The sequence below is a fragment of the Xanthomonas bromi genome, assembly GCF_900092025.1.
In the GTDB taxonomy this organism is placed as follows: Bacteria; Pseudomonadota; Gammaproteobacteria; order Xanthomonadales; family Xanthomonadaceae; genus Xanthomonas; species Xanthomonas bromi.
The window spans coordinates 1-55649 of record NZ_FLTX01000032.1; the positions used below are offsets into that span (position 1 = coordinate 1).

A 55649-nucleotide genomic window follows, 5' to 3' on the forward strand; every position below is an offset into this window, starting at 1 on the left:
TTGCCGCCGCACTTGCCGTCCCCCTGCGAACCGATCGCAAAGAACAAACGCGGATCCTGCTTCAGGCCTTGCAATGCGGCCTTCAGGTCGGGGGGCGTAGATGGATCGTTGATCTTGTCGTCGAGATTCTTGTACTCGATCGGCATCTGGTCCTTGTGAGCATTCAGAGTCGAAACGATCTGAAGCTCCGATTTGGTCAGCGTGCCATCGTTCCAGGTGACCGTCGAACCGTCCAACGCCGGCGGCGCATCCTTCCCCTTGATGTTCTTGGGATCGAAATCGTAGCCCAAGGATGGCCACGAGGTGCGGTTTTCAATCGGCTGGCTGGCGTCCCAGTCCGATGCGGACATCGGCGTGTTGGCATCGCCGCCTGGCGCATTCGCCGCGGCATCATCTGACGCACTTGTTGGCGTGTTGGCTTGGAGAGCCGCCAGCAGCAGATAGATTTGCTGAAAAATGTTGTCCATCGTCGATGGCAGATCATGGCCATCCGCAGACGAATCAGCCCCGAACAGCTCCGACGAAGACGACTCGTTTGAAGAGGTACCCAGCAATTGGCTGGGGTTACTTCCGGTAGAAAGCGTGTTGAGCGACATATAGGCGGCCTCGCAATGACAGAATTGGCAGAGCACCTTCGTATAAGTTAGTTCTTATACGTCCGCACGGGTGCGCCCATGCGGGGTAGGCGCATCATGACCAATATGCCGAACGCGCACCCCGACCGACGAACTATTTTGGCGAAAAAAACGCAAAAACCGGTGGGTTGATGCGCAACCGACCGGTGCGACGCAAAGCCTTGAGCGGCGATTTTTCCTGCTATGGCCCGGCGCAATAATGAATAGTGATACGGATTTTTTTGTCAGACGCCGAGAAATGTCGCGGTGTTTCGACAGCACATGTCACGATCACGTGTCCTCCGTCACGTGGCGGAGGACAAAACCGGCATTATCAGTGTGCGAGCCCTGCAAAGCCATCGACTCTGCGCAGGACCATCTGCGGCGTGGAGGCCTGGGCCTGCTGGACAACCAGGGGGCGTTGAAGGAACCTGGTTGTCTGAATTTCTTTATCTCATCATCCGACCAGCGCCGTGAATCCTGGTCATGAAGATTATTGGAATCATCCAGGGCCTCGCGATGGTGCCTGCACGCAATCATGGCGACGGCAAACGCTGGACGCGGAACTGATGATGTACGGAGAGAGTGAATGTCACGGTATCCGCCATGCGCATGTCAGCTGTCCCGATGCGAGATTGCCCGGCTGAGCCCGCATATGTTTCATAAAGCGATGGATTAGCCGCTAGATCAGGGGCCGTCTTTACTTGCGCTTGTGTTCGCTTTTGTGAGGTGTGACACAAGTTTAGCTTAGGCAATTTTCCATCGCACCACTTCGTGTGTGGCGCGGGCGGTTCGCAGTGCTTCGCTCAGGCGCGCATCCCTGCTCAAGAAAATGTGACGCGCTTAACGGCGCGTTAGCAACCCATCGAAATTTTCTGGCGGAGTACTTCAGATGACGTTGGAATCGCACAATCAGAAAACAGCGAACACCAGGTTTTTTATCGGCCTGAGCGCATGTCTTGGGTTACCTGCCGCGCTTGCGCAGCGGCTCGGCGAAGGCGAAACCATTCTGGGGCCCGCTGGCATGCTGTGCCGTGTCCACACGCAGGGACAGCAAGGCGAAATGATGGCCTTCCCGGAAGTGATCTTGCCCCTGGCGGCACGTGAGCTCAGTGGCGACGCAGTGGTGACCCTGCTGTCGCTGCAGGAGCAACTGCTGACCGAGTATGGCTGGCGGCTCACGCTCTCGGATCTTGGCCTGCTATGCGTCTGCCCGCTGTTGCTCGTGCGCACGCCTGAAGAGGTGGCCGCTGCACTGGAGCGTGGGCAAGTGGTCGCACGTGTCGTGCTGGAGGCGTTGGCGACGCAGGTCGATACGACGAACGGGGCGCCCTCATGAAAATCTCCGGCGATATCGGCACGGCGTCCAGTAGCCGCGCAACCTCGCATCCTCCCGCACAACCAACCAGGGCCGAGGAGGCCGCTGCCCCGCCGGAAGAACGGGGGCCGACTGGCCCGCTTGCGGGCTTGCCTTCTCCAAGCTCGGCGCTGCGTGGTCGTGGCGCATCCTTTTCACCTCGCGCGAGGACCCATGCAGCTGAGGGAGGGACCAGACACGGTGGCCCACATCGGTCCGAGTCGTCGCACTCGCCGGACGCAACGATTCTCAGTACGCAGGCCGCGTCCACACATCAGGAAATTGAAGCAGCGGATGTGCCTGCCGCTGGGGCGACCTATGCCGAGCGCAGCGCGTCGGCCGCCGCCGAGGTGAAAGCGCAGCTACGTGCCCGCCTGGACGATCTGCCATTTGCTGCGCCCTCGGAAGAGCAGACTGCATTGCAGGCAAGCTTCCTGGAGTGGGTAGACGCACGCGTGCAGGAACGCATCACTGCCTTCGGGCCGGATGCCGGTTACCAGGCCGTCGGTGATATGAAGGCCGCAGGCGCAAAAGCAACCTTGCCGATCGCCTACGAATGTCTCAGGGCGTTCATCACCGGCGCGCTGCGCAACCCGGTCGGTATCGCCGCGGGTGCGGCCTACGCTGCCGCGCGGGCGCGTGATGCGGAGGAGTTGAGTACAGCGGTGGTTGCTGGTACGGCGGCGGGGACGGCGTCCTATACCAACGATACGCTGGTGATGCCGGCAATGGATCGGCGCGCGCGCGTTGCCAACTTGATGAGGTTTCAGGCCATCGACCCCAAAATCCTGGTGCCCGATCCACCACCGGTCATTCTGGAAGTCACCGCTGAGGGCAAGCGCTTCACGCGTCCGGGCGAGAACAATGCACCGACGCTTGCCGAACTCAAGGCGCTGACCTACGGGCGCCGGCTGGCGATCACTCAGCGTCAATCGATCTTGGATGACAAGTCAATCGATACCTTGTTGTTCAAGCCAGCGCTCACTGCAGGGTTCAATGCCGCGCGGCGGACAGACACTTCCGGGGGGGCGCTAACGCCCGCTGGCCAGCTGGGGTTGAGCGCGCTCGCCGTTGGCGGAGCCGGAGTGGTCCATAAGGCGGTGCTTGAAACAGGCAAGGCCGTGGCACGTACCGGCCAAATGAGCGTCCCGGATCTGATTGGAGGAGAGCAACGGCTGAATCTATTCGGGTTGGCATTGCCCGACAAAACGCGTCGGCCTGCACAATGGTCCGACGCCGTGCATTTCCCGCCCAGGTATTTACTGGAAACCGGAAAAGAAGCCCTGGCGTTGGCAAGGCAGGGCTTCAACAGCGCCAATGCGGCTTCTGCGACGGTGCAAAGATTGCTTGCCGGCCACATGCTGAACAATGTACTAGCCACCTTCGGCGCGCTTGGGGCCGCGCGCGTGATCGCAGCGCCGTTGAGTGGCGGGGACCGCATCCGCATTGCTGGCGAACGAAGCAAGTCCACCGCTGTCGTCATGCAGCAGGCCGTGCAAAGCCTGTTCAACAGCACATTGTGGAATGCGCTCAAGGCCAGAATGGGCACCGACAACGCTCCGGTGCGACTGGATAATGAACGTGCCGCCATTGCAGCCGATCATAAACGCACCATCGCACGCACGCTTGAAGCCTTGGCTGAGCCCATCGACCAGGCGATCGTAGCGTTCTCTGGGCCGACGCCTGCCGAGGCGGAGCGTGCCATGGAGCAGGGGGTGCGCGCTGCATCTGCCCCTGGGCCACATGCTCAGGCATTGTGTGCCGCTCTGGAGACCTTGCGGACAGAGATCGGCACGCAGTCCGTCTCGATTGCGACCATTGATGTGGTACGCACTGCTCTGCATAACGGTTGGAGGGAAACGCTTAGCGGGGTGCCGCGCAACGAAGCCACCCAGGCGCTGGATAATCAGCTGCAAACGCTCAAGCGTGCATTGCACGAGAGCGAGCAACTTCGCCAGTGGGAAAGCGGGCGAGCATGAGCGCTCAGTCACCGTGTTGATCCTTCTGCGTCTTGCACACTGCCGCCACAGACGTCATCGTCGTCGCGTCTGTGGCCTGGGGTGGCGGCAGGTACGCAGCTGCCAGTGAGGATGGAATGGGGTGTCCTTGATCCCGAGCAGCGTCGTCAGCCGCTCATTGCATCAAGGCAGGCATCGCATCTGCGACGCGGTTGCGCGGTTGCTTCGGCCCGCGCTCGATGTCACCACGGAACGCGAACAGGGTAAAGCGCTCGCCGGAAAGGTGGCCGTCTCCTTCGCCTGCGTCGAAAGCATCGGTACCTCCGCTGCACGATCGGAGGGGCGTCACGCGGCAGATCAGCTGCGCGGTCTCTTTGTGTGTGCAGTGTCGGCCATCGCGGCGATGTCGCAAGACGCATCTGCGACGACTTCCAGCCCTTCAGCGTATGCCGGGGAACAAGCCGATTGGGTCAGGCGCGGCGAGTCACGCTCGACACCCGAAGTAGAGCTACAGTTGGAACCATTGGTGCCACGGGGCAGATGAAGCGCACATCCGGGTGGACTGGTCGCCGAGCTGTGTCGCTGTGCCACGGGTCAGCTGGTAGGAACGGCTGCAACCACGATTGACACCATCGGGAAGATATTGACCAGCCTGCATCATGCGCGTAGCCACAGATAATTTCCTGTCGCAATTCCTTCGAACATTTCGTCGTGTGCAACGAAGATATTATTGTTCCAGTAACGGCCATGTTCGGCGTAGTGGGCGAGCAGATCACAGATCCAGGCGCCATCCACATCGTCATCCAGAGGCACCCGCACGATCAAGACGATAACGCCGACATCATTCAACCCAAGCTGTGCCTGATCTTGCGCATACACGGACAAATTGGCTTCCAGCAAGAGCCGGAAAACGTTGAGCGTCCGTCCCGCAGGTGGCAGCCCGTAGGAGATTCGTAAATAGAGCGCTTCTTCTTGCACATCCTCTTCGGACTGTGGCGCCGGCACGTGTAGATAGACTTCGAACCCTTCGACCCAAAGCACGCGGCTGCTGAGCACCGACTCCACATCCGGCAAGTCCAGTGCCTCGCACATCTGTCGAACGATTATTTCGAATCGCGCGCTGCTCATGTTGATAGGACACGCGCAGGGCCCCCTACAAGCCCTGCGCTTGCCAGTACAACTTACTGCCCAACTAACTGCTTGGCATTGTCGCCGGCCTTGCCGATGAACTTATTCAATGCCACGTTGAAGTCCAGATCGTTTTTGAGCTGCGTGATCTTGTTGTTCATGGATTTCTGGGCTTCGTCCGAGGCAGACATGTCGCCGAGCATCGAATTCATCTGCCCAGTCGCTCCGCTTAGTGCAGCGCCACCGGAAAGTCCATTTGACATACCTGCTGTAGCGGCGTCCGTACCTTGCTTGAAACGCGAACCCCATGTATTCATTGATGCGAAAAGTGACATCCTAATACTCCTTCGTAGTTAGCATGTAATGGTGCGCCTGCTGGCGCGGTGTACTTGGTCGAAGTGACCAAGAAATCGATTTACGGCATGCCCGCGATGTGCGCGACGATGTTGCGTGCTGCAGTAATGCCATCATGCAAGACGTTGAAGTCGCTACGTGCAGCCTGGTCGCTCGCCTCAGACCAGCGCACACGGACCTGTTGTGCGGTGGCATCGAGGGCCGCCTCCACGTTCCGCAGCCGCTGGCCAGATGGATCCGCCGCCTTGGTCTGCAAAATCTTACTCATATCCTGGGTGACCGTATCGGTCATGGCATCGAACATAGTGGGCTCTCATTGCGCCGCTTGCTGCGGCAGGGATGTCATGTGCTTGGTACCATCCGGCGTTTCGACATAATGTAGGCCGTCGGAGAGCAGTGCCGCGTCATAATTGTCCGGCGGCTTCACAGATGGATCTTGCTGGCTGATCTCCACGTGTAGCGCGCGGACCTCAGGGCCCAGGTCGCTACGCACGTCGGCAATGCGGCGGCTTGCACGTTCGGCGTTGTCGCTGCTACCGGAAACCGAAAAAACGCCATGGCCTTCGTAACGTACGCTGAGGGCGGGGTCAGCCAGGGTGTCGCGCAGCGTTGCCAGCACTTCGTCCACCACGGCCACATTGACGCCGAGGTCTGGATGGTACCGATGCACCTGGGTGCGCAGGCGTGCGGCATCGGCGCTGCTGGATACCAGTCCTTCGATCAGCACGCGCGTACCGACGCGTTCAGCGTGCGCTTCGCGCAAACCCAGTTGTTTCAATAAGGCCTTGGCCTGATTGACCGCATTTTCCGGACGTTGCGGGGTAGCGGCGTTCGACAGAAACGCCGGTTGCAATGAAGGGAGCAACGCTGCGGCGGCGAGCGCTAGCACGGCGCCCACCGCAGTACGCAAGATCCTGCGCCTGGACGTGCTGGGCACCGGCGTCGGCTCTGGGGAAAGAAGCCGCTCCAGCAGTGCCACATCGTCCGGCCAATCGGCAGCAGCATCGCCGACACATAGCACCAGGTGGCCGAAGCGGACTGGCAGAAACGCAGTAAAGCACGTTTCTGGCAACGTCTCGCTGCTACAACGGGTTTGACCATCATTCTCTACCTCGATAATGAGTGAGCAACCAGGCCAGTCGTCTATTCGGATATCGGTTTCGGGATCGCTACCCAGTGTGTAACGACCTTGTGCTAAATCTAATCGCGCGCCGGCATGGATTCCTGTCAATACGCGAAGCTGCATGGTCATGGGCGAACCTCCTGAGCGGCCTGTTCTGGGCGCTCAATCAACAATGTGTTCAGACGCGTGATGGCATGTGCACGATCGGCCCGTCTGCGCGGCTTTTCCGCGTTCAGCAATATCAGTGGAAGCAATAGGTGAAAATTACGGAGCGCGGGCACCGGTTCCAGCTCCGACGGCATCAGCTCCAACAATCGCTTCCGCAAGTCCTGCAGGGTTTCCGTAGCGGTGCTCTTGCTGTACGAGCGAAGATGCTCGCGCATCAACCTCCAGACCGTCGTGGTCAACGGAGCGATGGCGGGATGCGCAACGCCGATGGTGCGCAGTTCGACAAGCGCTGCAGCAAGCGCGTGTCGCCTGACCATCGGGTCGGCCACGCGTGTGGTCGCATAGCGATCGAGAAGTCCGTCGATGCAGGCATGGAGGCTGTCGCCCAATTCCGTTGGCGCAGCGCTCTGCCACTGTCCTGCCTGCGGATCGTCAGCATGCGGATTGCGACCACCCTCATGCTGCTGATCCCCCTGCCTCTGCTCGTGGCCCTGGGACGGAGCGATTGCGACGCTGACCCGCCCGCGCAGCGCGCACACGCGCTTGGCATCGATCTCTTCCTGCTCGGTTGCGTCGAATTCATCTTCCTGGCCGTCCAGCGACCGTAAGCCGCGTCGTCGCCTGCGCAGTGGGGCAGGGCGCAGACGCGGTGCATGGGTCGCAGCGTCGGTCGTCGGCGCTGCGCTAGTGCCTGCCGCGTCCGCATGCTGATGTGAGGCGTCATGCTCAACTGAAACCGGGGGCCGCAACGTGCCGGGCGAAATGCGACGGATCATGGGAATGCCGCCTGCATCAATGCCTGGCCGAACTGCATGATCGCAGAAGCACCCCAAGGCGCTGTCACCGCAATGGCAGCCACCACCACCATCAGCTTGAGCGCAAACGAAATCGATGCATCCTGCAGCGACATCACCGCCTGGATGAAGGCGATCAGGAGCCCGGACAGCGCAGCGACACCGACCACCGGCAAGGACACCTTGAGGCAGAGCAGCAACGCTTCGGAGGTAAATCGCACTAGATCGTCGTGGTCCATGGGGTCACCGATAGCTCAGAACCAGGCCATGAATCAGCATCGACCAGCCATCCATTGCGACAAACAGCAACAGTTTGAATGGAATCGCCACATTGGTCGGTGTGACCTGCGAAAGCCCCATTGCCATCAGGGCATTGGCCACCACCAGGTCGATGACAATGAAAACCAGATAGAGAAGAAATCCGATGCGGAATGCTTCGGTCAATTCACTGAGCGTGAATGCAGGAGCCAAGACAAGCAAATCGTCCGACTTGAGCATAGCGGCCTTGTCCTTTGGCCAAATCTGTTGTGCAGATCGCATAAAAAATACTTTTTCGCGTTCACGCGTGTGTTTCAGGAGGAATTGCCGAAAAGGCTCACGGCAGGCATCGAGCAGCACGACCACACGGTTGTTATCCGACCCGGCACCGTAAGTCTGCGCGGCCTTGAATGCCTCCATCCCCACTGGTGCCATCACAAAGCACGACACCAACAAGGCAACGCCGTTGAGGACCATGTTCGGCGGCACCTGCTGCACGCCGATCGCATTGCGTAGCAAGCCGAGCACGACCACGATCTTCGTGTAGGAAGTGACCACCATCGCTGCGAAGGGCAGCAATCCCAGCATGAGGACCACCAGCAGCAGTGAGCCAACGTCAGGCATCTGCATGCGTGTTCTCCGACATGCTGAGGATCTGCACGCCAAGATGTTCGCCCACGGTCAGCAACCTGCCGATGCCGATGGTCTGGCCGTAAACGACCAGGCGAATATCGGCTTGATCGACCGGCACAGACAACTCCAGGATCTGCCCGGGCTGCAAACCCGACAAGGTCGACAGGGGAAGCGCAAGTTGATCCACTTCCAGCTGAACCGGCAGTTCCAGCTCTGCCACGTTGCTGGGGGACTGCGCGACTTCGGGTTCAAACGTATCGTCTTGCATGGCGGGAGTGGCCTCCAGAATCATCTGTTGCAGGTTCAGGCGCACCGGAGCGCGCAATACCGCGCCTCCGGCGACGCCCCAGAGCAGTTCGCCGCTGGTTATCGAAGCGGTGGCGGTGCAATGCAGCAAGACATCGCCAGGCCGCAACGATTGCAGCAGCGCTGCCGATGCAGTGCGCCTGCCGATGCGCAGGCGCGTATTGACATTCAGTGCAGCCAGCCAGGCTGGCAGTTGCACCGGCGCTGGCAGGGCGGCAACGGCGGTCTGCAGTGCAGCCAGCAGCGACGGGCTGGCCCTCAGCGGAATTGCGTCGAGATCGCCCAGTGTCATGCCGATGCCATGACACTCGTCTGACTCTGACTCTGACTCTGACTCTGACTCGCGCTCGAAGGCGATGACTTCGGCAGCGCCCAGTCCGAGCGATGCAAACACGCCAAGGCGATCGCTCAACAACATTGCCGCTATTGAAACGCGTAGTGCGTCGTCGTCCTCGTTCAATAGCAGCGCCAAGCCGTCGCGAGCGGCAACCCGCAGATCCATGTGGCCGCTGTCCAACTGCAGCCGCAGGCTGGCTGCGCCATCCTGTGGGATAAGACGGCAATGCGTGGTGAAGCCGTAATGGCGTGCAGCACGCGGATCGCCGAGCATTCTGCTCAGCCGCGCGCGCTCTGCCGAAACGCGCTTGAGCGCCTCAGAGAGTGCACGTGCCGGTGGAGTCTGGCTCTGCTCGGTTAGCAAGATGGAGCTCCTCCAAATGGCTTTCTGTCGCTAGTGCCGACTTAGACAATCTCGACGTTGATCTGGAGCGTGCTACTCAGCGTGGACTTCAGTGCACTCTCCAGACATTTCCTACCCGACCAAAGTACCTCGCGGGCGTCTGGCGAACGGGTATTGAAGCGAAGCGATAGCTGGTCCGGCGAAAGCCGCAAAAACAATGTCGTCTGTGCGACCACCTCTTGATTGATGTCTAGCCACGCTTCCCAGCTACCGGCGCTGCGCACTGGCTTAGCGTTGCAGAACTCTGCCACCCGCAGCGCAATGTGGTCGATCGCCATCTGTCCGCGCTCTGTCCGTATCCATTCGGTCGCGATATGTCGCCCCACCGCGCCGTTGTCGGTACCTTGGGACTTCTCTTGGTGTTCCGTCCTATCGACGCAGGACGACGCGTCCGTTTGCGCGGGCGCGCTGTCATGCTCTTCAGTGAACCCATCCTCGGCATCGGAGTTCGGTCGATCCTCATCGCACTCCAGTGGCTCTACCGTGTAGGGGAGCGCGAGTTGCGCGCTGTTCAGGCGGTTGCGCAGTTGCATGAACCTGGAGTACTGCGCCGAGCGAGCATACGTAGCTGGAGCCGCCGGCCGCTGCACGACACCGCTGGCCGGCAAGATGCGCACGTAGCGGAGCGGGGGCTTGCGCATCACACCACCACTCTGCCGATCGGCTGCAACTGCACGTCGGAACCCAGTTCCTGGAACGAGTAGACCTGCAGCCAGCTCAGCCGCGTCTCGATCATGCGGCGCACATATCGGCGTACGTCCATCGACGCAACCACCGCCAGCGGATGCTGCGCCCGATCTTCCACGATGCGTTCCACCTGTTCGACAAGCTGGCTCGCCTGTTCCGGCGGTAGAGCCAGGAAATTGCCGGCCGCGGTCGCGCGAATGGATTGCCTGATCAGTTGTTCCACAGCATGGTCGAGCATCACCGCGGGCAACTGCCCGGTACCTGCGGTTGCGGTATGCGCAAGATAACGGCCGAGATCGCAGCGCACATATTCGGTCAACATCAGAAGATCCTTTTCCTTTGGTCCCCATACCACCAGGCTCTCCAGAATGCTTTTGATATTGCGCACCGGAATACGTTCTTCCAACAGGCGCCTTAACACATCGGCAATGCGCTGGGCGGGCATTGCCTTGTTGACTTCTGCCACCAGCCCGGGATAGTCCGCGCCCACCTGCTCCAGCATCCACTGGGTCTCCTGGATGCCGACGAACAGGTGCGCGCGTGCATGCAGCGGTGCGATAGCCTGCCGGGCCAGTGCCGTTTGCATGTCGTCGGTGTCCCCCAATTCGGCCCGTGTCTCGGGGACATCGTGAATCAACACCTCGTATTGCATGTCCTGCAGGGCCTCGCTCTGCCATATTGCAATCCCGGGAAACGGCAGCCCAAGCAGCTCGACTAATTGGCGGCGTTCGCTTTCGATCGCCTGATCCAACCGCACCGGGTCGAGCAATTCGGCCAGCTGCGGCGACAGCCGCATCGACAAGGGCGAGGCGAAATCAGGCGCGTTTTTGCGGATATGTGGTGCCTCGCCTTTGGCACCTTTACGGCTCGTCGAGGGCAGCTTGCGCTGATCGCTGCCGCTGATGTCGCGCTGCTTGCGCCAAATCGTATAGCCACCGGCACCCACAGCCGCTGCCAGCAGCAGGAACAGCACGGCAGGAAATCCAGGTACGAATGCAAAACAGGCCAGCAGGACGCTCGCTGCCATCAGGGCCCGCGCGTTGCTGGTGAGCTGGCGGCCGATGTCGAGTCCAAGCGAGCTGATCCTGGTCTCGTTCTCGTTGGCCACGCGGGTGATCATGACGCCGGCCGCCACCGAGATCAGCAGCGAGGCGATCTGCGATACCATCGCATCGCCCACCGACAGGATCGCAAAGCGATTAGCGGCTTCACCTGCGCTCATGCCGTGGTAGGTCACGCCGACCACGATGCCAGCCAGGATGTTGACCATGGTAATTACCAGGCCGGCGATCGCATCACCCTTGACGAATTTCATGGCGCCGTCCATGCCGCCATGCAGTTGGCTTTCGATGGCCAGCCGCGCACGTTTGCGGCGTGCCTCATCTGCGGTCAAATTGCCGCCGCGCAGGTCGGCATCGATACTCATCTGCTTGCCGGGCATTGCATCCAGCGTAAAGCGCGCACCGACCTCGGCAACGCGTTCTGAGCCTTTTGCGATCACGATGAACTGCACGGTGGTGATGATCAAAAAGACGACCAGGCCCACCACCAGATTACCTCCCACCACCAGTTCGCCGAAGCTCTCAATAATATGGCCCGCCTCGGCATGCAGCAGAATCGACTTCGTCGAGGCGATGTTCAAGGACAACCGCAGGAGCGTGGTGAACAGCAGCAGCGAGGGAAATGACGACAGTGAGATCGAGTCAGGCACATACATCGTGACCATCAGCAACACCACGCTCAGGGTGATGTTGATGCCAAGCAACGTATCGATCAGCGGCGTTGGAAGCGGCAGGATCATCAGGCCGATGACAGCCACCACCAAGGCAGCGATCGCCACTTCGCCGGTATATGCGAAATATTTGGTCACTCGCATGCGATCTCCTAACATGGCAGGGGGCCATCGTCGTCGCTGTGGTCGCGGCCGAGTTGATCGACCCATCGCAATACCACCGCAACCGTTTCGAACAGCGGTTCGGGGACTGCATCGCCCAATTCAACCTGGTACAGCGCACGTGCCAATGGTGGATTTGCAACGATCGGAATGCCCTGGTTATGCGCAAAAGCGCGTAGTTCCATCGCATCATCGTCTACACCCTTGGCAACGACCTGCGGTAAGCCGAAGTCATCCGGCTCGTAGGCCAGTGCCACCGCGTAATGTGTCGGGTTGACCACCATCACCTTGGCCTTGGCTACGCGTTCGCGCGGGTCGCCGAAGACCAGTTCCTTGGCGAATTCCTTGCGCTTTCCCTTTACTTCCGGGTCGCCTTCGCTTTCCTTGTATTCACGCTTCTGCTCGTCCTTGCTCATGCGCTTGTCGCGCATGAACAGCCAGTGCTGCACGCTCCAATCTGCCGCGCCGACCAGCACGAATAGCAGCACCGCCAGGGCCAGCAGCATACCCAGCGCCCGCCAGGCAATCTGAGCGATGTCGAGTGGTGTCTCGTAGGCAAGTCCGATGATCATCGGCATGAGGGCACGGACACCGAACCATAGCACCACGCCGATCAAGATGGCCTTGACGGCCAGCTTGAGTAAATTGATGAGACTTCGTAACGAAAAGAGTTTCTTGACCCCGTTGACCGGGTTGAGGGAGTCGAATTTGGGCGTCGCCGGTTTGAGCGAGACATTCAGGCCGGTCTGGAAAACACCGCCTGCCAAGCCGGCCACCATGCACGCCACGAGAAACGGCAGCATCAACAGCAGTCCCTGGAGGCCGATGTGACCGATGGCGCGATTGATCGCTGCTGCATCGTGTGCATTTTCCGAAAAATCGAAGCCGATCTTCATCAATGCGCGCATATGCTCGGACAAGTAGTCACCTGCCGTTTTCATGACCAATAACGCGCCGAACAGCACCGCAGCTGCGGTGACGTCCGGGCTGACCGTCACTTCCCCGTCCCTGCGTGCATCCCGCAGTTTTTTTTCGGTCGGCTTCTCGGTTTTTTCCTCCGACATCCTGCTCTCCTCCCGCGATCACTGCGCCCCCGATTGTGGTGGGCTGTGGCCGACCGACCCGCTTGACAGGCGAACGTGTGGGTGGCTTGGCGAAGTCGCAATGGTTTGTTCGCCCGCGAATTCCGATATTCGCTTCCGGAAGGATCCGGCCAGCGCAGCGCGCGTAGGGTTAGATGCGTGTACGGTCCGCATGCCATAAAAAACGAGGTGCAGCGTGGAAAAGATTGAGTGCTCCGGAACGGTTGTGAGCGGCCTCATTGAGTTGATCACGGTCGGACTCACCCATGACAAGATTCAGGACGCTGCTGCTGTCCTGGCCGCAGTCCGAGTACTGCGGCCAGACCTGAAGGCGCTGGACACGTTCGATGCGTGGATTTCGATCAAGCGCGGGAATTACGTGGACGGTGCGCGCCTGTTGCGCGAGCTGGAGGGCGATGCTGGCTCCAAGCCGCTGTGCAAGGCCTTGTACGCCTGCTGCCTGTTCGCCATGGGCGACCAGTCGTGGCATGGCGTTGCAGACGCACTGATCGAAGAGGACGCCGATGCCGACGCTGTGGCTTTGGTCAAGGCGCTGTCCGGACGGCACACCCCAACGTCCGTGCAGCCGGAAGCGCCCGGTGAATCTTCAGCACCGATGGAAGTTCCCAGTGCGCAGTATCTGCGCGCCTGAGTACGCCGGTCCCCACTGTAGGAGCATGCGATGACGCCCATTCCTCCCGTCCAAGCGATTGCCACCACCGGTGCTACACCCGCTCAAGCGCTGTCGCCGGTGGCAGCGCCTAACCAAGCGCTTGTGAATCGCTTTCAAACGCTGATGCAGTCTTCAAGTCCTCTGCCGCCTGCCATGCAGCGTGTGGGCCACCCGAGCATGATGAGCCGGGTGGTCGATGTGCAGGACGAGGGTATGCGCACCATCTCCGAGCATATCGATGCTTTCAGCATGCAGGCGCCGACCATGGGGATGCAGGAAATGGCAGCGCAGCAGATCAAGTTGATGCATGAACTGACAATGGTCGGCTTCAACCTCAATGTCAGCGTCGGCGTGGCGCAATCGGGAAAGAACGCCGTGCAGACGTTGATCAAGAACCAATAGCATGCGCGCGCTGAGATACATGTCGGTGCTGCTGGTGGCACTGCTGCTGTCTGCGTGCAGCCAGCAGCTGTATTCCGGGCTCACCGAAAATGATGCGAACGACATGCTCGAGGTGCTACTGCATGCTGGCGTAGACGCGGCCAAAGTCACGCCAGACGACGGTAAGACCTGGGCGGTAAACGCGCCGCACGATCAGGTGTCCTATTCACTGGAGGTGCTACGCGCGCATGGCTTGCCACATGAGCGGCACGCCAATCTCGGCGAGATGTTCAAGAAAGACGGTCTGATCTCCACGCCCACCGAAGAGCGGGTGCGGTTCATTTATGGTGTGTCGCAACAGCTATCGCAGACCTTGTCGAATATCGATGGGGTCATTTCAGCCGATGTAGAAATTGTACTGCCCAACAACGACCCGCTTTCCACCTCGGTCAAACCCTCAAGCGCTGCGGTGTTCATCAAGTTCCGCGTAGGGAGCGATCTGACCAGTCTGGTGCCCAATATCAAGACGCTGGTCATGCACAGCGTGGAAGGACTCACCTACGAGAACGTCAGTGTCACGTTGGTGCCGGGCGGAGCGGAGAGCGATGCGCAGTTCACGGCATCGGCACCGCCGAAACCTTCACTATGGCCATGGTTGGTCGGGTGTGCGTTGGCATTGTGCTTGGCGGTCGCAGCGGCGCTGTATTGGTGGCCAAACCCGAAGGCGGGCCGTTGGGGCGGCTGGCAGCGCCTGCGCGAGTTGACGAAGAGCAAAGCCGGGTGAGCTCGCTCGAGATGGACAACACGCGGATCGACAATGCGGCACGCTGGATTCAGCGCTGGACGGATGCGGTGGCGCAGCTAGCGGAATCGTTGGATGCCACACGCGCGGCGCATTGGCTCGGCCCGGCGGCAGCGTCGGGTTGGGCAGCTGCCCCCGTCTACCGTCGTATGCGGGTGATCCAGGCGTGGTCCGGGTGGTCGGGATTGTCGCCGTCTGCGCTCGGGCTGCATGCGAACCAACTCGCCGTGCTGATGCCCGCGCTGTTAGCCAAGGTCCTTGTCGCGCGAGCGCTGTTCTCGCGCGGATTGGCAGTGCGCCGTTGTATCGAGCGCGAGCGTCTGGAATGGCTCGAACAGTGCGTAGGGTCGGCCGTGCTCGAGCATGTGCGCCAGAACGCGACCGCCGGCCTCCCCGTGCCCCTGTTGCCGCGCGATGCCGATCAAACCGCGTGGGTCGGCGACGGTTGGCGTCGGATGCAGGCCGATGGCGTCTGGTCCAACCCGGTTGTTGCCAAGTTGCTGGCGCTGTCCTTGCCGTTTGGCGCCGCGCAGGTTGCGCCCGTCGCAGCAGACGGTGCGAGCGATGCATTCCTGACCGCGCTTCCCACGCTGATGCCGGAGGCTTCATGCGTCTCTGGCTGAGGTCAACGCCCGATGCAATCGGCCTGGATTGCGATGTCATTCCGCGCGAGGCGCTGGCCTCGGTGCTGGCGCTGGATGCCGCGACTGCCGAGGTGCACGCACGCTGCGAGCAGGCCCTGAGCCAGGCGCATGCACGTGCACAGACGCTGATCGATGACGCCCGGCAGCAGGCCGAGGCGCTCCTTCACGATGCTCGGGAAAAGGCCGAGCGCAGCGCACGCTTGGGATATGCAGCCGGCCTGCGACGTCAGCTTGATGATTGGAACGAATCCGGCCTGCGCCATGCCTTTGACGCCGAAACGGCCGCGCAGCGGGCACGTGAGCGGTTGGCCGAGATTGTGGCGCGCACCTGCGAGCACATCATCCTGGGACACGATCCTGCAGCGCTGTATGCGCGTGCTGCACAGGCCCTGGAAGGTGCCCTGGACGAGGCGAAGGCCCTGCGCGTGAGCGTGCACCCCGACGCGGTGGACGCTGCACGGCGTGCCTTCGATGCAGCCGCCACCGAGGCAGGCTGGACCCTCCAGGTGGAGTTGTGCGGCGATGCCGATCTCGCCGAGGGCGCCTGCGTGTGCGAATGGGATACGGGGGTGTTCGAGACCAACCTGCGCGATCAGCTGCGCAGTCTGCGGCGCGTCATTCGCCGCGTGCTGGCTGCACCACAGGCGCTCGCGGATGCTTGCTGAGACGCCGCTGCTGGAGACAGCGCTCGAGCGCGAGCTGGCCGCGCTCACGATCGGTCGTCGCTACGGCAAGGTGGTCGAAGTCGTCGGCACCATGCTCAAGGTCGCCGGTGTGCAGGTCAGCCTGGGCGAGGTGTGTGAGTTGCGCCAACGCGATGGCAGCCTGTTGCAGCGTGCCGAAGTGGTGGGCTTCAGTCGCGATCTCGCGCTGCTGGCGCCGTTCGGGGAGCTGGTCGGGCTGTCGCGCGAGACGCGCGTGATCGGATTGGGGCGTCCCTTGGCGGTGCCGGTCGGACCGGAGCTGCTTGGGCGTGTGCTCGATGGCCTGGGCGAGCCGGCGGACGGGCAAGGAGCGATCACCTGCGAAACCTGGGTGCCGATCCAGGCGCAGGCACCCGACCCGATGCGTCGGCGGCTGATTGAACAGCCCATGCCGACCGGCGTGCGGATCGTGGATGGCTTGATGACGCTCGGCGAGGGCCAGCGCATGGGCATTTTCGCTGCAGCAGGCGTGGGCAAGAGTACCTTGATGGGTATGTTCGCGCGCGGTACGCAGTGCGATGTCAACGTGATCGTGTTGATCGGCGAGCGCGGGCGCGAGGTGCGTGAGTTCATCGAACTGATTCTTGGCGAGGATGGCCTGGCACGCAGCGTCGTGGTGTGCGCAACGTCCGATCGCTCATCGATCGAGCGCGCGAAGGCCGCCTACGTCGGTACTGCCATTGCCGAGTATTTCCGGGATCGAGGCCTGCGCGTTCTGCTGATGATGGACTCGTTGACGCGCTTTGCCCGCGCGCAACGCGAGATCGGTCTGGCCGCCGGCGAACCACCCACGCGCAGAGGCTTCCCACCATCGGTGTTCGCCGAGTTGCCACGGCTGCTCGAACGTGCAGGCATGGGCGAGAGTGGCTCGATCACCGCGTTCTACACCGTGTTGGCCGAGGACGACACCGGTAGCGATCCGATCGCCGAAGAAGTGCGCGGCATCCTCGACGGGCACCTGATTCTCTCTCGTGAGATCGCTGCCAAGAACCAGTACCCGGCAATCGACGTATTGGCTAGCCTGAGCCGGGTGATGAGCCAGATCGCCTCGGCAGACCACACCCAGGCGGCCGGCCGGCTGCGGCGCCTGCTCGCCAAGTACAACGAAGTGGAAACCCTGGTGCAGGTTGGCGAATACCGTCAGGGAAGCGACGCCGTTGCCGACGAAGCGATCGACAGGATCGATGCGATTCGCGACTTTCTCAGCCAACCGACCGACCAGCTCAGTGACTATGAAAGTACGCTGGAACAGCTGGCCAGCGTGATCGATGATGCGTGAATCTGCTCACACCTGGTCGGTGCTGCATCAGCTAAAGGCACGCCGTTGCGAGCACATGCAGGAACGCCTGACTGATTGCAGGCGTGCATTGGAACAGTGCGACCGTGAGCTCGCCAGTTGCAGGCAGGAGGCGGAGGCTTGCACCACACGCCTGACCAATTGCGATACCGCGCTGACCGACAAGGCCGGTGTGGGTGGTTCGATTGATATCGACACGATCCTGCAGCATGAGCGTTTCCGTACCGTGCTGATGGAGGCCTGTCGCGCAGCCGAGCAGGCGCAGGAAGCGGCGAGTCAGTCATTGCAGAGCGCACGCGACGAGCTCGCGTCCGTGCAACAGGCGCTGAGCAAGCTGCAGGCGCAGGCGCAGGCGTATGCAGACAAAGCGGCAAGGGCAAGGCGTGCCCGACAGGCGCAACGCGAAGCGGCGGAGGAAGAAGACGCGGTCGAGGCGCTGGTTGCGCTGCGATCGCACCGCGCTGGGCAGGGGCGGACCCGATGAACGACGCGACCGATGCCTTGCTGGCCATCTCATCGCAGGGCGTGTCCCTGTTGGCCCTGCTGGCACTGTGCGGCGTGCGTGTCTTCGTGATGTTCAATGTGCTGCCGGCAACCGCACAAGACAGTCTTCCCGGGATTGCGCGCAACGGCGTAATCTATGTCCTGAGCTCGTTCATCGCCTATGGGCAGCCGGCCGACGCGCTGGCGAAGATACAGACGGTCGGCCTGGTGGGGGTGGTGTTCAAGGAGGCTTTCATCGGTCTGCTGATCGGGTTTGCAGCATCGACGGTGTTCTGGATCGCCGAGAGCGTTGGCCTGCTGATCGATGACCTCTCCGGTTACAACAATGTGCAGATGACCAACCCGCTCAGCGGGCAGCAAAGCACACCGGTTTCCACGGTGTTGTTGCAATTGGCGATCGTCTCGTTTTATGCCTTGGGCGGCATGTTGATGTTGCTCGGAGCGCTATTCGAATCGTTTCGCTGGTGGCCGCTGAACCAGCTTGGGCCGAACATGGGAGCGGTCGCCGAGTCGTTCGTGATCCAGCAATCCGACAGCATGATGACTGCAATTGTCAAGCTGTCCGCGCCCGTGATGTTGGTACTGGTGCTGGTGGATCTGGCGATCGGCTTTGTGGCGCGAGCCGCCGACAAGCTCGAACCTTCCAATCTCAGCCAGCCAATCCGTGGCGTTCTGGCGTTATTGCTGCTCGCGTTGCTGATCAGCGTCTTCATCGCACAATTCGGCGAGGCCCTTGGTTTCCTGCATTTCCAGCAGCAATTGCACGATGCCGCAGACCTGGGTGGCAAGGCAGGTGCGTCGCGCTGATTTTTTTTGAGACATTCCCGGTGCTGCACTTCCTACACTGGTAACACGCCCCATGGAGGCAGGTGACGCTGCCTCGCTGCGCGGCTCGGCCACATCCATGCATAATCTCGGGGCAGTGCCTGTTGCCAGGCGCTGCCCCGACCGACTTCTTCATTTGCCTAGCAGAGGGAATGCCATGGCTCCTGCCTGTACCCCAGCCCCACCCCGACGTGCTCCATTGGCCGCTGTACTGATGCTCAGTCTGCTGCCGCTGTTGTCGCCCCATGCCGACGCCGCCCAGGTCCCGTGGCATTCGCGCACGTTCAAATACGTTGCAGACAACAAGGATCTCAAAGAGGTGCTGCGTGATTTGTCCGCCAGCCAGTCCGTCACGACCTGGATCTCGCCAGAGGTGAGCGGTACGCTCAGCGGAAAATTTGAAACATCTCCGCAGAAATTCCTCGACGACCTGGCAGCGACTTACGGCTTCGTCTGGTACTACGACGGCGCCGTGCTGAGGATCTGGGGCGCAAACGAGTCAAAAAGCGCCACCTTGAGCCTGGGCATGGCATCGACCAAGGCATTGCGCGACGCACTTGCGCGCATGCGTCTGGACGATCCGCGGTTTCCGGTGCGTTACGACGAGGCCGCGCATGTGGCGGTGGTCTCCGGACCCCCCGGGTATGTGGATACCGTTTCGGCGATTGCCAAGCAGGTCGAGCAGGGTGCGCGTCAGCGCGATGCCACCGAAGTACAGGTATTTCAGCTGCATTATGCGCAGGCGGCCGACCACACCACGCGTATCGGCGGGCAAGACGTGCAGATTCCAGGCATGGCCAGCCTGTTGCGCAGCATGTACGGCGCACGGGGCGCACCCGTCGCGGCGATACCCGGGCCTGGCGCCAACTTTGGACGGGTACAGCCGGTCGGCGGTGGTTCCGCCAACGCATTCGGCAATGCCGCACAGGGGCAAGGTGGCGGAGCCAACGGCGCCCTTGGGCTGCCTTCGGCGTGGTTTGGTGGGGGGGCGTCGTCTGATCGCGTGCCGGTCAGTCCGCCGTTGCCCGGTAGCGGAGTCGGTGCGACGGCGGGGTCGCCCGCCAGCGTATGGCCGGAGCTCAGCAGGGGACGGCGCGATGAATCCAATCCGATCGACGCTGGTGGTGGAGCAGAACTCGCCTCCGATGCGCCCGTGATCGAAGCCGATCCACGCACGAACGCCATCCTGATCCGCGATCGACCGGAGCGGATGCAGAACTATGGCACCCTGATCCAACAGTTGGATAACCGGCCCAAGTTGCTGCAGATCGATGCCACCATCATCGAGATCCGCGACGGCGCCATGCAGGATCTCGGTATCGACTGGCGATTCCACAGCCAGCACACGGACATACAGACCGGCGACGGCCGCGGCGGTCAGTTGGGTTTCAACGGAGCATTGAGCGGTGCTGCCACGGGAGGCGCGAATACGCCGGTTGGCGGCACCTTGACGACCGTCCTGGGAGACGCCGGACGTTATCTGATGACGCGCGTGTCGGCGTTGGAGACGACGAACAAAGCCAAGATCGTGTCCTCGCCCCAGGTTGCGACGCTGGACAACGTCGAGGCGGTCATGGATCACAAGCAACAGGCATTCGTCCGGGTCAGCGGATACGCGTCGGCAGATCTTTATAACCTCTCCGCCGGGGTGTCATTGCGGGTATTGCCCAGCGTGGTGCCAGGCTCGCCGAACGGTCAGATGCGTCTGGATGTGCGTATCGAGGACGGCCAGCTTGGATCCAATACCGTGGACGGGATTCCGGTCATTAGCTCCAGCGAGATCACCACCCAGGCCTTCGTCAACGAAGGACAGAGCCTGTTGATCGCAGGATACGCCTACGATGCTGACGAGACCGATCTGAATGCGGTGCCCGGTTTGTCAAAGATTCCGTTGATCGGCAATCTGTTCAAACACCGCCAAAAAAGCGGGTCCCGCATGCAACGGCTGTTCCTGTTGACTCCGCATGTGGTTTCGCCCTGATGGTCTGCTGAAAAATTCGGGTTGCGGCTAGTAGGTGATAATGCAGCACTTGCTGGTCGCGCCCCGAATGCGAGCAGCACATTCGGTCAATGCCGGTGCCCGAAACAATGCCTGCATTGTTTGGAAATTATGAAACCTGCAATGCAAGAAGCACGAACCTCGGTTTCAACCTGGAGCGATTAAGACCATCACTGGGAAGATGCTAAGCGGCCGGTGCTGGCAATCGGTATCTGCCATTGCTGCACTCGGGTGCTTTTGCACCGTTTGTGCCTGCCTGGCCACGACCTTGCAGTCTGGTTAGCTGCTCTAGGTTATATATTTCCTGGCAGTGAGATCGCTACCTGGGCAGATGGCGGGAAGGCAGGTGGAGCATCGAGGGCTCGACCTGATAGCGATCACGCAAGAGCGTGACGCGATGCCCGGTGCGGTCAGCGTCGCGCATAAACAGTGCCTGGCCACGGAGAATCTTGTCGAACGACCACGATCCGATGGTATGCGACTGGATGCCGAACCAAGCTAACGCACGCAGCGATGTCCAATTGGGACAGGGCGTTTCCGATAACAAGAGAGCCTGGCATCGAATGAAGCGTAGATGCCGGCACGGCTGCGGACGTATGACGAACGTTTATTGCACTCGCCGTGCGTCACCGAAGGCAGAAGCGCGAGCCTGGAGTGAGCTGCGAACGTTCGTGTAAATAGCAATGACGGCGTTGCCGATTTCTGTACGGCACGTCGACGATTGCCTGCACCATACCGGTGCTATAGAGGGGAACAGACGCCCTGACGGCGCCTGCAGGCTGACGCATGAAAGCGGCAACCTGCAGGCCGTGGCCGGTAGGGACGACCAACAGTTCTTTACTGCATGGTCGTCGAAGTGTTGGCGCCAGTGTCGGCGCCGCCACCGAAGCCACCGCCACCGCCACCGCCATTCTGCGCCTGGAGAATTTCTCCGACGATATTCATGAGCATCTGGGTGAATTGCGAGGGAGAGCCATTCTGCCCAGCCTGCTGATTGCCGCCCTGACCACCTCCATTGTCTTGACCACCCTGCTGCCCCTGACCCTTCTCAGCACCGTTGCTCTGCTGCAGCAGGGCCATGATGAGCTGGGTCAGCAATTGGTCCAGCTGCTTTTCCGAGATACCCTGACCACCCTGACTATCCTGGGTTGCATCAGTTTGCGCGTTCTGGCTTGGGTCAACTTGGACAAAGGACGAGTTGGCGAGGTTAGTTGTGTTCAAAGAATCCATCGTGACGATTCCTCTCTGATTGACTGGGATTTTTTTTTTCACTCAACTGCCAATACTGAGCAGTGGTGATTGCGGGGCGCGTTTCACGCCCCAAGCGAACAGTAAAAGCGGCAACCAACCGGCGCCAGAAATTTTGCGAAATTTCGCTTGTGCGCGCGAAGACGGCAAGGCAGAAACTGTTTAGGACCGAGAGGGAAATCCCGAAGACGTCTTTGACGAACGTTTCTTCGCTTGTCTGTTAAGCGTTTCGTCGCTCTTGAGTAAATCGCGTACAGGTAGCGTTATGGTTCCGCCGTCGAAAAATCCGGGTAGTTGTGTGACAGCACTCTACTCACTTGGAGACCTGTATTCAATCGAGATCGAGGTAACGACAAATGATCGATTCAATGATCCCCTGCCAGCATGTCGATAAAAAATCCAATCGGCAGTTGGATTCTTGGTCTGGGCCTTCGCCAATGCGACGCATGCGCGCGCAATGGTCCGGATGTGAGTGTCGGGCAGGAACCGGGCCGCAGCGCATTCTTTTTGCAGCAGTGCTGGCGTGCGCGGCGCCTTTCGCACGCGCGGATTGCTTCGAAGAGGCCGCCGGATATCAGCACGTCAACCCTTGGGTGCTGCGTGCCATTGCCTGGCAGGAGTCGCACGATCGTGCCGACGCAATCCATCGCAACAACAACGGCACGATTGATTACGGGAAGATGCAAATCAACTCCATCCATCTGCGCCGATTATCCAGCTATGGAATCTCCAGGGACGCGTTGATGCATCCGTGTAAAAGTGTGTATGTGGCGGCTTGGCGGTTGCGCGAGATGACCAATAAATATGGAAACACCTGGGCTGCGGTAGGAGCCTACCATTCCGAAACGCCGGGGGAGCGCGATAAATACGCGCGTGCCATTCATTCGATTTTGATCAGGCGAGGCGTGATTTCAGACTAGAGCGGGTGCACTGCAGGAGTGCGTGGGTGCAGCCCAAGCGGTGTGGCAAGGCAGGTCGGGGCGAGTCGCTTCTGTCGATTTGGCTAGAGGCCGTGCCTGCGTGGAATCGCTTGATGAAAAAGGCGCTGGTCGTTGGGGCTAGTCGCTGGTAGATGGGGTGGGCAGTGTGTCTGGGGTCATTGCCGTACAGGTGCGAGAGTTAATTGAGTACTCACTCGCTGCTGGCGCGCCGATTCTCCCAAGGCGATCTGTCGCGCGGCGCGTGGAGATTGACCTCCTCCCCACGTCAGGTCCGAGCAGAACTGGAAAATTCGGCTTTGGGTGGGCAGGCGAATCGGGCGACAAACTCGGCCGGCGGGACATCGCCGGCCGAGGAGTGCGTCCGGAAATGAGTGTCATCGACCCCCCAGTTTTCGAGCTTCTTACGGGCGTCGGCAAGCGACAGGAACCAGTGCGTGTTGAGGCACGCATCCCGAAAACTGCCAGTGAACGATTCGATGAAAGGAGTGTCGGTCGGTTTGCCGGGGCGGGATACTGCATGGTTACGCCGTTGTCGTAGGCCCAACGATCCATCACCATCGAGATGAACTCGCTGCCATTGTCGGTCTGGATGCGTTGCAGCAGGTCGCGTTGGTGGCGCAGGCGTTCCTTGGAGAAGTTGTCCACGATGGTCAGCGCCCGGAAGCGGCGTCCGTCGAACAAAGCATCGGCCACGAAATCCATGCTCCAGACGTGATTGGGACCGGTCAGCACCGTGCGCTCCAGGCGATGGGCCGCAGCCTTGCGGCTGCGCGGACGTTTGCGGCTCTGATTGAGGCCCGCTTGGCAATACAGCCGATGGACACGCTTGTGATTGGCCTTCCAGCCCTGCCGGCGTAGCAGCACGAAGATCCACCCAAAGCCATAGCGCACACGCACCGCGGCGATCTCCTCGATCCGTCGACGTAGTGGCGCATCCTCATTGTCCCGAGGCTGGTAATACCACGCCGATCGGCTTTGCTTGACGACCGCGCAAGCCCGACGAACCCCAGCCCGATACCGATCGATCAGATGGCCCACGAGCGCCTTGCGCTGCGTGGGCCTCAGAACTTTTTTGACAGCACGTCCTGCAACATGACCCTGTCCAGGCTCACATCGGTGACCAGCTGCTTGAGCTTGCGCTTCTCTTCCTCAAGCTGGCGTAGCCGACGCAGCTCGGCTACGCCGAGCCCGCCGAACTTCTTGCGCAAGGCGTACAACGTGGCCTGGCTGATCCCCATCCTGCGGCAGATCTCCTCGACCGTCGTGCCGGTCTCGGCCTGCTTCAGGGCGAACGCGATCTGCTCTTCGGTGAACGTCGACTGCTTCAATGGCGACGTGCCTCCTTGGGCCTGAGCGTCGCCGAATGTTCTAGGTCTGGCTGGTCCAGGTTATAGGGAGGAGGTCACATTGCCGGAGTTGGCCCATGCGAAGATATGCTCCGGTGTTGCTCGCTTCCCGGCAGCTTGGGTATCAACCAAGTTGACCGGTATCAGGGCGGATATCGGTGATTGGACTCGGGCTTTGTCCCTTTTAAAAACAGATAGATAGGCCTGATATGTTGCTGATGCTCGATAACTACGACAGCTTCACCTACAACCTCGTGCAGTACCTGCAGGCGCTGGGCGCCGAGGTCACGGTGGTGCGCAACGATGCGATGAGCGTCGATGAGATCGCCGCGCTCGAGCCCGAGCGCATCGTCATCTCGCCCGGTCCCTGTACGCCCAACGAGGCCGGTATCTCGCTGCAGTTGATCGAACAGCTGGGCCAGTCCACGCCGATCCTGGGCGTATGCCTGGGCCATCAAAGTATTGGTCAGGTCTACGGCGGCGATGTGATCCGTGCCGGCAACATCATGCATGGCAAGACCTCGCCGATTCGCCACGAAGGCAAGGGTGTGTTCGCCGGCCTGCCGGACAGTTACGAGGCCACGCGCTACCACTCGCTGGTGGTAGACAAGACCACCCTGCCAGACGCGCTGGAAGTCACCGCGTGGACCGAGAATCCGGATGGCTCGGTGGAAGAGATCATGGGCCTGCGCCACCGTCAGTTTCCGGTGGAAGGCGTGCAATTCCATCCCGAGTCGATCCTGACCCAGCACGGGCATGCCTTGCTGAAAAACTTTCTGCAGCGGTGAGCGCGATGTGTCATCGGCGCTTGGGCCTGGCGGCATTGCGCTGCGCGGTCAGTACAGCGAAGGCGCAGAACCACGCTGCCACCCAGTCCACGCACCGCACCGCTCAATTTGATGTCACCGCAGCGCCACCTTCCACCGCATCCGGATCACGATGAGCACACCCGACGACAGCATCCACTTCTACGAGCCCACGCAGGGCCACGGGCTGCCGCACGATCCGTTCAATGCCATCGTCGGCCCGCGCCCGATCGGCTGGATCGGCTCGCGCAGTGGCGAGGGCATTGCCAATCTGGCGCCGTACAGCTTTTTCAATGCCTTCAATTACATTCCGCCGATCGTGGGTTTCGCCAGCATTGGTCGCAAGGACAGCCTGCGCAACATCGAAGCCACCGGCGAATTCACCTGGAATCTGGCCACCCGCCCACTGGCCGAGGCGATGAATGTCAGCGCGGCGATGGTGCCGGCGGAGGTGGACGAGTTCGACCTCGCCGGCCTGCAGATGGCGCCATCGCGCCTGATCGCTACGCCACGGGTCGCTGCCAGTCCCGTGAGTTTCGAATGCCGGCTCAGCCAGCTGGTGCCGCTGCAGACAGCCGCCGGTCACTCCATCGAGACCTGGCTGGTGCTGGGTGAGGTCGTCGGCGTGCATCTGGCCAAATCGGCACTGCACGAGGGCATCTACGACCCGGCTGCGGTGCAAACGATTCTGCGCGCGGGCGGGCCAGCCGATTACTACGAAGTGCAGCCGCAGGCGCGCTTTCGCATGCGGCGTCCAGGCCAATGATCGCCGCAGCTTTGGCCGCTTCGCCGCGGTGCATCGCTTAGCGCCTGCGCGTGCCTACCTTGACCCGGTGGGTTTCAAGCCGCCTGCGTCTCCATCCATCACGTTCTGCCACGGTTGTTTCCATGCCCATCACGCCGCAAGAAGCGCTCCAGCGCACCATTGAACATCGCGAAATCTTCCATGATGAAATGGTCGAGTTGATGCGGCAGATCATGCGCGGCGAGGTCTCCGACATGATGGTCGCTGCCATCCTCACCGGGCTGCGCGTCAAGAAGGAAACCATCGGCGAAATCGCCGGCGCCGCCACGGTGATGCGCGAGTTTTCGCGGCGTGTGGACGTGGGCGATCGCCAGCACATGGTCGACATCGTCGGCACCGGCGGCGATGGCTCGCACACCTTCAACATTTCAACTTGCGCAATGTTCGTTGCCGCAGCGGGCGGTGCCAAGGTCGCCAAGCACGGCAATCGCAGCGTGTCGTCCAAATCGGGCAGCGCCGACGCGCTGGAAGCATTGGGCGCGGTGATCGAGCTGCAGCCCGAGCAGGTTGCCGACGCATTGGGACAAACCGGTATCGGCTTCATGTATGCGCCGGTGCATCACCCGGCCATGAAGGTGGTGGCGCCGGTGCGTCGCGAGATGGGCGTGCGCACCATCTTCAACATCCTCGGCCCGCTGACCAATCCGGCCGGCTCGCCGAACATCCTGATGGGCGTGTTCCACCCGGACCTGGTCGGCATCCAGGCGCGCGTCCTGCAGGAGCTTGGCGCCGAGCGTGCGCTGGTGGTGTGGGGACGCGATGGCATGGACGAACTCTCGCTCGGCGCCGGCACGCTGGTCGGCGAATTGCGCGATGGTCAGGTGCGCGAATACGAAGTGCACCCGGAAGATTTCGGCATCGCCATGTCGGCCAGCCGTAACCTCAAGGTCGCCGATGCCGCGCAATCGCGTGCGATGCTGCTGCAGGTATTGGACAACGTGCCTGGCCCCGCGCTTGACATCGTGGCGCTCAACGCTGGTGCCGCGCTGTACGTGGCCGGCGTGTCAGACAGCATCGCCGATGGCGTGCTGCGCGCGCGCGCGGTCATCGCCGACGGCTCGGCGCGGGCGCGACTGGATGCCTATGTCGCCTACACTCGCCAACTCGCCTTGCAGCCCTGAGTCATGCTGGCCACTGCAGCGCAGCGTCAATTACCCTTCGGCATGCTCCCACCGCCACGCTGGCATGCTGCGCGCCAGCCTGCAGCCGCGCTCCGGTGCGGCCGTCTCCACCGATAATGCCCGCCCGCCAGGACCCGATACGATGAGCGACATCCTCAATACCATTCTTGCCCGCAAGGCCGAAGAAATCGCCGAGCGCAGTGCGCGCGTGCCGCTGGCCGAGTTGATCGCGCGCAGCGCCGACCTGCCGCTCACGCGCGGGTTCGCCGCGGCCATGCAGGCCAGCATCGCCGCTGGCGCCCCGGCGGTGATTGCCGAAGTGAAGAAGGCCAGCCCGTCCAAGGGCGTGATACGGCCCGACTTCCATCCGGCCGATATCGCAGTCAGCTACGAATTCGGTGGTGCCACCTGCCTGTCGGTGCTCACCGACGTGGATTTCTTCCAGGGTTCCGATGCCTATCTGCGACAGGCGCGCGATGCCTGCACATTGCCGGTGCTGCGCAAGGACTTCACCGTCGACCCGTATCAGGTCTACGAAGCCCGCGTGCTCGGTGCCGACTGCATTCTGTTGATCGTCTCCGCATTGAAAGACGCCCAACTGGCCGAGTTATCAGGCTTGGCCATGCAACTGGGCCTGGATGTGCTGGTGGAAGTGCACGACATCGACGAGCTCGAGCGTGCGGTACAGGTGCCGGTGCCGTTGATCGGCATCAACAACCGCAACCTGCGCACCTTCAAGGTCACGCTGCAGACCACGTTGGATATGCGCGCCGCCGTGCCGCGCGACCGCGTGCTGGTCACCGAAAGCGGCATCGTCACCCAAGACGATGTGCAATTGATGCGCAGCAATGGCGTGAACGCGTTTCTGGTCGGTGAGACCTTCATGCGTGCTACCGAACCCGGCGAGTCGCTGCGTCAGCTATTCTTCGCGCATGACTGAGTCGTATCCCGCACCGCGTGAAGATGCACGGCTGGTGGTGTTCGACTTCGACCACACCTTGTACGACGGCGATTCCGGCAGCCATCTGTTCGCCTGGCTGATCAAGCGCAACCCAGTGCGCTTGTTGGTCGCGCTACTGGCCTCGCCGCTTCTTGGTCCGATGGTGGCGATGCTGCCGACCCGGCGGCGCGGGGTGTCCGGCTATGTGTGGATCGCCACCTTCGGCCTGCATCGCGCGCGCGAGTTCAACCGTTTCGTCGACGCCTACGTGCTCAAGCATGAGGCGCAGATCCGGCAGCGCCTGCTCCCGCATGCGTTGAAGGTGTTCACCGAACACCGCGCCGCCGGCGACCGTGTGGTCGTGGCCACCGGCGCGCCGCCGGAATTGGCGCGCGCCATTCTCGGATTCGTCGCGCACCAGGATGTCCCGGTGATCGGCAGTCTGGTCGGCCCGCGCCTGGGCGCGGTCACTGCCCGGCGTCACTGCCATAACGAAGAAAAGATGCGCATGTTGCGCGAGCGCGGCTATGCCGATATCGCCATTGCCTACTCGGACAGCACCGCAGATCTGCCGCTCTTGAAGGCCGCGCGCGCACCGGTGGTGGTCAACCCCAAGGCCAATCGCGAAGAGCTGTTTCGTCAGGTACTGCCGGCAGGTACGCCCATTCTCAACTGGGGTTGCCGCAACCGCGGTGGTAAGGCCCTGTAGGCAAGCGCACCCATCCAGACAACGAGTCGTATGCATGGGTGAGACCCACATGCGGTCCAACCCGCTGTGCGCCATCGAGCACGCGAACCGACCTGGACAACGCTTAAGCAGCTGGCTAAAGACGAATCGTCAAAACCGTGACGTAGCTGCGATGCAGACTGTGCGGTTAGCCCGCTCGAATGATTCTTTATAAGAGGTATCGCGCAGACACGCCGCCGCAAGCCGCATGCAAGTGCGAACGTCGGCAGCGTCGTCATCGAGCAAGTCGGTACTGAACTCGGCTGCAGCCAGTGCGCAAGGCACTGGCTGCAGCCGGGCCATCAGCGGGTGCCGTACAACACGACAGTCTTGCCGCGTGCGTGCAGCAGACCATCGGCCTGCAACTTTTTGAGCACGCGGCCGGCCATTTCGCGCGAGCACCCGACCAGGCGTGCCAGCTCCTGCCGCGAGACACGCAGCTGGGTGCCCTGTGGATGGCTCATCGCCTCCGGTTCCTTGGACAGGTCGTGCAGCGTGCGCACGATACGGTCGGTCACGTCCAGAAAGGCCAGGCGGCTGGCTTTCCTTGTCGTGTCGAGCAGCCGCTTTGAAAGCTGGACACCGATCGCATACAGGATCTTCGGTGCATCCGGCGACAAGCTGCTCTGGAACAGCTGCTGCAGCCGCTCGTAGCTGATCTCGGCAAGCTCGCACTGCGTGCGGGTGCGGAGGATCACCTCGCGGGTATCGGATTCGATGAACAACCCCATCTCGCCGACGAACTCGCCGCTACCGAAGTAGCCCAGCACCAACTCACGATCGTCATCTTCCTCGGCGATGATGCTCACCGAGCCACTGATCACGTAGTAGAGGGTGCCGGCGGGGTCTCCGGGCCGGAAGACATCGGTCCGGGTCGGATAGCGCCTGCGGTGGCTGTGCGCCAGAAAACGCTCGATGGTGCCCGCGTCCAGCGCCAGTGAAGGGGTAGCGTTACGTACCGTCGTGGTGACAACCGTCGTGTTTCCTGAGCTCATGGTAGTTCCGCGTGTAATTCCTGAAGCTTAACGGCATGAGTCATGCAAGGTAAACCATTCTCAACATCGGCATTTCGTTGCTGGGATCTTTGGCTCATAATTCACTCCTTTCCCGCTTTCCATAAGGACAGACCGACGTGGTCAAGCCGTTGCCTCGTCTGAGGCTACAGGGGTTCAACAACCTCACCAAGGCGTTGAGCTTCAACATCTACGACGTCTGTTATGCGCGCACCGAAGAGGAGCGTCAGCGCTACATCGAGTATATCGATGAGCAGTACGACGCCGATCGTCTGACGCAGATCCTGACCGATGTGGCCGAGATCATTGGCGCCAACATCCTCAATATCGCACGTCAGGACTACGATCCGCAGGGTGCATCGGTGACGATCCTGATTTCCGAAGAGCCGGTGATCGACAAGAAGCAGGCCGGCAAGGAGCTCATCTCCGACGCCGTGGTTGCTCATATGGACAAGAGCCATATCACTGTGCATACATACCCGGAGACGCATCCGCAGGAAGGCATCGCGACCTTCCGCGCCGATATCGACGTCGCCACGTGCGGCGTGATTTCGCCGCTGAAGGCGCTGAACTATCTGATCGAGACTCTGGAATCGGACATCGTGATCATGGACTACCGTGTCCGTGGCTTCACCCGCGATGTGAAGGGCAAGAAGCACTACATCGACCACAAGATCAACTCGATCCAGCACTTCCTGGCCAAGAACGTGAAGTCGCGCTACGAGATGATCGATGTCAATGTCTATCAGGAAAATATCTTCCACACGAAGATGCATCTGAAGGATTTCGACCTGGACCAGTACCTGTTCGAAGAGCGTGCCAAAAACCTCTCGTTCAAGGAGCGCATGAAGATTGAAACGCTGCTCAAGCGCGAGATCGAAGAGCTTTTCCACGGGCGTAATCTGAGCGAGTAATCGTCAAGAACGACCGGTTGCGCGCCTGCTTGCAGGTGCGCCGACGACTCAAGGCGGGACGGCCCGCCACGCGATGACCTCGCGTTCCACAGCCGACGGCGGCCCAGTGTGCAGATACTGGGTCGCTTTTTTTTTGCCCGTTTTTTGTTGAGGAGTACTGCAATGCCCTGGATCTATCTCGTACTGGCCGGCGTGTTCGAAATCGGCTTCGCCATGGGCCTGAAATACAGCGACGGCTTTACGCGGCTGTGGCCCACCGTGCTGACGGTGGGCCTGGCCGGCATCAGCTTGTGGTTTTTGACGCAGGCACTGAAGACCATTCCGGTCGGCACCGGCTACGCGATCTGGACCGGCATCGGTGCATTGGGCGTGACCATCGCTGGCATCGCTCTATTCGGCGACAGCGCCTCGTGGTCGCGGCTGGCATGTATCGGGCTGATCATCGCCGGTGTGATCGGATTGAAGTTGGTGTCGTAGTCAGCTCCGCTTCGCGGACCTGTCCCCCAAAATTTGCTTCGCAAATCTTGGGCCCCGATTCCGTGGCTGCCTATCCTCGCTCTTATCAGTGCGCCCCCCCTTAACAAAGGGGGCTCTGCTCCGGTCGGGTGTTGCGAGGTGACGCCATGTATGAGCGGGCGATGAGTTGTGTGTTGCGCTTTATGGCTTGCTTCCCTGCGATTGCTGCAAGGGCTTTCGAGTGCCGCGCTGCTTCTTGCCGCTAGTTGTACGCAGCCATGTTGTGCTGAGTGGTGCTGTTTTCGAAGAGGTTGCTTTGATGGCAGGCTTCGTTCAGCGATCACTTTCGGCTCGCGTTGCCGCGGCGTTTCTCACGCTACGGTGTGCACGTCACTGCAGGCCGGAGTCTGCTCGCCAGCCAGCCGCCAATCCCCAATCCCCAATCCTAGAGGCGGTAAGCGACGGTCTTCATCAGCTTGGAAGCCAGTGCCATGGCGGTCGGGATGGGCGGTGGCAGGATGCGGGCGCCGGCTTGTTCGGCCTGGTCGGCGTGGCGGGCTTCGTCGATCTTCATGACGCGCAGGATGGCGCGGCTGCGCTGGTCGATCTCTGGCAGGGTTTCCAAGTGCTCGTCCAGGTGGGCTTCGACCTGACGTTCGGTCTCGACCACGAACCCCAGGCTCCAGTCGTCGCCACGTAGTCCGGCCAGCGCACCGAGCGCGTAGCTGCCGGCATACCAGAGCGGGTTGAACAGGCTGGGGCGGCTGTCCAGCTCGTGCAGGCGGTCGGCGCACCAGGCCAGATGGTCGGTTTCTTCCTGCGCGGCTTCCAGCAGGTGATGTTGGGTGTGCGCGTCGCGGGCCACCGCGGCTTGGCCGAAGTACAGGCCCTGCGCGCAGACCTCGCCGACATGGTTGATGCGCATCAGGCCGGCAGCGTGGCGGCGTTGCTCCGAGTCCAGTTCGACGTCGGGTGTGTCGGCAGCGGGGTTGGGGCGTTCTGCCGGCGGATCGCCGAACACCGTGTCCAGCGCGCGCTGGGCTTCGACCAGTAGCCGGTCGAGCGGGCTATGCAATCGGGAAGGGGAGGTCTGGGTCATTGGGCGATTCTGGCCTCGCTCCGCCGCGCTGCCAACCGCCATGGGCTGGCCGTCGCTGCAACTTGCGCCGCTGCTTGGTGTCCCGTACAATCCTGCCTCTTCTGTTTCGCCTTCACAACGCGTGGCAAAGTTCCAGTGGTCTTCGGCCGCTGCAATCCGCCCGACCACTCAAGAGTTTTCTCATGACTACGTTCACCGCCAAGTCCGAGACCGTCCAACGCGACTGGTATCTCGTTGACGCCGCCGGCAAGACGCTCGGCCGTCTTTCCACCGAACTGGCCCGCCGCCTGCGCGGCAAGCACAAGCCGGTTTACACCCCTCACGTCGATACTGGCGATTACCTCGTGGTGATCAATGCCGAGAAGATCGTCGTCACGGGCAACAAGCTGAAAGACAAGAAGTATCACCGCTTCACCGGCTATATCGGTAACTTGAAGACCGAGAGCCTGGAGCAGGCGCTGCAGCGCCACCCGGAGCGCGTGATCGAAATCGCCGTCAAGGGCATGCTGCCGAAGGGCCCCCTGGGCCGCACCATGTACCGCAAGCTCAAGGTCTATTCGGGTGCCGAGCATCCGCACGCCGCCCAGCAGCCGCAAGTTCTGGATATCTAATCATGGCTATCACGCAAAACTACGGCACTGGCCGCCGCAAGTCCTCCACCGCTCGCGTGTTCCTGCGCAAGGGTACCGGCAACATCACCGTCAACGACCGTCCGCTGGACGAGTTCTTCGGGCGTGAGACGGCGCGCATGATCGTGCGTCAGCCGCTCGAGCTGACCAAGAACACCGAGAGCTTCGACATCCTGGTCACCGCCTCCGGCGGCGGCACCACCGGCCAGGCCGGTGCGATCCGTCTGGGCATCGCCCGTGCGCTGGTCGAATACGACGAAACCCTGAAGTCCGAGCTGCGCAAGGCCGGCTTCATGACCCGCGACGCCCGTGAAGTTGAGCGTAAGAAGGTCGGCCTGCACAAGGCCCGCCGCGCGACCCAGTTCTCCAAGCGCTGATCCATCGCGTTCGCATTGCGCTGGTTCGCCGGGGCAATCGCTGCAGAAGCCCGGCATTGCCGGGCTTTTGTCGTTTTGGGGCTTGCGATGCGCGTGCCCGTTCGCCATCGGTGACACATCCGGGTTGGATCATGCGATTGCTTGTGGGCGGCGGTGGTTGCGCGGGCTGAATTGAAGCGGCACCGCTCACGGGCCTCATCAAGCGGGCTGCCGCTGGATGCGCCTCGTTGCGCATGGCGGTGCCGCTGCCGAGGGTGCAGGGTGCGCCATTGATGGATTCTGGTGCGCGCCGGGTGTCCGATGCGGGATCGGCGTGCAGGCGCGCGCGGTGCTGGCCCGGTATCGTCTGGAATGGGTTAGGGCGCTGAATGGCTGTCGCGCCGTGATTCGATTCAGCCAGGGTGGATCGTTGGCAACAAAAAAGGCCCGATCTTTCGATCGGACCTTTCGTGTGTGGCTGCCCCGGATGGATTCGAACCACCGAATGCCTGAGTCAGAGTCAGGTGCCTTACCGCTTGGCGACGGGGCAATAAAACATGTTGACCCAAGAGTATTGCATGCCGGTGAGGGCCTCAACACCTTGGTGGCTATGGGTGGACTCGAACCACCGACCCCAGCATTATGAGTGCTGTGCTCTAACCGGCTGAGCTACATAGCCTAGGGAGCCGGCAATTCTCGCGATGCGCCTGGGTGTTGTCAAGTATTTCGTTTTCAGCTTGTGAGCAGGGCGTCGCCATGGCAGAGTCGGTGACAGTAGATTTTCAGGAGTCCGCATCGTGATCGATCCGGACGGTTTCCGGCCAAACGTCGGCATCGTGCTGATGCGGCAGGACGGTCAGGTGTTCTGGGCGCGACGTGTGCGCAGGGACGGCTGGCAGTTCCCGCAAGGTGGCATGAACACCGATGAGACGCCCGTCGAAGCCATGTACCGCGAATTGCGCGAAGAAACCGGGTTGTTGCCCGAGCATGTGGAATTGCTCGGCGCCACGCCTGGATGGCTGCGCTATCGCCTGCCCAGCCGTGCGGTGCGCCGCAGTGAGCGGCAGGTGTGTATCGGCCAGAAGCAGGTCTGGTTCCTGCTGCAGTTCACCGGCGATGAATCCCACCTCAAGCTCGACCATACCGATACGCCGGAGTTCGATCATTGGCGCTGGGTCGATTTCTGGTATCCGGTCGAGCACGTGGTGATGTTCAAGCGCGGCGTGTACGCCCGCGCGCTGCGTCATCTGGCGCCGCTTGCGCAGAATCTTGCAGGCCCGGCGGCGGTCGGTGCGATGCCCGAACGTGCGCAGGAGGCGTGGTTGCCCGGCAGCAGCGCGGCCGGGCACGACAGCCCGCGCAAGCGGCCGCGCAAGCGCAACGGGGCTCGGCCGGTGCGGATTAATAATGATTAACGCATGGAATTGACACTTATTCTCGTTTGCGGTGCAATCAGTCCCGGTCCTTTCCGGATCGCCAACACCCGACCGATACCGTGTACGTCTGCATCTGTAATGGGGTCACCGACCACCAGATCCGCGAAGCGGCCGAGAATGGCTGCGCCAGCCTCGCCGAACTGACCATGCGCACCGGCTGCGGGTCCAATTGCGGCTCGTGTCTTGAGATCGCAGGCGATCTGTTGAACCAGGCACACGCCACCCGCGCGCTGTCGTTGCCACTGTTGGGGTTGGCCAGCGCTGCCTGATGTAGCGCCGTCCGGGTCCGAGGGGCCCCACCATTGTTTAGTGGTTTCCCGCGAGACCTGACGCGAGATGCGTGCCCACTCGTGCGGCGAGGTACGACTGGCGTCGCTGTGTCGCTGAAGCAGGGCCTGCATTTGCGTGGTGTTCCGCTAATGGTCTGTGCAGGATTGCAGCCGGTGATCCGTCCAATCCGTCGACAGCCTCTGGCAGCTGCGAGTTCTTCCGGCACCTCCGTCTATGGCGCGAAGCGTCCCGCAACTGATCACGATTCGCGTTCCTTCATGCGCCGCGCCAACGCGTTAAAGTGCGGCCGGCTCACTGTCTCGGAGACATCGCATGAAGGGCGATACCAAAGTCATCGAGTACCTCAACAAGGTGCTCTACAACGAACTCACTGCGATCAACCAGTACTTCCTGCACGCCAAGATGCTGAAGAACTGGGGCCTGAAAGAACTGGCCGAGCATGAGTACAAGGAATCCATCGACGAGATGAAACATGCGGACAAGCTGTCCGACCGCATTCTGTTTCTCGAAGGGCTGCCTAATTTTCAGGCGCTGGGCAAGCTGCGTATCGGCGAGAACCCGACCGAGATGTTCCGCTGCGATCTGACCCTGGAGCGCGAGGCCGTTGTCGTGCTGCGCGAAGCGGTGGCGTACGCGGAGACCGTCAAGGACTACGTGAGCCGGCAGTTGCTGGTGGACATCCTGGAGTCGGAAGAAGAGCACATCGACTGGCTGGAAACCCAATTGGACCTGGTGGCGCGCATCGGCGAGCCGAATTATCTGCTGACCAAGCTGGACGACTAAACGTCTCTGGCCGGGATGATTGTTTTGCCCTGGAGTGCTGGCGCGGGTTGTTTTGCTGGTCGGTGTTTTCCGCGATTGTCGCGGATGATGTGGCGCTGCAGAGTTGGCTGCCGGCTGAGCGTGCATGGCTTCGTCCGTACCCTCACCCCAACCCCTCTCCCGCAGGAGAGGGGCTCTTGCGTTCGTGGAACTCGAGGCTTGAGTGTCCTCCTGCATGCGAGGGCGTTGAGCATCAGAGAGATTGAGCATTGCGTTGACGACATGCAGATGCTCGGCACAGAGCTGTCGTCGCCCCCCTATGGTGCTTGCGCGATGACTCCGCAACCGTGTTGGTGGCGGCCTGTAGGCGCATCAGCTTGCTGAGCAGGGGACGACCGCCGTCAGATGCGGCGATGATCCTGGGCGCGTTCACCGAGCGGGCAAGGCAGCCATGACCGAGTAGCGTTCGTGGTCAGGGCTGCTCTGCCCGAGAGCGTTCGCAGTCGGGATGGCTTCCCCATGGGCCGTTCGATGCGGGTGATGTCGCCAGACTCCTGCCGCTGCCTGGACAGTCCTGATTCGATTACTGGCTTGTCGTGCTGGCGGCGACCTGCAGGCGTGCGACCTGGCCTAGCAGCGCCAGGCGGGCACGGGCGTATTCGGCGATGACCAGGGCGACCATGACCGAGGGACGTTCGATGGTGCCGGTGCGGGCGGCCAGTTCGATACGCCGTGCGGCATTGGACACCGCCTGCGCGCCGACGTTGGCGCTGGAGGATTTCAGGGTATGGGCGAGGTCGCGCAGCTGCATGCTGTCGCAGTTGGCTGCGGCCGCTTCCAATCGTTCGATGATGAGCGGGGCGTCTTCCAGGAACAGCTGCAAGATGGTGATGGTGTCGGTGCCGGCCACGTCGTACAGCTCGTCGATGACGCCGTTGTCCAGGATGGGCAATGCGCGTGCCTGCGCGCCGGCGCTGGCGCTTTCGGGATCGTGGGTGGCCTGGCCGGCCGTGCTTGGGCCGGGCAGCAGCGCCTGACGCGGCAGCCAGCGTTGCAGGCAGGCATCGAGCTGTTCGCGCGCGACCGGCTTGGACAGATAGTCGTCCATGCCGGCGGCCAGGCAGCGTTCGCGATCGCCGGCCATGGCATTGGCGGTCATCGCCACGATCGGGATCGGACGGCCGCCGCTCTCGGTTTCCATCGCGCGCCAGCGCCGGGTGGCGGCGTAGCCGTCCAGCACCGGCATCTGGCAATCCATGAAGACCATGTCGTAGCGGGTGGATTCCATGCGGCTCAGCGCCGCTTCGCCGTCGGTGGCGGTGTCGGCCTCGAAGCCGAGCACGGCCAGCAGTTTCTGCGCGACCAGCAGGTTCACCGGATTGTCTTCGACCAGCAGGATGCGCACGTCGCGTGCGTTGGCCATCGGTGGTGGCAACGACTCCGGGATCAGCGCCGAGGCCAGCGTGGCGGTGTGGACGGGCTTGGGATCGGGCGGCAGCACCAGGGCGCGCAGGGTTTCGTCCGGGCTCAGACGCGGCACCAGGGTGGCGTGATCCTGCAGTTCTGCCGGCACCGGTTCTTCGCCGTACAGCCAGATCAGGCGGGGGCCGTTGGCGTCGTCCGGGCGGGCGAGCGCGCGGTGCACGGCGCGTGCGCTATAGCGCAGCGTGTCGTGGTCGGCGATGACGCAGCGGAAGCCTTCGGTGTCGCTGCGGCGGCGCACGCGTTCGAGCGCTTCCTGGGTGGTTTCCATCAGCACGTGCGATACGCCCCAGCTGTCGAGCAGGCGCTTGAGGCGTTGCGACAGACGCGCATCGGAGCTGATGACCATCACGCGTGCGGCGTCGGCACCGGTGGCCTGCTGCAGGTCGCCGATCACCTTGAGCAGCGGAATTTCGAACCAGAACGTGGCGCCGCGCCCGGGTTCGGATTCCACCCCGATGCGGCCACCCATCAGATCGATGATGCGTTTGCAGATCGCCAGCCCCAGCCCGGTGCCCCCGTACAGGCGCGTGGTGGAGGCGTCGGCCTGAGCAAAGGAGCGAAACAGGCGCGCCTGCTGGTCCTGGGCAATGCCGATGCCGGTGTCGCGCACCTGGAAGCGCAGCAGATGCTGGGCGCGGGTTTCGCCCAGGCGACGCAGCTGGATGTCGACGCTGCCGCGCTCGGTGAACTTGATGGCGTTGCCGATCAGGTTACTCAGCACCTGGCGTAGGCGGATCGGGTCGCCGCGCACCAGCAGGCGCACCGACGGTTCGATATCCAGGCTCAGGCGCAACTGACGGCCTTCGGCAGTGCGCTGCAGTAACTGGACGACGCCGTCGAGCAGTTCGCGCAGGTTGAAGGTGGTGATTTCCAGTTCGAGCTTGTTGGCCTCGAGCTTGGAGTAATCGAGGATGTCGTCGACGATGCGCAGCAGCTGTAGCGAGCTGCCGGTGGCGGTCTGCAGCATGTCGCGCTGATCAAGGCTGAGCTGGCCGCTGGAGATCAGTTCCAGCATCGGAATGATGCCGTTGAGCGGCGTGCGAATTTCGTGGCTCATGGTGGCCAGGAATTCGCCCTTGGCCAGGGTGGCGGCTTCGGCAGCCTGTTTGGCGCGCAACAATTCCTGTTCGAGTTCGCCGTGGCGCTGCAGGTCCTGCTGCAAGCGTTCGCGGGCCAGGTCGGCCTCTTCCAGGCGCTGCGCCAACGCGTGCTGCGCACGGGCGGCCCGGGAGGCCGCCGCCGCGGCGCAGATCCCGCACACCACTGCCAGCGCTGCCGACACCGCGGTGATCGTGCGCCAGGGGCCTTGCAGCGCAGACCATTGCAAGCCTGCGCCCAGCGCTGCCGCCAGAGCGGACAGCGTTGCGAGTGTGCTCCAGGCGCGAAAGCCTCCTGCCTGCGCTGTCACTCAGAGCACCGCGTTCGTGAAGTCGAAGTCCAGTTCCTTGCCGACGGTCTGCACCAGGTTGCCCTGGATGAAATCCACCCCGCTCATCCACATCGCGGCCGCCGCCTGCGGATCTTCGATGCGTTGCCCGATGATCAGCAGCCCCCGCTGGTGGGCGACGTCGATCACGCCGCGCAATTCGTCGCGCACCGCCGCGTTGCCGTGGGCATCGGCGAAACGGTTGGCCATCCGCACGAAACTCAGGGGCAACTGGCTCAGCAGCGCGTTGGCTTCGTCGCCCGGCTCGAACTGGCTGAGGCAGAACTGCACGCCGGCCGGCATCAACCTGGTGCAGAACTGCTGCAAGGTCACGGCGTGGATCAGCGCATCGTCCAGGCGCAAATCCACGATCAACGATTGTCCGGCCACGCCGCGTTCGACCAGCGCTTCGAGCAGCCAGTCGGCGAAGGCGTCGCGGGCCAGCGTGCGCGGCGATTGCGAGACGAACAGGCGCAGCGGTGGGCTGGCGTGTTGGTACAGATGCAGCAAGCCCAGCGCGTGGTCCATGACCTGCTGATCGAGATCGGCGATGCGTCCGGCCGCTTCGGCGGCAGGAATCACCTGGCCTGCCGAGAGCAGTGTGCCGTCGGCCTGGCGCAGCCGCAGCAGCACCTGGTATTGCGCGGTGTCGCCGCCGGCGACGGCCACGATCGGTTGATACGCCAGTTCCAGTTGGCCTTCGACCAGCCGCAGTTGTTCCTGCTGTTCGGCCTGGCTGGGCGCGAGGTAAGTCTGCACGCCGTCGCTGCGCAGGCGTGCCTGCAGCGCGGTGCGCTCGACTGCTTCCAGCGCGCTGCCGGTGTCGTTGAAGCCCAGGCCCAGCGCTGCCACGCCGATGGCGCAGCGCACGTGCACGGATTCTTCTTCGCGCACCGGGAAGGCGTTGGCGGACAGCCGTTGGCGAATCTCCAGCGCCTGCTGTTCCAGGCCGGCTTCGGGCATGTCCATAGCCAGCATCAAAAAGCTGTTGTCGTTCAAGCGTGCCAGTGGATAGGGCTGGGCCGCACTGGCCAGGCGGTGCCCGGCCTGGGTCATCAACCGCTCGTAGGCGGCATAGCCGTAGCGTTCGCGCAGGCCGAGCGCGCTGGCGATCTCGATGAAGAACAGCCCGCCGGACTGCTTGCGCTCCAGCGCTTCGGCGAGCAGGCCCATCACGTGGCTGCGCGTGGGCAGGCCGGTTTCCGGATTGCTGCGCACGCTGACCTGTTCGCCGGTTTGCTGCAGCGCCTGTTGGCGTGCGCGACGGATGCGGTTGGAGACCGCGGCGATGAGATGGCGTGGGCGGATCGGCTTGGTGAGGAAGTCGTCGGCGCCGCTGTCGAGCACTTCGAACTGGCGCTCCGGGTCCGGATCGCCGGTGAGGAAGACGATCGGCAGCAACTGCTGACCGGGCTGCTGACGGATCAGCGTGGTCAGGCGGATGCCGTCCAGCTCGGGCATGTGCAGGTCCATCAGGATCAGATCCGGGTGATAGTCCTGGATCGCCTGCGGCACGCTGGCGGCGGTCATTTCGACCTGTGCATGCATGCCGGCGCCGTGCAGCACGCTCTGCGCGAACAAGGCCTGCGAGCGGTCGTCTTCGACGATGAGCACGCGATACGGCGCATCGGCCGCGACGTTGTCGTCGCCGTCGCGCGGCGCAGCGGTGGATGTCGGCAACCCGGTGGGCGCCGATGCCGATGCGTTAGACGCGCTGCCGATGGCGGTGACCGGGCGCGGTGGCGCAGCGGGCGTCGGGCTGGGCGCGGCTGTCCTGGCAGGGGCAGGAATGATCGCCGCGCTCACCGGCGCAGTGTCGTCGGATGCCGCGGCAGCCTCATCGGCCCAACGGCGCCAGTGATCGGCCGGCGGGGTCTCGGCGCGCAGTGGACGATGACGCGTGGCGGTGTGGTCACGCGTGGTGGAAAGAACCGGATCTCGGGCGGCCATTGATACTCCCTGCAGTCGCTATGATTATGCGATGAACTTCACGGTAATCGCGAGCTGCGTGCAGCCGGCGTCGCGGTAGAGCGCATCGGCGCGACCAGTCGGCGCATGCCCCGCCACAGCAATCGCCAGACCCACCACACCACCAGCGCCGTCAGCAGGCTCGAGCCCACCGCAACACTCAGTGCCAGGAATGGATGCGCCAGCGCCAGGGCCAACGCCGTGGTGGTGACGGTGTCTTCGGCCAGCGAGGCGACCCAGTTGCTGGCCGGTTCGGGTGAGGTGTTGAGCAACGCGCGGGTGCCTGCCTTGAGCGTGTGGCTGGTCAGCGCCACGCCAGCGCCGGTCGCCAGGGCGCTCGCCCCCAAATTGCCGTCGGGCGAGAGCGTCGCCGCAGCCAGGAAGGCGCCGGCCGGCACGCGTGCCAGTGTCTGCACAAGATCCCAGCCCGAATCCACGCCGGGGATCTTGTCGGCGAAGAATTCGGCCACTGCCAGCGCGCCGGAGGTGCCCAGGACCCACCACGACTGCGCTGGATGCAGGGCCGGCGGCAAGTCGATCCAGCCCAGCAGGCCGGCCAGGCCGACCCCGAACACGGTGAGATAGGCCCGGATGCCGGCCAGCCAGGCCAGCAGGATGCCGATCACGAACAGATGCGTTTCGCTCATGGCGTGGTTTCCTGCAAACAATTGCGGAACTATCGGATAACCGCCGGTCCAGCGCCAGCGCGACGAGTGTCGGGGCTCTGGCACACTACGCCGCCCCTGATTGCGCCGGCCCGTCCGGAACCGATGCCCATGAGACCAGCCGCACGCGTGCAGATCGTCCAACGGGAGTCCGGCGGCGTCCGCTCCGGTGGCCGCTGGCTGTGGTTGGTGGTCGCCATCGTGTGGCTGACCTCCCTGGGCGGGGTGTGGTGGATGGCCTCGCGCACGGCTGCTCCGCGCCTGGCGGAGGCCGAGGCTGCGCTGCAGCAGGCGCAGCGTCGCCAAGCCCAGCAGCGTTGGCAGATCGAGCAATTGCAACAGCGTCAGGTCAATCTGGCGATGTCGGACAAGATCAGTCGCGCGGCCAATACCGAAGTGCAGGCCTCGCTGGCCGAGCGCGACGAGCAGATCGCCGCGCTGCGCGCCGACGTGGCCTTCTACGAGCGGCTGGTGGGCTCCACCGCGCAGCGCAAGGGGCTGAATGCGCATTCGGTGCAGTTCACTGCCGAGGCCGGTGGTACCTGGAATTACAGCGTGGTGCTCACCCAGAACCTCAATCGCGGCGCGATCAGCCAGGGCCAGCTGCGCTTTGCGGTGGAAGGGGTGCGCGCCGGCAAGCTGGTCACGGTGAGCTGGAACGAACTCCACCAGAAGCCCGATGCCGCCGGCCAGCCGTATTCGTTCCGCTATTTCCAGCAGCTGGACGGTAGCGTGATCCTGCCGAAGGATTTCACCCCGCAACGTGTCAAAATCTCCCTGAGCGGCGATGGGGCGCCGGTCAATCAGACATTCGATTGGAAAGTCGCCGGCAATGGCGCGGGGGAGTAGCTCATGTTCGGAAACAAGTCCAGCCGTGGTGGGCAGACCGTGGTCGATACCTTGATCGGACCGCAGGTGGTCATTCGCGGCGACCTGATGTTCAGCGGCGGCCTCTATGTGGAAGGCCGCATCCTGGGCAAGGTGATTGCCGAAGAAGGCACCAGCGCCACCTTGACGGTGGCCGAGCAGGGCAGCATCGAAGGCGAAGTGCGCGCCCCGGTGGTCATCATCAACGGCCAGCTGACCGGCGATGTGCATGCCGCCGAGCGGGTCGAACTGGCCGCCAATGCGCGCGTGCAGGGCAACGTGCATTACCAGGTGGTGGAAATGAGCGCCGGCGCGCAGCTCACCGGGCGGCTGATCCACGCCGCTAGCGCAGGCGCAACCACGGCGCTGCCGGCGCCGGAAGCCAGCCGTGCCGAGCCGGTCGATGCGCTGCAGGCTGAAACGGCCGACGCCTGAGTGCGGCGTGCGCGGTGAACGCCGCGGTAGCCGATGCGGTGGACGTGGCTTGAAGTGGGGCCGTCTGGCCCCCATGCTGACGGCATGAGCACGCTCGTTTCGCTTCCTACCGCCGCCCCGGCACCGGACTATCAGTCCATCGACCGGCCACTGAACTTTTCCGTGGCCGCCGCCGCCAAGGTGCGCGAGCTGATCCAGGAAGAAGGCAATGCCGACCTTGCGTTACGCGTGTACATCCAGGGTGGCGGGTGTTCCGGCTTCCAGTACGGCTTCGAGTTCGACGAGAACCGCGCCGAGGACGACCTGGCCGTGGCCACCGATGGCGTGACGCTGTTGGTCGATCCACTGAGCCTGCAATACCTGATGGGCGCCGAGGTGGATTACACCGAAAGCCTGACCGGCGCGCAGTTCGTGATCCGCAATCCCAATGCAAAGACCACGTGCGGGTGCGGGAGCAGCTTCAGCGTTTGAGTGCGTGTGGGTATGCGGGGATTGCCGGCGTGTAGCGTGTGCTCCGGCGTGGTGCCTGGCGTGATGAAGATTTGACTCCGCGCGCGCGCTTCATCCATGGGCGCGCTGCCAGGTGCTGATCGGCTGGCGATGAGGTGGGGTACGTTGTCAGACACCGTGACTAGTCTGCGATGTGGTGTGTCGCTTGTTTCGCTGCGCGCGCTGTGATGTGCGTGGTGCATCGTTTGGTTCGCCGCGGCAGCTGGTCGGGCGATTGCCGCCTGCTATCACGTAGGCAGCCGATGCGGCCTTCGCATCGCGCAAGTAGCCGATACAGATCGGACCTGCGTCTGGGTGCTCCCGCGATAGGTAATGACTGCGGCAATCCTTCACTTCGACGACACGCGCGCGCCATGTAAAGGTGCGCGGGCAGCGCTGCCTGCGCGCAGTTTGAGGAAGATGGCCCGCGTCCGCGCGCAGCGCAGTGGTCACCTTCCACATGAAGGCAGGAAGGTAGGGCGTCGCTGCCGATCGATCACCCGATGTGCGTCCGATTGGTTGGTGTTCGCGCGCCGCGCGGGCCATGGGCGCTTGCACTTCACGCGCCGCTAATATCTGCGCGTTTCACGTTTCGCGGCGCGCGCACCGGCTTCGTGCGTGCGTGATGGTGCGTAGATCGAGATGACCATACTGCGTGCGTGCTCACCATTGGCGCCACGATATGCGCGTTGTCTCAATCCACGCATTGCCGCTTGTCCCTGCTGATGCAACTCGGTCAGCGCGACACCGTGCGTGCCGCACCTAGCCTGGATCCGCTGCGGTGGTGCACTCACCGCTCCTCTCCTCCCACATGCCGATCAGGCAACCGATGCCGACCACGCGTTGGGTGATTCCTTCCTTCCTGCCTGTCCCATCCATCCACAAGAGAGCATCTCCCATGTTGCAGATCAATTCACGATCCGCGTTTGGCCTGGCGGCCATGTTGGGCATCGCCAGCACAGTGCTTGCGCCCAGCGCACAGGCTGCGCCCGCACGCGGCACCTTGCTCAGCAGCAGTGTCATGACCAGCTATACCCGAGATGCGATTGGCGCCTTGCTGGCCTCCGAGTCGCAGCCCGAGCAGCCCAAATGCAACGTCCGCGTGGCCGAATTCACCTATGCAACCATCGGTGTCCAGGGCGAACCGGCCACCGCCTCTGGCGTGCTGCTGATTCCGGGAGGCGAGCTTTGCACCGGCCCGTATCCATTGCTGGGCTGGGGGCGTGGGACGGAAACGGTTCGCGCCGATGAGCAGGCCAAGGACATCCGTGATGCCAAGGGGGACGACCCGCTGGTGACGCGGCTTGCCAGCCAGGGGTATGTCGTCGTCAGCAGCGATTATCTGGGTCTTGGTAAATCCAATTACGGCTATCACCCCTACCTGCACAGCGCATCCGAGGCGAGTGCGACCATCGATGCGATGCGCGCGGCGCGCAGCGTGTTGCGGCGTTTGAATACCCCGCTGTCCGGCAAGGTCATGTTGTCGGGTTATTCGCAGGGCGGTCACACTGCGGCGGCCACCCAGCGTGAGATAGAGGCGCATTTGTCCAAGGAATTCCATCTGGTGGCCAGCGCGCCGATCTCCGGCCCGTACGCGCTAGAGCAAACATTCGTGGACAGCTGGGGCGGCAGCAATGCAGTAGGCGAAAACACCTTCGGCATCGTTCTGGGTAGCTATGCCATCGTCGCGATGCAGCACACGTACCACAACATCTATCTGGATCCCGCACAGGTGTTCCAGGATCCTTGGGCTCCCAAGGTGGAGCCATTGTTCCCAGGCAAGCAGGGCCTGGTCGATCTGGTGCTAGGGGATACCCTGCCAGGCATCGATAAACTCAAGGCGTATTTCCAGCCCGGCTTCTACCGCGACTTTGCCAGCAACCGGGCCAACCCGTTCCGCCAGGATCTGGCACGCAACGATGTGCTGGCGTGGGCGCCACAGACGCCAACCTTGCTGTGCGGTTCGTCCAACGATGCCACCGTTCCGCTGAAGAATGCGCAGACCGCCATCGCCAGCTTCAAGCGGCAGGGCAGCAATCAGGTGTCGCTGGTGGATATCGGCACGGGCAACCCCGACGACAACTCGGCGTTAGCCCATTTGGCGACCAAAGAACCGTGCATCGTGGCGGTGCGGAATCAGCTGCTGGACAAGCAGCGCTGACGTAACGGTCGTTGTCTGACGCTGTTGAAGCTGCTGCAGGTCCGGGCGTATCCAAGCCCGGACCTGCAGCGTTCGTGACTGCCACTGGTGCAGTAGTACATTTGCCCACCACCACCGGCTAACGTGGGTGTCCTGTCCTTGGGGCGCCCGCGTGCTGGCCTGTGATCGGACCGCGTGCGGCCGGTCGTGAACCACAGAACAAGCCATTGCCGGCGCGAGTGGTGTCCGCGTCTGAACACGCACCGCAGGCGCGCTCGGTGCGATGCGCGCGATGGTTGCAGGCGCTGCCGATTATCGGCAGGCTGGCGCCGATGTCAGAGTCTCTTTTTTCAGCTTCCGGTTTTGCCTTCACCCACGTGCCGCTCGATCGCAGCGATGTGCTGCGTGACGATCCCGACGCCCTGGCGCGCCTTTGGCCGCATGGCCGCGTGCTGTTGCTCGATGCCAAGGGCGCGGCACTGGCCGATGCCGATGGACAGCCGCTGTTAATGGATGGCGCGGCGCTGGCCGACGGGCCGGAGGCGGCGATCTTCCTGGGGCTGCGCGATGCGGTCGGCTGGTTTTGTATGGCGGCCGACACCGCCGCGGTGCAGGCGCCGCAGCGGATCGATCTGCGCCAGGCCGCTGCCGATTGGCCTGCCGACGTCGCCACCGCCTTCTCCTATGCGCGTGCGATGCTGCACTGGCAATCGCGCACGCGCTTTTGCGGCGTCTGCGGCGGTGCGATCGCGTTCCGGCGTGCCGGCTTCATCGCGCACTGCACGCAGTGCCAGACCGAGCATTACCCGCGCGTGGATCCGGCGATTATCGTTGCGGTCAGCGATGGCGCGCGCCTGCTGCTCGGCCGTCAGGCCAGTTGGGCGCCAGGACGTTATTCGGTGATTGCCGGGTTCGTCGAACCGGGCGAATCGTTGGAGCAGACCGTGGCGCGCGAGGTGTTCGAGGAAACCCGCGTGCATGTGCAGGACTGCCGCTATCTGGGCGCGCAGCCGTGGCCGTTCCCGGGCGCGCTGATGCTGGGCTTCACCGCGCGTGCCGCAGCGACCGAGCTGCCACAGGTCACCGGCGAGCTGGAAGACGCGCGCTGGGTCAGTCATGGCGAGGTCACGGCTGCGCTGGTCGGCGAGGGCGACATCGGCTTGCCGCCGCGTATCTCGATTGCGCGTGCGTTGATCGAGCACTGGCATCGTACGCATGCTTGAGCCTGGCCAGCGGCTTTTGCAGTGTTGCAGCGGCGCTTGCGTCCGCTCGGCTAGACTCGGCTGAGGAGGTCCGCCCATGTTCACCACCCTAGTTGCCGTCGTCGTCGCACTCACGCTGGGCCATCTGGTCCCGGCACAAGTGGCCAGGCTGCGCAATTTCGCCTGGTTCGGCCAGTGGCTGCGTCGGTTGGACGGTGACGCGGCCGGGCGCGGTGTGTGGCAAGGCCGTTATGGTGTGCTGCTGGTAGTCCTGCCGGCATTGCTGGTGCTGCTGGTGCAGTGGCTGCTGGACAATGTCTGGCACGGATTTCTGTCGCTGCTGTTCGGCGTGGCGGTGCTGGCCTGGACCTGGGGGCCGCGCGATCTGGATCGCGATGTGGAAGCGGTGATCGACGCCGACGAGCCGCACACGCGGCGCGAGGCGATTTCGCACCTGCAGGCCGCCGGCGGCAGCGTGCATGAAGACGCGCCGTCGCTGGTGGAAGCGGTCGTGGTCAATGGCCTGCGCCGCTGGTTCGCGGTGCTGTGGTGGTTTATGTTGCTGGGGCCGTTCGGCGCGGTGTTGTACCGACTGACTGCTTTAGCGGTGGAAAGCCCGCTGGCGGCCTTGCTGCCGCCACGCACTTTGGCCGGCGCACGCTGGTTGCTGGCGGTGCTGGAATGGCCGGTGGCGCAGCTGATGACGGCGTCGATGGCGCTGGTGGGTAACTTCGACACCGTGTTCCGTGCCTGGCGGCAAGCGCATGGCACCCGTTGGTCGCTGGAACCGCATTTTCTCGGCGCCGTCGCACGTGCCAGCGTCAGCGCAGAGCTGCGCGAAGAAGCGCACGACTACACCGATTCGGGCCTGGCCCCCGTCTGGCGCCGCCTGCCGGAAGTCCGCGATGCGATGAGCCTGGTCTGGCGCGTGCTGCTGCTGTGGTTGGTGGTCCTGGCGTTGCTGGTGATTGCGGGGTGGGTGCGGTGAGCGCTGCTTAACCGGTCGCTAGCAGCAGCGCTGTGCCAGTCATAGTTTGATCGCATGCTGACAGCTCAGGCGACTTTACTGACACGCCAGTTTCACGAAACGTCTTACGCAGGTGTCGCCGCGTCCCACAACAGCGTTGCGCCATGCCAACGCCTTCGTCGGTCTCTTCCAGCGCCTCGCCTCAACCTGGGGCAAGCCACGTAAACGGTGGCCAGGGTAGATTTCTTGCGACCCAGAACCCGGGCAGTAGCGTCACCCAAAGCCATGGAGAGCCCAACAATCTGGCGAGCGGCCTCAGACGCTTGGGTTGCCAGCCGAGATGCCATAGTGCCACCCACGGGATCAGCAACAACAGCCCGACCGCAAGAACATTCATTTTGACGGCTGTGACTACATCGCCATGTGCCAGCGCATGCAAAGCACGGGTGATACCGCACCCTGCACAATAAAAACCAGTGAGCGAGTGGAAGATGCAGGGCGGAAATGGGTTTCCTGGAAGATTCGGATCGAACTTCCAAAAAATCCAAAGACCCGCACCCGCTGCTGCAGCAGCGGGTGCGAGCGAAAGCTGGAGCAGGCGTCTAGACACGCTTATTTCGAGTTCTCGATCTGCTGCTGCATTTCAATGATACGTTCCTTGTAGCCCTCAACGCCGACACTAGCGATTGAGACAACCCAAATCAGCAGTCCGAGCACGAAAATCCCAGTGGTGATCCAGGCCATCATTTTTGCAGTGCTCGATGCCTTCACCGCTCCCGGAAGGTCGCCCACGTTGAGCAAAGGATTGACCTTCGCAGCAAAGATGATCGCCACGACGCCGGTGACAATGCCCGGGATCGTCCAGCATGAACAGCAGATCACAAGGCAAAGAACCGTCATTGTGATCGACCAGGCCAGATGATTTCGAATCGGCTGGACAGGCGGCGGCACGGCGGAAGGCTGCGTATGTATCGGCGGCGGGATGGCACTCATGGTGAAGCTCCTTGGGTGGTAAACAACAGCGAGAGGGTGAAGTAGGTACTGAGTGCCTCGCAGATGCGACGCGGCGTTGCCCGATCACGGCGGACGGGTCTGACGAAGATGCGGCGCATCACCCATATTTCCCAGCATGCGCTGCAGCGTCCGCTTGGCGGTCGCGGCGGCAAAGCGTGCAGTGGCGCACAGGCTACTCGCGGCGCGCAATGGACGCAAAGCCGCATCTGCCGGGCTCAGGGCTGATCCTGACGCAGTGCGCGCACGTGTCGTTCGAGCAGCGCGGCACTGGCTTGATCGCCGGCAACCGCTGCGCCCGCCGCCACTTCGATCTGCGCGCGCATCCGCCGCAGCACCCGCATGCGGCCCAGGCGCGTGTCGCGCCGGCTCCACATGCTCGACCACATGCCCCGCAGCGCCATCGGAATGACCGGCACGCTGCGGCGCTGCAGAATCTTTTCCACGCCGGATTTGAATGGCGCAATCTCACCATCCTTGGTCAACGCGCCTTCCGGGAAAATGCACACCAGCTCGCCATCGGCCAAGGCGGCATCGATGCGGTCGAAGGCCTGTTGCATCAGCGCCGGATCTTCGCGCGCGCCGGCGATCGGGATGGCCTTGGCGGTACGGAAGATCCAGCGCATCACCGGGATGCGGAAGATCTTGTAATACATGACAAAACGCACCGGGCGCGGGATCACCGCCGACAGGATCAGCGCGTCCATGTAGCTGACGTGGTTGCACACCAGCAATGCGGCGCCGTCGTCGGGCACGTGCGTGTCGATATCGCGCGTGCGCAGCCGGTACAGCACGCTCACCAGCATCCAGCTGAGGAAGCGCATCAGGAACTCGGGTACCAGGGTGAAGATCCACAGCGCCACCAGCGTATTGGCGATCGCCAGCGCCAGGAACACCTGCGGAATGCTCAGTCCCGGCAGCGGAATCCGCACTCCGAATAGCACCACCTGCGGCAACTGCAGCGCGATGCCGATCACTGCGGCGGCCACAATGAACAACGCGTTCTGGATATTGAGCCCGGCGATCACGCGCGACAGCTCGGCCTTGGGCGTGCGGCTCTGGATCAGCGCGAACAACGGCACCACGAACAAGCCGGTGAACAGGCCGATGCCGACCAGATCGATGATCAACCGCACGCTGCCGGCCTGCTGCACGAACTGGCCGATCGACAGATCGCTCAACGGCGCGGCGCCGGGGCGGGCGAAATACAGATCCAGCAGGAATGCGCTGATGCCGAACGCGCCCAGCGGCACCAAGCCGATTTCCACCGTGCGCCCGGACAGCCGTTCGCACAGGAGCGAGCCGACGCCGGTGCCGATCGAAAACAGCGCCAGCGCGAACACGTACAGATCTTGCTGGCCGCCGAGGTTGAGCTGCGCGTAGGTAGGCAGCTGCGCGGTGAGCACGGTGCCGACGAACCAGAACCACGACACGCCCAACACCGCGTTGCGCACCGCCGGCGTGCGCCGGGTCAGGCGCATGATGGCGCGCGATTCGGGGATGGGGTTCCAATTGATCTTCAGTTCGGGCGCGCCGGCGTCCACGCGCGGTACCAGCCGCGCCACCAGATTGCCGGTGACGGCAATTGCGATCACCGCAGTGGCCGCCGCCTCCGGACCATGGCTGCCGGCAATCTGGAAGATCAGACCGCCGAAAATCATGCCGCACAGGATCGAGATCGCGGTGCCCATTTCGACCAGGCCGTTGCCGCCGGTCAGTTCTTCCGGCTTCAGCACCGAGGGCAGGATCGAATATTTCACCGGCCCGAACAGCGTGGACTGCAGGCCCGTGCAGAACAGCGCAATCAGCAGGATCACCATGTTCTCGGTGATGAAGCCGACGGCCGCCAGCGACATGATCGCAATCTCCATCGTGGTGGTGATCACGATGAGCTTCTGTTTTTCCAGCTTCTCGGCGATCTGCCCGGCCAGCGCGGAGCACAGGAAGTACGGCAGGATGAACAATGCCGGCGCCAGGTTCGTATACAGCGTGCGCTGTGCGGCATCGATGCCGAGATAGAACAACAGGCCGATGATGGCCTGGCGATACACGTTGTCGTTGAACGCGCCCAATGCCTGGACGGCGAAGAACGGCAAGAACCGGCGCTGCCTGAGCAGGGCGAACTGACTGTGACCGGACATGCAATTTCCTTTGCGAACGCGCGCAGCCTAGCAGGCTTCCACGGCGCGCTGGTGGATGGCGGTTGCGCTCAGCGGCTGATACGTGCCGGCGGCTTGCGTTGCGCGAGCTGGGCACGCAGCAAGGCCACGAAGGCGCGCGCGGCCGGGCTGGGGTCGGGACGCCACACCGCGTAGGTCAGAAAGCGGTAACGCTCCTTCAACGCGACCGTGACCACACCGCGCATGGCGCCGGCCATGGTCTGCGGAACGATGCCCACGCCCAGGTCGGCGGCGACCAGTTCGCGCACCAGATCGGCATGCGTGACTTCGTATTGCTGGCGCTGCCGTAGCCCGGCCTGGTCGAAGGCCGCATCGACGATGCCGCGTACCCCGGCACCGGCCACCAGCCCGGCCATGGGTTCGTCTTCCAGCTCGGCCAGGGCCACCCGCTTGCGCGCGGCAAAGCGATGGCTGGGGGCGACGATCAGGGCCAACGCCTCTTCATGCAGCAACAAGCGCTGTGCCGGCAGCGCGACCTGCGGGCCGACGCCCACCAGCGCGACATCCAGGCGGCCTTCGCCCAGATCGTGCAGCAAGGCCTCGCTCATGGCGGTGCGCAGATGCACATCGACCCGCGCATGCGCGCTGCGGAACTGATGCAGCAACGTCGGCAACTGCACGGTGGTGAGCGAGGAGATCTGTCCCAACGCGAGCCGCCCGCGCACGGTGCCCAGGGCCTGGGCCATTTCCTCGTGCAGGCGCTCGGCGGCGCGCAGGGTCTGGCGGGCGTTGTGCAGGAACACCTCGCCGGCGGCGGTGGGCCGCACCTGGCGGGTGCCGCGTTCGAACAGGCGCGCGCCTAGCGATTCTTCGATCTTGGCGACCTGGTGGCTGAGTGCCGATTGCACGGTGTTGCAGCGGCGCGCGGCAGCGGTGAATCCGCCTTCTTCGGCCACGGCCACGGCAAATTCCAGTTGGCGCAGGGTGAGCATGCGATCTCGAAACAAGATGGAAACAGTGAAAACACTACATTGGAAAGATGCCTTGCCGTTGCCCACACTGCGTCCATTCCTTCAGCAGGCCTTTGCCATGATCGCCGACGCCACCGCCCATCCGCCATTGCCGCGCCGCCTGGTGCTGTTGATGGCCGCCGCTACCGGGCTGGCGGTGGCGAGCAATTACTACGCCCAGCCGCTGCTGGAAACACTTGCGCAGTCGTTCGGGATCCAGGTGCGCGGCGCCGGTGCGGTGGTCACGGCCGCGCAGCTGGCTTACGCGGCGGGGTTGCTGTTGCTGGTGCCATTGGGCGACCGGCTGGAGCGACGCGGCCTGATCGTTGGCCTGTTCGTGCTCAGCGCGCTGGGCCTGCTGGTCAGCGCCAGTTCGCACAGTTTCGCGATGTTGCTGGTCGGCACGATCATGACCGGCGCCAGCTCGGTGGCGGCGCAGATCCTGGTACCGTTCGCCGCCACGCTGGCCGCGCCCAACGAGCGCGGGCGGGTGATCGGGACGGTGATGAGCGGCTTGCTGCTGGGCATCTTGCTGGCACGCACCGCGGCCGGCGTGCTGGCAAGTGTGGGCGGTTGGCATACGGTGTACTGGATCGCCTCGGCCGCGTTATTGCTCACCGCCGGGTTGTTGTGGCGGGGGCTGCCGCGCCATCCGGGCAATGCGCACTTGTCGTACCCGCAGTTGGTGGGCTCGGTGCTGACGCTGCTGCGCGACGATGCGGTGCTGCGTTCGCGCTCGGTACTGGGCGGGCTGATCTTTGCCGGTTTCAGCATGTTCTGGACCACCCTGGCGTTTCTGTTGTCCGGGCCGAGCTATGGCTATGGCACGGCGGTGATCGGGGTGTTCGGCTTGATCGGAGCGGCCGGTGCGTTGGCCGCCAATCGCTCGGGTCATTGGTCCGATCGCGGTCATGGCGATCGCGTGAGCTGGGGCGGGCTGGCGATGTTGCTGCTGTCGTGGGGCCTGCTGGCCTTTGCGCCGTACTCGATCGCGTTGCTGATCGTCGGTGTGCTGCTGCTGGATATCGCGGTGCAGGGCGTGCATATCGCCAACCAGAGCGTGATCTATCAACGCAATCCGACTGCGCGCAATCGCATCACTTCGGCCTACATCACCTGCTATTTCATCGGTGGTGCGGTGGGCTCGACCCTGGGCACGGCAGCGTATGCGCAGGCCGGCTGGATGGGCGTGGTGACCGGTGGCGCGGTGCTGGCTGCAGCGGCGCTGGGTTGGGTGGGATTGAGCGTGGCGCGCAAGCAATGGAAGTGAGCGTGGAAGGCGACGAGGCGATTTAGCCGAGGGCGGTTGCTCTGCTTGCAGTACTCGGCATCGCGCTGCACATGGCTGCTGCTTCGGCGGCGCCGCGCCCAGGCCTGACGATCAAGAAGGCGCTAGACCTTGTTGATCGCCAGACGCGGCGGGTTCTCTGCCGCCGCCGTTGTCACCGCCAGCGCTGCAGCGCGCAGCTTGGGCAGCAGCCGCAGCGTCAACGCCAGCTGGTCGCGGACCAGGCGCTGTTTAGGCGGTAACTGCACGGCGTGTTGTTCCAGTGCTTCGGCGATGGCGAGTTCTTCGCTTTCATCATGCACCGGCAGCGGTTGGCGTTGGCCCAGCGCGCTGGCGATTTCGCTCAGTGCGCGCTGCAGATATTCGCCGGCCTGTGCGATGGCGGCATCGTGTTCGCCCTCGAGCGCGGCGCGATGCGCACCCAGTGCAGACAAATAGCCGAGCAAGGTGTTGGACAACGCCAGAAAGCGAAACCCTGCATCCAGATTGCGTCGGTAGCGGCCGGGTTCGCGCAGCATATTGGACAGCGCCACCGACAACGCGGCATCGGCGTTGTGCATGTCGCGGCGCGCGATGCGGTAGGGCAGATCGTCGCGCATGCCGCTGGCGTATTGCTCCAGCACCTGGGTGAGGTACCGCGCGCAACTGGCCAGCACCGTGGCCATCACCTGGTTGAGGCGACGGCCCTGCCAATCCGGCAGGATCAGGAACGAGACGGCGGCGGCGATGGCGCAGCCGATCAGCGTGTCGATCAGGCGCGGCCAGATCAGCACGAAGCCATTGCCGAGCAGATTGAAGCAGAGCAGCGCCATCACCGTGATGCCGGCGGTGGCCAGCATGTAGCGATCGGTGCGGGTGATGAAGAACACCAGCGCGCCGGTCAACGCCAGCAGCAGTTGCACTTCGGTGCCGGGGAACAGCTGCATCAGCGCCCAGGTGGCAACCAGACCGATCAAGGTGCCGGCGATACGTTGCACCAGCCGCAAGCGGGTGGCGCCGTAATTGGGCCGGCACACGAACGCGGTGGTCAGCAGGATCCAGTAGCCGTTGTCGGCATGGATGGATTGCATGATGGCGTAGCCGACCACCAGCGCGATGGCCATGCGCAGGCCGTGGCGGAACAGCACCGAGCCGGGCGTGAGTTGCTGGCTCAGGCGCGCGGCCATTTCGCGCAAGGTGTGCGGCGAGGAATCGCGCAGCCGGGTGTCGAGGTTGTCGCTGGTGGAATCGGATAGCGCCGCTTCCGAGAGCTTGCGTTCGATGGTCTGCAGATTGGTCACCAGCAGTTCTAGCGCGCCAAGCAAGCGGGCGAGCGCGGGGTCGGCGCGCGCATGCAGATAATCCAGCGACTGGCGCAGGTCTTCGGTGGCCAGGCGGCTGTTGTCGCCGTAATCGAACGGGTGGCGCAGGCGGATCGCTTCGCCCAATGCCGCGCAGGCCTTGCCTTGCAATGCGAGCAGGCGCTGGCAGCGGTACAGCACATCGCTATGGAAGAACGCATCGGTCAGCGCTTCGTAGGGATAGTGCGACGAGCTGGCGCGCTCATGGAATTCCTGCGCCATGTAATAGAGACGGAAATACAGGCCCGATTGCACGCCCGGTCGCCCCGAGCGCCCGAAGCGGCTCATGATCGCGGTCTTGGCCGCGTTGAGCGCGCCGACCACCTTGGCGTTCTGTTCGGCCAATGCCAGCCGGCGTGCGTGCAGGTCGCTCTGGCGCACCGGTTCGAACAGATCGGCCTTGAGCTTGAGATAGCGGCCCAGCTCGAAAAACAACCGCGACAGTCGCTCGCGCACCGGGCGATTGGCGAACAGGATGGTCCACAGAATGGAGAGCACGCCGTACCAGGTGGCGCCGACCAACAGCAACGCTGCGCCATGCCAGGCGACCAGCGGATCGTGGCTGCCGTGCTGGTCCATGCCGATCATGGCGTAGATCGACAACGCCACCGTGGCCTGCGCGATCGAGGCATAGCGTTCGCCCAGCGCGCCGAGCAGGGTCAGCGAAAACGTCGCCAATGCCATGCCGATCACGAACGGCAGCGGATACGGAAACAGCAGCACTACCGCAGCAGCGGCGGCGGCAAAACAGAGCAGCGACAACAGCACCGATTTGATGCGGCCCAGCCAGTTGTCGTCGGTCTCGGCGATGGCGCTGGCAATCGCGCCGAGGAACAGCGCCGGTACCGCAGTGAGTTGCTGCCAGTGCCAGCACACGCCCATCGCCACCGCCAGCGCGATAAACACACGCAGGCCATAGCTGGCCTTTTCATGGGCCCACAGACGGCTGAGGCAGGATTCGAAGGAAGTGGTGGTCACGGTGGCATTATTGCCGCAGGCACGCTTTACCGGTGTGGAAAGCGGCTAGTTCTTTGTCAGTAGGGCGGCTTACCAACGGGCTCCGCACATGCTCAGGCTTGTTCGGAGCGCTCGCGGGCCAGCCGATGTCGCTGCCATGGAAGGCGCAGGCCCCTCGGGTCTGTTGCAGGTTGTAGGTTGCAGGGACGGCGCCCATCAAATGACGGTCTATTTTGGGGCCGGAATAGCCAATAGTTCCGCTTCCATTCGTCTGACGCCGGTCACCAGATTGCGAAAGCTCGCAGAGCGAGCGTTGTCCAATTGAAGGTACTTCCCGATCTCCCGCGAGCCAGCCACCTTTTGATACCGGTTGCCTGTTATTAACTTGAGCTCCTTACTCGGATTTCCAATAGCGTCTGGCGATCTGAACTTGCGATTATTCTGATGAGAGGCAAGCTTACTCAT

Annotated in this window: 55 protein-coding genes, 2 tRNA genes and 1 pseudogene (1 of these 58 running past the window's edge); 31 read left to right on the top strand and 27 right to left on the bottom strand. The window is 62.8% G+C overall.

The genetic code is table 11. The features are described 5' to 3' along the window. The coding region (locus XBLMG947_RS10085) for an HrpF/NolX family T3SS translocon protein (RefSeq protein ID WP_280643365.1) at positions 1-596 on the bottom strand (596 nt) is incomplete at its 3' end. A gap of 910 nt (positions 597-1506) precedes the next feature. On the opposite strand from XBLMG947_RS10085, the gene hap3 reads away from it, so the two are divergent. Both hap3 and xopF1 read left to right on the top strand, forming a co-directional pair. Beyond that, on the top strand, positions 1507-1953 hold the full coding sequence (gene hap3, locus XBLMG947_RS10090; protein ID WP_083993015.1) for an Hpa3 family type III secretion system protein: 447 nt from the start codon (positions 1507-1509) through the stop codon (positions 1951-1953). Then, a complete protein-coding gene (gene xopF1, locus XBLMG947_RS10095; RefSeq protein ID WP_065468271.1) occupies positions 1950-3950 on the top strand; it encodes a type III secretion system effector XopF1 in 2001 nt (666 codons plus the stop codon). The genes hap3 and xopF1 overlap by 4 nt, the downstream gene beginning before the upstream one ends. A gap of 636 nt (positions 3951-4586) precedes the next feature. On the opposite strand, the gene XBLMG947_RS10100 is transcribed toward xopF1, so the two are convergent. The 11 genes from XBLMG947_RS10100 to sctU form a co-directional block, all read right to left on the bottom strand. Continuing rightward, positions 4587-5057: a CesT family type III secretion system chaperone gene (locus tag XBLMG947_RS10100; protein ID WP_065468273.1), complete on the bottom strand. Its 471-nt coding sequence runs from the start codon at positions 5055-5057 to the stop codon at positions 4587-4589. Positions 5058-5110: 53 nt separating this feature from the next. Further along, the gene (hrpE, locus tag XBLMG947_RS22610) at positions 5111-5392 is read right to left on the bottom strand and encodes an HrpE family protein (protein WP_139074384.1); all 282 of its coding nucleotides are present in this window, start codon (positions 5390-5392) and stop codon (positions 5111-5113) included. 80 nt (positions 5393-5472) lie between these two features. Beyond that, the gene (gene hrpD6, locus XBLMG947_RS10110; protein WP_065468278.1) at positions 5473-5715 is read right to left on the bottom strand and encodes an Hrp regulator HrpD6; all 243 of its coding nucleotides are present in this window, start codon (positions 5713-5715) and stop codon (positions 5473-5475) included. A gap of 9 nt (positions 5716-5724) precedes the next feature. Then, positions 5725-6663, bottom strand: a complete 939-nt coding sequence (gene hrpD5, locus XBLMG947_RS10115; protein ID WP_065468280.1) for an HrpD5 family protein — start codon at positions 6661-6663, stop codon at positions 5725-5727. Next, positions 6660-7478, bottom strand: coding sequence for a 4-hydroxyphenylacetate catabolism regulator HpaA (locus tag XBLMG947_RS10120; RefSeq protein WP_065468282.1), 819 nt, complete (start codon positions 7476-7478; stop codon positions 6660-6662). The genes hrpD5 and XBLMG947_RS10120 overlap by 4 nt, the downstream gene beginning before the upstream one ends. Continuing rightward, positions 7475-7735, bottom strand: coding sequence for a type III secretion system export apparatus subunit SctS (sctS, locus tag XBLMG947_RS10125; protein ID WP_065468284.1), 261 nt, complete (start codon positions 7733-7735; stop codon positions 7475-7477). The genes XBLMG947_RS10120 and sctS overlap by 4 nt, the downstream gene beginning before the upstream one ends. 4 nt (positions 7736-7739) lie before the next feature. Beyond that, positions 7740-8384: a type III secretion system export apparatus subunit SctR gene (gene sctR / locus XBLMG947_RS10130; RefSeq protein WP_065468286.1), complete on the bottom strand. Its 645-nt coding sequence runs from the start codon at positions 8382-8384 to the stop codon at positions 7740-7742. Then, positions 8371-9303 (bottom strand): type III secretion system cytoplasmic ring protein SctQ, encoded by a 933-nt coding sequence (sctQ, locus tag XBLMG947_RS10135; protein WP_065468288.1) that lies wholly within the window; start codon positions 9301-9303, stop codon positions 8371-8373. Before sctQ ends, sctR begins: the two co-directional genes overlap by 14 nt. Before the next feature lie 131 nt (positions 9304-9434). Next, positions 9435-10073: a type III secretion system protein SctP gene (sctP, locus tag XBLMG947_RS10140; protein WP_065468290.1), complete on the bottom strand. Its 639-nt coding sequence runs from the start codon at positions 10071-10073 to the stop codon at positions 9435-9437. Next, entirely contained in the window at positions 10073-11995 is a 1923-nt protein-coding gene (locus tag XBLMG947_RS10145) for an FHIPEP family type III secretion protein (protein WP_065468292.1), read from the bottom strand. Before XBLMG947_RS10145 ends, sctP begins: the two co-directional genes overlap by 1 nt. 8 nt (positions 11996-12003) lie before the next feature. Continuing rightward, positions 12004-13077: a type III secretion system export apparatus subunit SctU gene (gene sctU, locus XBLMG947_RS10150; protein ID WP_065468295.1), complete on the bottom strand. Its 1074-nt coding sequence runs from the start codon at positions 13075-13077 to the stop codon at positions 12004-12006. 214 nt (positions 13078-13291) lie between these two features. On the opposite strand from sctU, the gene XBLMG947_RS10155 reads away from it, so the two are divergent. The 9 genes from XBLMG947_RS10155 (at position 13292) to sctC (ending at position 20906) form a co-directional block, all read left to right on the top strand. Next, positions 13292-13747: an HrpB1 family type III secretion system apparatus protein gene (locus XBLMG947_RS10155; protein WP_065468297.1), complete on the top strand. Its 456-nt coding sequence runs from the start codon at positions 13292-13294 to the stop codon at positions 13745-13747. Positions 13748-13777: 30 nt separating this feature from the next. Further along, positions 13778-14170 (top strand): type III secretion protein HrpB2, encoded by a 393-nt coding sequence (locus XBLMG947_RS10160; protein ID WP_065468299.1) that lies wholly within the window; start codon positions 13778-13780, stop codon positions 14168-14170. A 1-nt stretch (position 14171) separates the two neighbouring features. After that, complete coding sequence (gene sctJ, locus XBLMG947_RS10165; RefSeq protein WP_065468301.1) at positions 14172-14933, top strand: type III secretion system inner membrane ring lipoprotein SctJ; 762 nt, start codon at positions 14172-14174, stop codon at positions 14931-14933. An 11-nt stretch (positions 14934-14944) separates the two neighbouring features. Then, on the top strand, positions 14945-15574 hold the full coding sequence (locus XBLMG947_RS10170; protein WP_065468378.1) for a type III secretion protein HrpB4: 630 nt from the start codon (positions 14945-14947) through the stop codon (positions 15572-15574). Beyond that, positions 15559-16260, top strand: a complete 702-nt coding sequence (gene sctL, locus XBLMG947_RS10175; RefSeq protein ID WP_065468303.1) for a type III secretion system stator protein SctL — start codon at positions 15559-15561, stop codon at positions 16258-16260. The genes XBLMG947_RS10170 and sctL overlap by 16 nt, the downstream gene beginning before the upstream one ends. After that, the gene (gene sctN, locus XBLMG947_RS10180; protein ID WP_065468305.1) at positions 16250-17578 is read left to right on the top strand and encodes a type III secretion system ATPase SctN; all 1329 of its coding nucleotides are present in this window, start codon (positions 16250-16252) and stop codon (positions 17576-17578) included. Before sctL ends, sctN begins: the two co-directional genes overlap by 11 nt. Then, a complete protein-coding gene (locus tag XBLMG947_RS10185) occupies positions 17571-18080 on the top strand; it encodes a type III secretion protein HrpB7 (RefSeq protein WP_065468307.1) in 510 nt (169 codons plus the stop codon). Before sctN ends, XBLMG947_RS10185 begins: the two co-directional genes overlap by 8 nt. Beyond that, positions 18077-18907, top strand: coding sequence for a type III secretion system export apparatus subunit SctT (gene sctT, locus XBLMG947_RS10190; RefSeq protein WP_065468309.1), 831 nt, complete (start codon positions 18077-18079; stop codon positions 18905-18907). Before XBLMG947_RS10185 ends, sctT begins: the two co-directional genes overlap by 4 nt. Positions 18908-19082: 175 nt before the next feature. After that, a complete protein-coding gene (gene sctC / locus XBLMG947_RS10195; protein WP_065468311.1) occupies positions 19083-20906 on the top strand; it encodes a type III secretion system outer membrane ring subunit SctC in 1824 nt (607 codons plus the stop codon). An 855-nt stretch (positions 20907-21761) separates the two neighbouring features. Here the strand turns inward: sctC and xopA are convergent. After that, on the bottom strand, positions 21762-22154 hold the full coding sequence (gene xopA, locus XBLMG947_RS10200) for a XopA/Hpa1 family type III secretion system protein (protein ID WP_065468313.1): 393 nt from the start codon (positions 22152-22154) through the stop codon (positions 21762-21764). 374 nt (positions 22155-22528) lie between these two features. Between xopA and XBLMG947_RS10205 the strand changes: the two genes are divergently transcribed. Further along, the gene (locus XBLMG947_RS10205; RefSeq protein ID WP_065468315.1) at positions 22529-23092 is read left to right on the top strand and encodes a lytic transglycosylase domain-containing protein; all 564 of its coding nucleotides are present in this window, start codon (positions 22529-22531) and stop codon (positions 23090-23092) included. 286 nt (positions 23093-23378) lie between these two features. On the opposite strand, the pseudogene XBLMG947_RS22615 reads toward XBLMG947_RS10205, so the two are convergent. After that, a pseudogene (locus XBLMG947_RS22615) lies at positions 23379-24441 on the bottom strand (IS3 family transposase). Positions 24442-24668: 227 nt separating this feature from the next. Between XBLMG947_RS22615 and XBLMG947_RS10220 the strand changes: the two are divergent. From XBLMG947_RS10220 to XBLMG947_RS10240, 5 genes are all read left to right on the top strand, one after another. Continuing rightward, complete coding sequence (locus XBLMG947_RS10220; protein ID WP_065468321.1) at positions 24669-25247, top strand: anthranilate synthase component II; 579 nt, start codon at positions 24669-24671, stop codon at positions 25245-25247. A 151-nt stretch (positions 25248-25398) separates the two neighbouring features. After that, on the top strand, positions 25399-26031 hold the full coding sequence (locus XBLMG947_RS10225; protein ID WP_065468323.1) for a flavin reductase family protein: 633 nt from the start codon (positions 25399-25401) through the stop codon (positions 26029-26031). Positions 26032-26153: 122 nt separating this feature from the next. Then, positions 26154-27191, top strand: a complete 1038-nt coding sequence (gene trpD, locus XBLMG947_RS10230; protein ID WP_065468325.1) for an anthranilate phosphoribosyltransferase — start codon at positions 26154-26156, stop codon at positions 27189-27191. Positions 27192-27255: 64 nt separating this feature from the next. After that, on the top strand, positions 27256-28131 hold the full coding sequence (gene trpC / locus XBLMG947_RS10235; protein ID WP_181093196.1) for an indole-3-glycerol phosphate synthase TrpC: 876 nt from the start codon (positions 27256-27258) through the stop codon (positions 28129-28131). Next, positions 28124-28840 (top strand): haloacid dehalogenase-like hydrolase, encoded by a 717-nt coding sequence (locus XBLMG947_RS10240; RefSeq protein WP_065468327.1) that lies wholly within the window; start codon positions 28124-28126, stop codon positions 28838-28840. The genes trpC and XBLMG947_RS10240 overlap by 8 nt, the downstream gene beginning before the upstream one ends. Positions 28841-29160: 320 nt before the next feature. Here the strand turns inward: XBLMG947_RS10240 and crp are convergent, their stop codons facing one another. Beyond that, positions 29161-29853, bottom strand: coding sequence for a cAMP-activated global transcriptional regulator CRP (crp, locus tag XBLMG947_RS10245; protein WP_065468329.1), 693 nt, complete (start codon positions 29851-29853; stop codon positions 29161-29163). 137 nt (positions 29854-29990) lie between these two features. Between crp and speD the strand changes: the two genes are divergently transcribed. Continuing rightward, entirely contained in the window at positions 29991-30785 is a 795-nt protein-coding gene (gene speD / locus XBLMG947_RS10250) for an adenosylmethionine decarboxylase (protein WP_010368069.1), read from the top strand. Positions 30786-30947: 162 nt separating this feature from the next. Next, positions 30948-31262 (top strand): DMT family transporter, encoded by a 315-nt coding sequence (locus XBLMG947_RS10255; protein WP_065468331.1) that lies wholly within the window; start codon positions 30948-30950, stop codon positions 31260-31262. A 424-nt stretch (positions 31263-31686) separates the two neighbouring features. Here XBLMG947_RS10255 and coq7 read toward each other — a convergent pair whose 3' ends face one another. Beyond that, a complete protein-coding gene (gene coq7 / locus XBLMG947_RS10260; protein WP_065468333.1) occupies positions 31687-32340 on the bottom strand; it encodes a 2-polyprenyl-3-methyl-6-methoxy-1,4-benzoquinone monooxygenase in 654 nt (217 codons plus the stop codon). Positions 32341-32522: 182 nt separating this feature from the next. On the opposite strand from coq7, the gene rplM reads away from it, so the two are divergent. Both rplM and rpsI read left to right on the top strand, forming a co-directional pair. Continuing rightward, entirely contained in the window at positions 32523-32951 is a 429-nt protein-coding gene (rplM, locus tag XBLMG947_RS10265) for a 50S ribosomal protein L13 (protein WP_003483082.1), read from the top strand. Between the two features lie 2 nt (positions 32952-32953). Then, on the top strand, positions 32954-33346 hold the full coding sequence (gene rpsI / locus XBLMG947_RS10270; protein ID WP_016902423.1) for a 30S ribosomal protein S9: 393 nt from the start codon (positions 32954-32956) through the stop codon (positions 33344-33346). A 454-nt stretch (positions 33347-33800) separates the two neighbouring features. Here the strand turns inward: rpsI and XBLMG947_RS10275 are convergent. Beyond that, positions 33801-33875, bottom strand: a tRNA-Gln gene (locus tag XBLMG947_RS10275). Positions 33876-33927: 52 nt separating this feature from the next. Continuing rightward, positions 33928-34004 (bottom strand) — tRNA-Met (locus tag XBLMG947_RS10280). 118 nt (positions 34005-34122) lie between these two features. Between XBLMG947_RS10280 and XBLMG947_RS10285 the strand changes: the two genes are divergently transcribed. From XBLMG947_RS10285 to bfr, 3 genes are all read left to right on the top strand, one after another. Next, on the top strand, positions 34123-34740 hold the full coding sequence (locus XBLMG947_RS10285) for an RNA pyrophosphohydrolase (protein WP_065468335.1): 618 nt from the start codon (positions 34123-34125) through the stop codon (positions 34738-34740). Between the two features lie 80 nt (positions 34741-34820). Next, the gene (locus tag XBLMG947_RS10290; protein WP_065468337.1) at positions 34821-35030 is read left to right on the top strand and encodes a (2Fe-2S)-binding protein; all 210 of its coding nucleotides are present in this window, start codon (positions 34821-34823) and stop codon (positions 35028-35030) included. 334 nt (positions 35031-35364) lie between these two features. Then, positions 35365-35835, top strand: a complete 471-nt coding sequence (bfr, locus tag XBLMG947_RS10295) for a bacterioferritin (RefSeq protein WP_003483093.1) — start codon at positions 35365-35367, stop codon at positions 35833-35835. Positions 35836-36397: 562 nt separating this feature from the next. Here the strand turns inward: bfr and XBLMG947_RS10300 are convergent. From XBLMG947_RS10300 to XBLMG947_RS10310, 3 genes are read right to left on the bottom strand one after another with little or no spacing between them, the layout of a single operon-like run. Next, the gene (locus XBLMG947_RS10300) at positions 36398-38707 is read right to left on the bottom strand and encodes an ATP-binding protein (RefSeq protein WP_065468339.1); all 2310 of its coding nucleotides are present in this window, start codon (positions 38705-38707) and stop codon (positions 36398-36400) included. Then, positions 38708-40675 (bottom strand): EAL domain-containing protein, encoded by a 1968-nt coding sequence (locus XBLMG947_RS10305; protein WP_065468341.1) that lies wholly within the window; start codon positions 40673-40675, stop codon positions 38708-38710. Between the two features lie 38 nt (positions 40676-40713). After that, a complete protein-coding gene (locus XBLMG947_RS10310) occupies positions 40714-41340 on the bottom strand; it encodes a DUF4126 domain-containing protein (RefSeq protein ID WP_065468343.1) in 627 nt (208 codons plus the stop codon). 129 nt (positions 41341-41469) lie between these two features. Here XBLMG947_RS10310 and XBLMG947_RS10315 point away from each other — a divergent pair, with 129 nt between their 5' ends. The 6 genes from XBLMG947_RS10315 to ampE all read left to right on the top strand — a co-directional run bounded on the left by XBLMG947_RS10315 (position 41470) and on the right by ampE (position 47479). Further along, positions 41470-42207 carry a DUF6776 family protein gene (locus XBLMG947_RS10315; RefSeq protein WP_065468345.1) on the top strand — a complete coding sequence of 246 codons (738 nt, stop codon included), beginning with the start codon at positions 41470-41472 and terminating at the stop codon, positions 42205-42207. A gap of 3 nt (positions 42208-42210) precedes the next feature. Then, entirely contained in the window at positions 42211-42660 is a 450-nt protein-coding gene (locus tag XBLMG947_RS10320) for a bactofilin family protein (RefSeq protein ID WP_065468347.1), read from the top strand. 84 nt (positions 42661-42744) lie between these two features. Further along, positions 42745-43131 carry an iron-sulfur cluster insertion protein ErpA gene (gene erpA / locus XBLMG947_RS10325; RefSeq protein ID WP_002808218.1) on the top strand — a complete coding sequence of 129 codons (387 nt, stop codon included), beginning with the start codon at positions 42745-42747 and terminating at the stop codon, positions 43129-43131. A gap of 916 nt (positions 43132-44047) precedes the next feature. Continuing rightward, entirely contained in the window at positions 44048-45310 is a 1263-nt protein-coding gene (locus XBLMG947_RS10330; RefSeq protein ID WP_065468349.1) for a lipase family protein, read from the top strand. 311 nt (positions 45311-45621) lie between these two features. Next, positions 45622-46512 carry an NAD(+) diphosphatase gene (gene nudC / locus XBLMG947_RS10335; protein WP_065468382.1) on the top strand — a complete coding sequence of 297 codons (891 nt, stop codon included), beginning with the start codon at positions 45622-45624 and terminating at the stop codon, positions 46510-46512. Between the two features lie 76 nt (positions 46513-46588). Next, entirely contained in the window at positions 46589-47479 is an 891-nt protein-coding gene (ampE, locus tag XBLMG947_RS10340) for a regulatory signaling modulator protein AmpE (protein ID WP_065468352.1), read from the top strand. Positions 47480-47660: 181 nt separating this feature from the next. Here the strand turns inward: ampE and XBLMG947_RS10345 are convergent, their stop codons facing one another. The 4 genes from XBLMG947_RS10345 to XBLMG947_RS10360 all read right to left on the bottom strand — a co-directional run bounded on the left by XBLMG947_RS10345 (position 47661) and on the right by XBLMG947_RS10360 (position 51581). After that, positions 47661-48068, bottom strand: a complete 408-nt coding sequence (locus tag XBLMG947_RS10345; protein WP_065468354.1) for a DUF2752 domain-containing protein — start codon at positions 48066-48068, stop codon at positions 47661-47663. 2 nt (positions 48069-48070) lie between these two features. Then, entirely contained in the window at positions 48071-48451 is a 381-nt protein-coding gene (locus XBLMG947_RS10350) for a CD225/dispanin family protein (protein ID WP_065468357.1), read from the bottom strand. Positions 48452-48687: 236 nt separating this feature from the next. Next, positions 48688-50610, bottom strand: coding sequence for an MFS transporter (locus XBLMG947_RS10355; RefSeq protein ID WP_065468360.1), 1923 nt, complete (start codon positions 50608-50610; stop codon positions 48688-48690). A 68-nt stretch (positions 50611-50678) separates the two neighbouring features. Then, positions 50679-51581 carry a LysR family transcriptional regulator gene (locus XBLMG947_RS10360; RefSeq protein WP_065468362.1) on the bottom strand — a complete coding sequence of 301 codons (903 nt, stop codon included), beginning with the start codon at positions 51579-51581 and terminating at the stop codon, positions 50679-50681. 97 nt (positions 51582-51678) lie between these two features. Between XBLMG947_RS10360 and XBLMG947_RS10365 the strand changes: the two genes are divergently transcribed. Further along, on the top strand, positions 51679-52869 hold the full coding sequence (locus XBLMG947_RS10365; RefSeq protein WP_065468384.1) for an MFS transporter: 1191 nt from the start codon (positions 51679-51681) through the stop codon (positions 52867-52869). A 122-nt stretch (positions 52870-52991) separates the two neighbouring features. Here the strand turns inward: XBLMG947_RS10365 and yccS are convergent, their stop codons facing one another. After that, complete coding sequence (gene yccS / locus XBLMG947_RS10370) at positions 52992-55205, bottom strand: YccS family putative transporter (RefSeq protein WP_065468364.1); 2214 nt, start codon at positions 55203-55205, stop codon at positions 52992-52994. Positions 55206-55412: 207 nt separating this feature from the next. Beyond that, positions 55413-55649, bottom strand: partial view of a DUF4276 family protein gene (locus XBLMG947_RS10375; protein WP_065468366.1) — the end only. 351 nt of this gene lie beyond the right edge of the window; the window shows 237 of its 588 coding nt (coding positions 352-588); its start codon lies beyond the right edge, outside the window — the gene reads right to left on this strand; the stop codon is at positions 55413-55415.

Bases quoted from the DNA above. Each gene is read 5' to 3' on its own strand.
- XBLMG947_RS10240 (WP_065468327.1), top strand. From the start codon at position 28,124: ATGACTGAGTCGTATCCCGCACCGCGTGAAGATGCACGGCTGGTGGTG.
- hap3 (WP_083993015.1), top strand. From the start codon at position 1,507: ATGACGTTGGAATCGCACAATCAGAAAACAGCGAACACCAGGTTTTTT.
- sctR (WP_065468286.1), bottom strand. From the start codon at position 8,384: ATGCAGATGCCTGACGTTGGCTCACTGCTGCTGGTGGTCCTCATGCTG.
- sctT (WP_065468309.1), top strand. From the start codon at position 18,077: ATGAACGACGCGACCGATGCCTTGCTGGCCATCTCATCGCAGGGCGTG.
- hrpD5 (WP_065468280.1), bottom strand. From the start codon at position 6,663: ATGACCATGCAGCTTCGCGTATTGACAGGAATCCATGCCGGCGCGCGA.
- sctS (WP_065468284.1), bottom strand. From the start codon at position 7,735: ATGGACCACGACGATCTAGTGCGATTTACCTCCGAAGCGTTGCTGCTC.
- XBLMG947_RS10330 (WP_065468349.1), top strand. From the start codon at position 44,048: ATGTTGCAGATCAATTCACGATCCGCGTTTGGCCTGGCGGCCATGTTG.
- XBLMG947_RS10315 (WP_065468345.1), top strand. From the start codon at position 41,470: ATGAGACCAGCCGCACGCGTGCAGATCGTCCAACGGGAGTCCGGCGGC.
- XBLMG947_RS10350 (WP_065468357.1), bottom strand. From the start codon at position 48,451: ATGAGTGCCATCCCGCCGCCGATACATACGCAGCCTTCCGCCGTGCCG.
- ampE (WP_065468352.1), top strand. From the start codon at position 46,589: ATGTTCACCACCCTAGTTGCCGTCGTCGTCGCACTCACGCTGGGCCAT.
- nudC (WP_065468382.1), top strand. From the start codon at position 45,622: ATGTCAGAGTCTCTTTTTTCAGCTTCCGGTTTTGCCTTCACCCACGTG.
- hrpD6 (WP_065468278.1), bottom strand. From the start codon at position 5,715: ATGTTCGATGCCATGACCGATACGGTCACCCAGGATATGAGTAAGATT.
- XBLMG947_RS10365 (WP_065468384.1), top strand. From the start codon at position 51,679: ATGATCGCCGACGCCACCGCCCATCCGCCATTGCCGCGCCGCCTGGTG.
- XBLMG947_RS10310 (WP_065468343.1), bottom strand. From the start codon at position 41,340: ATGAGCGAAACGCATCTGTTCGTGATCGGCATCCTGCTGGCCTGGCTG.
- sctJ (WP_065468301.1), top strand. From the start codon at position 14,172: ATGCGCGCGCTGAGATACATGTCGGTGCTGCTGGTGGCACTGCTGCTG.
- rpsI (WP_016902423.1), top strand. From the start codon at position 32,954: ATGGCTATCACGCAAAACTACGGCACTGGCCGCCGCAAGTCCTCCACC.
- XBLMG947_RS10170 (WP_065468378.1), top strand. From the start codon at position 14,945: ATGGACAACACGCGGATCGACAATGCGGCACGCTGGATTCAGCGCTGG.
- XBLMG947_RS10320 (WP_065468347.1), top strand. From the start codon at position 42,211: ATGTTCGGAAACAAGTCCAGCCGTGGTGGGCAGACCGTGGTCGATACC.
- XBLMG947_RS10100 (WP_065468273.1), bottom strand. From the start codon at position 5,057: ATGAGCAGCGCGCGATTCGAAATAATCGTTCGACAGATGTGCGAGGCA.
- crp (WP_065468329.1), bottom strand. From the start codon at position 29,853: ATGAGCTCAGGAAACACGACGGTTGTCACCACGACGGTACGTAACGCT.
- XBLMG947_RS10305 (WP_065468341.1), bottom strand. From the start codon at position 40,675: ATGGCCGCCCGAGATCCGGTTCTTTCCACCACGCGTGACCACACCGCC.
- coq7 (WP_065468333.1), bottom strand. From the start codon at position 32,340: ATGACCCAGACCTCCCCTTCCCGATTGCATAGCCCGCTCGACCGGCTA.
- sctU (WP_065468295.1), bottom strand. From the start codon at position 13,077: ATGTCGGAGGAAAAAACCGAGAAGCCGACCGAAAAAAAACTGCGGGAT.
- XBLMG947_RS10160 (WP_065468299.1), top strand. From the start codon at position 13,778: ATGACGCCCATTCCTCCCGTCCAAGCGATTGCCACCACCGGTGCTACA.
- sctL (WP_065468303.1), top strand. From the start codon at position 15,559: ATGCGTCTCTGGCTGAGGTCAACGCCCGATGCAATCGGCCTGGATTGC.
- sctQ (WP_065468288.1), bottom strand. From the start codon at position 9,303: ATGCTCGGCGATCCGCGTGCTGCACGCCATTACGGCTTCACCACGCAT.
- sctP (WP_065468290.1), bottom strand. From the start codon at position 10,073: ATGCGCAAGCCCCCGCTCCGCTACGTGCGCATCTTGCCGGCCAGCGGT.
- erpA (WP_002808218.1), top strand. From the start codon at position 42,745: ATGAGCACGCTCGTTTCGCTTCCTACCGCCGCCCCGGCACCGGACTAT.
- XBLMG947_RS10255 (WP_065468331.1), top strand. From the start codon at position 30,948: ATGCCCTGGATCTATCTCGTACTGGCCGGCGTGTTCGAAATCGGCTTC.
- trpC (WP_181093196.1), top strand. From the start codon at position 27,256: ATGCTGCGCGCCAGCCTGCAGCCGCGCTCCGGTGCGGCCGTCTCCACC.
- XBLMG947_RS10225 (WP_065468323.1), top strand. From the start codon at position 25,399: ATGAGCACACCCGACGACAGCATCCACTTCTACGAGCCCACGCAGGGC.
- XBLMG947_RS10120 (WP_065468282.1), bottom strand. From the start codon at position 7,478: ATGATCCGTCGCATTTCGCCCGGCACGTTGCGGCCCCCGGTTTCAGTT.
- xopA (WP_065468313.1), bottom strand. From the start codon at position 22,154: ATGGATTCTTTGAACACAACTAACCTCGCCAACTCGTCCTTTGTCCAA.
- sctN (WP_065468305.1), top strand. From the start codon at position 16,250: ATGCTTGCTGAGACGCCGCTGCTGGAGACAGCGCTCGAGCGCGAGCTG.
- XBLMG947_RS10355 (WP_065468360.1), bottom strand. From the start codon at position 50,610: ATGTCCGGTCACAGTCAGTTCGCCCTGCTCAGGCAGCGCCGGTTCTTG.
- rplM (WP_003483082.1), top strand. From the start codon at position 32,523: ATGACTACGTTCACCGCCAAGTCCGAGACCGTCCAACGCGACTGGTAT.
- XBLMG947_RS10185 (WP_065468307.1), top strand. From the start codon at position 17,571: ATGCGTGAATCTGCTCACACCTGGTCGGTGCTGCATCAGCTAAAGGCA.
- xopF1 (WP_065468271.1), top strand. From the start codon at position 1,950: ATGAAAATCTCCGGCGATATCGGCACGGCGTCCAGTAGCCGCGCAACC.
- XBLMG947_RS10360 (WP_065468362.1), bottom strand. From the start codon at position 51,581: ATGCTCACCCTGCGCCAACTGGAATTTGCCGTGGCCGTGGCCGAAGAA.
- bfr (WP_003483093.1), top strand. From the start codon at position 35,365: ATGAAGGGCGATACCAAAGTCATCGAGTACCTCAACAAGGTGCTCTAC.
- trpD (WP_065468325.1), top strand. From the start codon at position 26,154: ATGCCCATCACGCCGCAAGAAGCGCTCCAGCGCACCATTGAACATCGC.
- XBLMG947_RS10205 (WP_065468315.1), top strand. From the start codon at position 22,529: ATGATCGATTCAATGATCCCCTGCCAGCATGTCGATAAAAAATCCAAT.
- XBLMG947_RS10220 (WP_065468321.1), top strand. From the start codon at position 24,669: ATGTTGCTGATGCTCGATAACTACGACAGCTTCACCTACAACCTCGTG.
- sctC (WP_065468311.1), top strand. From the start codon at position 19,083: ATGGCTCCTGCCTGTACCCCAGCCCCACCCCGACGTGCTCCATTGGCC.
- hrpE (WP_139074384.1), bottom strand. From the start codon at position 5,392: ATGTCACTTTTCGCATCAATGAATACATGGGGTTCGCGTTTCAAGCAA.
- XBLMG947_RS10145 (WP_065468292.1), bottom strand. From the start codon at position 11,995: ATGCGAGTGACCAAATATTTCGCATATACCGGCGAAGTGGCGATCGCT.